General features: G+C 61.5%; 52 protein-coding genes and 1 other RNA gene (2 of these 53 cut by a window edge). 29 read left to right on the top strand and 24 right to left on the bottom strand.

Annotated features, from left to right (window positions below; all coding sequences use genetic code 11):
• Together recG and GOB90_RS01230 are read left to right on the top strand one after the other, a co-directional pair.
• Positions 1-350, top strand: the final stretch of a protein-coding gene (gene recG / locus GOB90_RS01235; RefSeq protein WP_146890595.1) for an ATP-dependent DNA helicase RecG. It extends 1,786 nt beyond the left edge of the window; the window shows 350 of its 2,136 coding nt (coding positions 1,787-2,136); the start codon falls outside the window, past its left edge; its stop codon occupies positions 348-350.
• A 145-nt stretch (positions 351-495) separates the two neighbouring features.
• Positions 496-2,184: a putative bifunctional diguanylate cyclase/phosphodiesterase gene (locus tag GOB90_RS01230; RefSeq protein WP_146890599.1), complete on the top strand. Its 1,689-nt coding sequence runs from the start codon at positions 496-498 to the stop codon at positions 2,182-2,184.
• Between the two features lie 54 nt (positions 2,185-2,238).
• On the opposite strand, the gene GOB90_RS01225 is transcribed toward GOB90_RS01230, so the two are convergent.
• Entirely contained in the window at positions 2,239-3,282 is a 1,044-nt protein-coding gene (locus tag GOB90_RS01225; RefSeq protein ID WP_146890602.1) for a lipid A deacylase LpxR family protein, read from the bottom strand.
• 421 nt (positions 3,283-3,703) lie between these two features.
• On the opposite strand from GOB90_RS01225, the gene GOB90_RS19445 reads away from it, so the two are divergent.
• The 4 genes from GOB90_RS19445 to GOB90_RS19040 all read left to right on the top strand — a co-directional run bounded on the left by GOB90_RS19445 (position 3,704) and on the right by GOB90_RS19040 (position 7,722).
• Complete coding sequence (locus GOB90_RS19445) at positions 3,704-4,432, top strand: cold-shock protein (RefSeq protein ID WP_146890606.1); 729 nt, start codon at positions 3,704-3,706, stop codon at positions 4,430-4,432.
• A gap of 1,015 nt (positions 4,433-5,447) precedes the next feature.
• Positions 5,448-6,680 (top strand): autotransporter outer membrane beta-barrel domain-containing protein, encoded by a 1,233-nt coding sequence (locus GOB90_RS01215; RefSeq protein ID WP_146890609.1) that lies wholly within the window; start codon positions 5,448-5,450, stop codon positions 6,678-6,680.
• Positions 6,681-6,850: 170 nt separating this feature from the next.
• Complete coding sequence (locus GOB90_RS19045; RefSeq protein WP_242011709.1) at positions 6,851-7,180, top strand: peptidylprolyl isomerase; 330 nt, start codon at positions 6,851-6,853, stop codon at positions 7,178-7,180.
• 293 nt (positions 7,181-7,473) lie between these two features.
• A complete protein-coding gene (locus tag GOB90_RS19040; RefSeq protein WP_242011708.1) occupies positions 7,474-7,722 on the top strand; it encodes a hypothetical protein in 249 nt (82 codons plus the stop codon).
• A gap of 60 nt (positions 7,723-7,782) precedes the next feature.
• On the opposite strand, the gene GOB90_RS01205 is transcribed toward GOB90_RS19040, so the two are convergent.
• Complete coding sequence (locus GOB90_RS01205; RefSeq protein ID WP_146890613.1) at positions 7,783-8,679, bottom strand: SDR family oxidoreductase; 897 nt, start codon at positions 8,677-8,679, stop codon at positions 7,783-7,785.
• Positions 8,680-8,772: 93 nt separating this feature from the next.
• On the opposite strand from GOB90_RS01205, the gene GOB90_RS01200 reads away from it, so the two are divergent.
• The gene (locus tag GOB90_RS01200; RefSeq protein ID WP_198912602.1) at positions 8,773-9,618 is read left to right on the top strand and encodes a helix-turn-helix transcriptional regulator; all 846 of its coding nucleotides are present in this window, start codon (positions 8,773-8,775) and stop codon (positions 9,616-9,618) included.
• A gap of 17 nt (positions 9,619-9,635) precedes the next feature.
• Here the strand turns inward: GOB90_RS01200 and smpB are convergent, their stop codons facing one another.
• From smpB to GOB90_RS01180, 4 genes are all read right to left on the bottom strand, one after another.
• The gene (smpB, locus tag GOB90_RS01195; protein WP_146890620.1) at positions 9,636-10,130 is read right to left on the bottom strand and encodes an SsrA-binding protein SmpB; all 495 of its coding nucleotides are present in this window, start codon (positions 10,128-10,130) and stop codon (positions 9,636-9,638) included.
• 3 nt (positions 10,131-10,133) lie between these two features.
• Entirely contained in the window at positions 10,134-11,027 is an 894-nt protein-coding gene (dapA, locus tag GOB90_RS01190) for a 4-hydroxy-tetrahydrodipicolinate synthase (protein ID WP_146890623.1), read from the bottom strand.
• Positions 11,028-11,109: 82 nt separating this feature from the next.
• On the bottom strand, positions 11,110-11,985 hold the full coding sequence (locus tag GOB90_RS01185; RefSeq protein ID WP_146890626.1) for a prephenate dehydratase: 876 nt from the start codon (positions 11,983-11,985) through the stop codon (positions 11,110-11,112).
• A complete protein-coding gene (locus tag GOB90_RS01180; protein ID WP_146890630.1) occupies positions 11,982-12,728 on the bottom strand; it encodes a 3-deoxy-manno-octulosonate cytidylyltransferase in 747 nt (248 codons plus the stop codon). Before GOB90_RS01180 ends, GOB90_RS01185 begins: the two co-directional genes overlap by 4 nt.
• Positions 12,729-12,888: 160 nt before the next feature.
• Between GOB90_RS01180 and GOB90_RS01175 the strand changes: the two genes are divergently transcribed.
• On the top strand, positions 12,889-13,389 hold the full coding sequence (locus tag GOB90_RS01175; RefSeq protein ID WP_146890633.1) for a c-type cytochrome: 501 nt from the start codon (positions 12,889-12,891) through the stop codon (positions 13,387-13,389).
• A gap of 176 nt (positions 13,390-13,565) precedes the next feature.
• Here the strand turns inward: GOB90_RS01175 and GOB90_RS01170 are convergent, their stop codons facing one another.
• Both GOB90_RS01170 and GOB90_RS01165 read right to left on the bottom strand, forming a co-directional pair.
• A complete protein-coding gene (locus GOB90_RS01170) occupies positions 13,566-14,408 on the bottom strand; it encodes a hypothetical protein (protein WP_146890636.1) in 843 nt (280 codons plus the stop codon).
• Positions 14,408-15,943, bottom strand: a complete 1,536-nt coding sequence (locus GOB90_RS01165; RefSeq protein WP_146890639.1) for an AAA family ATPase — start codon at positions 15,941-15,943, stop codon at positions 14,408-14,410. The genes GOB90_RS01170 and GOB90_RS01165 overlap by 1 nt, the downstream gene beginning before the upstream one ends.
• A gap of 416 nt (positions 15,944-16,359) precedes the next feature.
• Here GOB90_RS01165 and GOB90_RS01160 point away from each other — a divergent pair, with 416 nt between their 5' ends.
• From GOB90_RS01160 to GOB90_RS01150, 3 genes are all read left to right on the top strand, one after another.
• Positions 16,360-17,154, top strand: a complete 795-nt coding sequence (locus tag GOB90_RS01160; RefSeq protein WP_146890642.1) for an inositol monophosphatase family protein — start codon at positions 16,360-16,362, stop codon at positions 17,152-17,154.
• Between the two features lie 229 nt (positions 17,155-17,383).
• Positions 17,384-18,637 carry a phosphoglycerate dehydrogenase gene (serA, locus tag GOB90_RS01155; protein WP_146890645.1) on the top strand — a complete coding sequence of 418 codons (1,254 nt, stop codon included), beginning with the start codon at positions 17,384-17,386 and terminating at the stop codon, positions 18,635-18,637.
• A 21-nt stretch (positions 18,638-18,658) separates the two neighbouring features.
• Entirely contained in the window at positions 18,659-20,155 is a 1,497-nt protein-coding gene (locus tag GOB90_RS01150; protein ID WP_146890648.1) for a YifB family Mg chelatase-like AAA ATPase, read from the top strand.
• Between the two features lie 120 nt (positions 20,156-20,275).
• Here the strand turns inward: GOB90_RS01150 and GOB90_RS01145 are convergent, their stop codons facing one another.
• Entirely contained in the window at positions 20,276-20,455 is a 180-nt protein-coding gene (locus GOB90_RS01145; protein WP_146890651.1) for a CsbD family protein, read from the bottom strand.
• Between the two features lie 94 nt (positions 20,456-20,549).
• Entirely contained in the window at positions 20,550-21,266 is a 717-nt protein-coding gene (locus GOB90_RS01140; RefSeq protein ID WP_146890654.1) for a DNA-3-methyladenine glycosylase family protein, read from the bottom strand.
• A 214-nt stretch (positions 21,267-21,480) separates the two neighbouring features.
• Between GOB90_RS01140 and GOB90_RS01135 the strand changes: the two genes are divergently transcribed.
• The 4 genes from GOB90_RS01135 to GOB90_RS19440 all read left to right on the top strand — a co-directional run bounded on the left by GOB90_RS01135 (position 21,481) and on the right by GOB90_RS19440 (position 25,416).
• Positions 21,481-22,641 (top strand): energy transducer TonB, encoded by a 1,161-nt coding sequence (locus GOB90_RS01135; protein ID WP_146890657.1) that lies wholly within the window; start codon positions 21,481-21,483, stop codon positions 22,639-22,641.
• A 102-nt stretch (positions 22,642-22,743) separates the two neighbouring features.
• The gene (locus GOB90_RS01130) at positions 22,744-24,198 is read left to right on the top strand and encodes an AMP nucleosidase (protein WP_198912601.1); all 1,455 of its coding nucleotides are present in this window, start codon (positions 22,744-22,746) and stop codon (positions 24,196-24,198) included.
• Between the two features lie 47 nt (positions 24,199-24,245).
• Entirely contained in the window at positions 24,246-24,668 is a 423-nt protein-coding gene (locus GOB90_RS01125; protein ID WP_146890705.1) for an acyl-CoA thioesterase, read from the top strand.
• A gap of 115 nt (positions 24,669-24,783) precedes the next feature.
• The gene (locus GOB90_RS19440) at positions 24,784-25,416 is read left to right on the top strand and encodes a phosphoribosyltransferase family protein (RefSeq protein WP_146890660.1); all 633 of its coding nucleotides are present in this window, start codon (positions 24,784-24,786) and stop codon (positions 25,414-25,416) included.
• Positions 25,417-25,512: 96 nt separating this feature from the next.
• Here GOB90_RS19440 and GOB90_RS01115 read toward each other — a convergent pair whose 3' ends face one another.
• Complete coding sequence (locus GOB90_RS01115; protein ID WP_146890663.1) at positions 25,513-26,106, bottom strand: hypothetical protein; 594 nt, start codon at positions 26,104-26,106, stop codon at positions 25,513-25,515.
• 244 nt (positions 26,107-26,350) lie between these two features.
• Here GOB90_RS01115 and GOB90_RS01110 point away from each other — a divergent pair, with 244 nt between their 5' ends.
• Positions 26,351-27,148: a hypothetical protein gene (locus tag GOB90_RS01110; RefSeq protein ID WP_146890666.1), complete on the top strand. Its 798-nt coding sequence runs from the start codon at positions 26,351-26,353 to the stop codon at positions 27,146-27,148.
• Between the two features lie 10 nt (positions 27,149-27,158).
• Here GOB90_RS01110 and GOB90_RS01105 read toward each other — a convergent pair whose 3' ends face one another.
• From GOB90_RS01105 to GOB90_RS01085, 5 genes are all read right to left on the bottom strand, one after another.
• Positions 27,159-27,974, bottom strand: coding sequence for a TIGR00282 family metallophosphoesterase (locus tag GOB90_RS01105; RefSeq protein ID WP_146890670.1), 816 nt, complete (start codon positions 27,972-27,974; stop codon positions 27,159-27,161).
• A 304-nt stretch (positions 27,975-28,278) separates the two neighbouring features.
• Positions 28,279-28,851 carry a 5-formyltetrahydrofolate cyclo-ligase gene (locus GOB90_RS01100; RefSeq protein ID WP_146890673.1) on the bottom strand — a complete coding sequence of 191 codons (573 nt, stop codon included), beginning with the start codon at positions 28,849-28,851 and terminating at the stop codon, positions 28,279-28,281.
• Positions 28,852-28,871: 20 nt separating this feature from the next.
• Positions 28,872-29,028, bottom strand: a non-coding RNA gene (gene ssrS, locus GOB90_RS01095) — 6S RNA.
• A 9-nt stretch (positions 29,029-29,037) separates the two neighbouring features.
• Positions 29,038-29,376, bottom strand: a complete 339-nt coding sequence (locus tag GOB90_RS01090) for a cell division protein ZapA (protein WP_146890677.1) — start codon at positions 29,374-29,376, stop codon at positions 29,038-29,040.
• Positions 29,377-29,378: 2 nt separating this feature from the next.
• A complete protein-coding gene (locus tag GOB90_RS01085; protein WP_206752459.1) occupies positions 29,379-29,954 on the bottom strand; it encodes a hypothetical protein in 576 nt (191 codons plus the stop codon).
• A gap of 68 nt (positions 29,955-30,022) precedes the next feature.
• Here GOB90_RS01085 and GOB90_RS01080 point away from each other — a divergent pair, with 68 nt between their 5' ends.
• Together GOB90_RS01080 and GOB90_RS01075 are read left to right on the top strand one after the other, a co-directional pair.
• Complete coding sequence (locus GOB90_RS01080; RefSeq protein ID WP_173571870.1) at positions 30,023-30,538, top strand: hypothetical protein; 516 nt, start codon at positions 30,023-30,025, stop codon at positions 30,536-30,538.
• Positions 30,539-30,605: 67 nt separating this feature from the next.
• Complete coding sequence (locus tag GOB90_RS01075) at positions 30,606-31,298, top strand: thiamine phosphate synthase (RefSeq protein WP_183187335.1); 693 nt, start codon at positions 30,606-30,608, stop codon at positions 31,296-31,298.
• 13 nt (positions 31,299-31,311) lie between these two features.
• Here GOB90_RS01075 and GOB90_RS01070 read toward each other — a convergent pair whose 3' ends face one another.
• Positions 31,312-32,817 carry an FAD-binding protein gene (locus tag GOB90_RS01070; RefSeq protein WP_173571868.1) on the bottom strand — a complete coding sequence of 502 codons (1,506 nt, stop codon included), beginning with the start codon at positions 32,815-32,817 and terminating at the stop codon, positions 31,312-31,314.
• Positions 32,818-33,009: 192 nt separating this feature from the next.
• Positions 33,010-33,951, bottom strand: a complete 942-nt coding sequence (locus tag GOB90_RS01065) for an NrtR DNA-binding winged helix domain-containing protein (RefSeq protein ID WP_173571867.1) — start codon at positions 33,949-33,951, stop codon at positions 33,010-33,012.
• A gap of 465 nt (positions 33,952-34,416) precedes the next feature.
• Here GOB90_RS01065 and GOB90_RS01060 point away from each other — a divergent pair, with 465 nt between their 5' ends.
• Positions 34,417-35,094: a carbonic anhydrase gene (locus GOB90_RS01060; RefSeq protein ID WP_146890686.1), complete on the top strand. Its 678-nt coding sequence runs from the start codon at positions 34,417-34,419 to the stop codon at positions 35,092-35,094.
• Between the two features lie 64 nt (positions 35,095-35,158).
• Complete coding sequence (locus tag GOB90_RS01055) at positions 35,159-35,983, top strand: endonuclease/exonuclease/phosphatase family protein (protein WP_264812685.1); 825 nt, start codon at positions 35,159-35,161, stop codon at positions 35,981-35,983.
• A 7-nt stretch (positions 35,984-35,990) separates the two neighbouring features.
• On the opposite strand, the gene GOB90_RS01050 is transcribed toward GOB90_RS01055, so the two are convergent.
• The 4 genes from GOB90_RS01050 to GOB90_RS01035 form a co-directional block, all read right to left on the bottom strand.
• Positions 35,991-36,926 (bottom strand): transglutaminase family protein, encoded by a 936-nt coding sequence (locus tag GOB90_RS01050; protein WP_146890693.1) that lies wholly within the window; start codon positions 36,924-36,926, stop codon positions 35,991-35,993.
• Positions 36,923-39,553, bottom strand: coding sequence for a circularly permuted type 2 ATP-grasp protein (locus tag GOB90_RS01045; protein WP_146890696.1), 2,631 nt, complete (start codon positions 39,551-39,553; stop codon positions 36,923-36,925). Before GOB90_RS01045 ends, GOB90_RS01050 begins: the two co-directional genes overlap by 4 nt.
• 151 nt (positions 39,554-39,704) lie before the next feature.
• Positions 39,705-40,814: a zinc-binding metallopeptidase family protein gene (locus GOB90_RS01040; RefSeq protein WP_173571866.1), complete on the bottom strand. Its 1,110-nt coding sequence runs from the start codon at positions 40,812-40,814 to the stop codon at positions 39,705-39,707.
• Positions 40,815-40,901: 87 nt separating this feature from the next.
• Entirely contained in the window at positions 40,902-44,309 is a 3,408-nt protein-coding gene (locus tag GOB90_RS01035) for a transglutaminase family protein (RefSeq protein WP_146891425.1), read from the bottom strand.
• 132 nt (positions 44,310-44,441) lie between these two features.
• Here GOB90_RS01035 and GOB90_RS01030 point away from each other — a divergent pair, with 132 nt between their 5' ends.
• Positions 44,442-45,197 carry a phosphohydrolase gene (locus tag GOB90_RS01030; RefSeq protein ID WP_146891422.1) on the top strand — a complete coding sequence of 252 codons (756 nt, stop codon included), beginning with the start codon at positions 44,442-44,444 and terminating at the stop codon, positions 45,195-45,197.
• 324 nt (positions 45,198-45,521) lie between these two features.
• Here GOB90_RS01030 and GOB90_RS01025 read toward each other — a convergent pair whose 3' ends face one another.
• On the bottom strand, positions 45,522-45,731 hold the full coding sequence (locus GOB90_RS01025) for a hypothetical protein (protein ID WP_146891418.1): 210 nt from the start codon (positions 45,729-45,731) through the stop codon (positions 45,522-45,524).
• A gap of 182 nt (positions 45,732-45,913) precedes the next feature.
• On the opposite strand from GOB90_RS01025, the gene murJ reads away from it, so the two are divergent.
• The 8 genes from murJ to GOB90_RS00985 all read left to right on the top strand — a co-directional run bounded on the left by murJ (position 45,914) and on the right by GOB90_RS00985 (position 56,061).
• Positions 45,914-47,479 carry a murein biosynthesis integral membrane protein MurJ gene (gene murJ / locus GOB90_RS01020; RefSeq protein ID WP_146891415.1) on the top strand — a complete coding sequence of 522 codons (1,566 nt, stop codon included), beginning with the start codon at positions 45,914-45,916 and terminating at the stop codon, positions 47,477-47,479.
• A complete protein-coding gene (locus GOB90_RS01015; RefSeq protein ID WP_146891411.1) occupies positions 47,476-48,705 on the top strand; it encodes an MFS transporter in 1,230 nt (409 codons plus the stop codon). The genes murJ and GOB90_RS01015 overlap by 4 nt, the downstream gene beginning before the upstream one ends.
• 1 nt (position 48,706) lies before the next feature.
• Positions 48,707-49,189, top strand: a complete 483-nt coding sequence (locus GOB90_RS01010) for a GNAT family N-acetyltransferase (protein WP_146891406.1) — start codon at positions 48,707-48,709, stop codon at positions 49,187-49,189.
• A 401-nt stretch (positions 49,190-49,590) separates the two neighbouring features.
• Complete coding sequence (locus tag GOB90_RS01005; RefSeq protein WP_146891403.1) at positions 49,591-51,165, top strand: glycosyltransferase; 1,575 nt, start codon at positions 49,591-49,593, stop codon at positions 51,163-51,165.
• Positions 51,158-51,862, top strand: a complete 705-nt coding sequence (locus GOB90_RS01000) for a hypothetical protein (protein WP_146891398.1) — start codon at positions 51,158-51,160, stop codon at positions 51,860-51,862. Before GOB90_RS01005 ends, GOB90_RS01000 begins: the two co-directional genes overlap by 8 nt.
• Complete coding sequence (locus GOB90_RS00995; protein ID WP_146891395.1) at positions 51,859-52,881, top strand: glycosyltransferase family 2 protein; 1,023 nt, start codon at positions 51,859-51,861, stop codon at positions 52,879-52,881. The genes GOB90_RS01000 and GOB90_RS00995 overlap by 4 nt, the downstream gene beginning before the upstream one ends.
• Positions 52,868-54,208 carry a class I SAM-dependent methyltransferase gene (locus GOB90_RS00990; RefSeq protein WP_146891391.1) on the top strand — a complete coding sequence of 447 codons (1,341 nt, stop codon included), beginning with the start codon at positions 52,868-52,870 and terminating at the stop codon, positions 54,206-54,208. The genes GOB90_RS00995 and GOB90_RS00990 overlap by 14 nt, the downstream gene beginning before the upstream one ends.
• 248 nt (positions 54,209-54,456) lie before the next feature.
• Positions 54,457-56,061 carry a hypothetical protein gene (locus GOB90_RS00985; RefSeq protein WP_146891388.1) on the top strand — a complete coding sequence of 535 codons (1,605 nt, stop codon included), beginning with the start codon at positions 54,457-54,459 and terminating at the stop codon, positions 56,059-56,061.
• Between the two features lie 45 nt (positions 56,062-56,106).
• On the opposite strand, the gene GOB90_RS00980 is transcribed toward GOB90_RS00985, so the two are convergent.
• Positions 56,107-56,319: the 3' portion of a hypothetical protein gene (locus tag GOB90_RS00980; RefSeq protein WP_146891385.1), read on the bottom strand. The gene runs 1,317 nt beyond the window's last position; 213 of the gene's 1,530 nt are visible here — the last part of the coding sequence; its start codon lies beyond the right edge, outside the window; the stop codon is at positions 56,107-56,109.

Raw genomic sequence — 56,319 nt, 5'->3', positions numbered from 1 at the left:
CGGAATCATATTGTCTTTTACTGCATGGGGCTGAGACGGGGGCTACGGCGCGTCAGCGGCTGGCGCTGCTGCGGGAGACGGAGGATGGTTTTCTGATTGCCGATGAGGATTTCCGGCTGCGGGGTGGTGGCGATGCGACGGGGAACCGGCAGTCGGGTTTGCCGGGTTTTCGCATTGCGACGACGGATGAGGGTGAGTTCGATGCGTCGGCGTTGCTTGTTCTGGCGCGGCAGTCGGCGGAGATGAAGGTTCGTGCGATCCTGGAGCGGGGCCGCGCCGGCGAGGCGATTGCGGTGCTGCTTGCGCTGTTCGGCAAGACGGATTTTGGCAGAATAATACAGTCAGGCTGAACCGATCGGGCGGCCGTGAGTTTTAATATACACTTTTAAATCTCTCTTTACATAACGTCGATACCACAGATTCAGGCGAATGGCAGAATAGCGGCGGGTATTCAGTATTTCCGTTCGCTCACAGAACAAGGCACGGTATCGCGGCATGCACGACCCGAATTTAACCCTGATCAGCCGCGATGCTTATCTTTCTTCTCTTTCTTCGCTCGTGCATATGACAATGCAGCTTCTCCCCTGTGATGCCGTTCTGATTGCGGAGCGGACCCGGACAGACCGGACGCCGGATATCCTCGCGCGGGCCGGGAGCGGAGCGGCGCCAGATATGTCTGCGGTGACGGCGGGCATGGACAGTTCCACCGGGCAGCTTACGGCGGGTGGCGGGGTAAAATCAGGGGTTTTTACCCGTGGAATCAATCGATTCCATTCCTGGGCGATGAAGCCGCTTAAGGATGATGCTGAAGGTTCGGCTTTCCTGCTTTGCCTGAATCACGCCAGGCATCCGTTCGAATCTTCCTCGCTTACGCGGCTGGCCACGCTGACGGCTTCGTTCGATCCCATGTCGAAAGAGGGTCAGCGCCAGCATGTCAGGCCGCCTTCGGGCAGTGCGTCTCTGATGCGCTATCTCGACACCCGCATCACGGCGACCGGGATTTCGACCACGTCGCCGCTGGCGTTGCTGCGGCTGGATCTGGGGCGGATTGGTCCGATCAATGACAGTGACGGCTGGCCTGTTTCCGATGTTCTGATCGAAAAGGCCTATACTGTTCTCCGGGAGATTGCGCCCGATCCGTGTTTCACGGTTCATCTGGGCGGGGGGAGTTTCGCGGTTGCCGTTCCGCTTGAGCGTGACGTGGAACTGGCTGAAACGCTTGCGAATGACATTATTGCCCGGATGAACGCCGGGGAGGATCTCCCGGATAACGGTTTCCCTTTCGAGCCTTACATTGGCTGGGCTGCGTATCCGTTCGATGCACCGGATACTGATACGCTGATCGGGTTTGCCAACGCGGCACTGGCGAGGATCAGGGGACAGAGGGCCGGTTCGCACGTCAATCGCGTGGCGCCGGAGATTGCGCATGCTCATTCCGATGAGATCGGGATGGAGACGGATCTGCGGAAAGCCATTGCCGGCGGAGATTTCACGCTGAACTGGCTTCCGGTTCTTGAGACGGACACCGAGCGGGTGATTGCGTTTGAGGCGCTGGTGCGCTGGGATCGTCCCGGTCATGGCCGGGTCGATCCGTCTCTCTTTCTGATATGTGCTGAAAATGCGGGGCTGATCGAGGACATTGATCGCTGGGTTCTCCATACCGCATGCAGTCAGGCGGCTGCGTGGAAGACGCCGCTGGGCGTGAGTGTCAATGTTTCTCCGTCGTGGCTGAATACCGAGCGTGTGGCCTCGACGATCGGGCAGGCACTGAAGAAGAGCGGGCTTGATCCGGCCCGTTTGCAGATCGAGCTTTCGGAGCGCCGGAGTTTTGGTTCATCGGACAGTGCGCGGAAGGAACTGGCGCGTATTCGCGCGATGGGTGTGAGATTGATTCTGGATGATTTCGGAACGGGGTTTGGTGCGCTGGAGCGGCTGACGAACTATCCGTTCGACCAGGTCAAGCTTGACCGCATGTTCATCGACAGGCTCGGGACGGACAGCCGGGTTGAGACTGTTCTGCGATCCACGATCTATATGATTCATTCACTGAACATGACGTGCTGCGCCGAAGGCGTGGAGACGGAGGAGCAGCTTGGCTTCCTGGACGCGCATGGGTGCGAGGAGATTCAGGGTTTTCTCATCGGACGGCCGACGATTCAGCTTCCTGAATATAAAGAGGACTGATGGCCGGTTTTCCTGTTGCTGGAGGGCGACAGGAAAACCGGGAGCTGGTTTGCTTCAGAACTTGGCTGAAGCGGCCAGGGAGCCGTAGTTGAACAGGCCGCTGCGCGCGGTATCAAATTCCTGTGTCTGCCAGACCTGGCTGTAGGAAAGGCGCACGCCGTAGAACATGACGGCGACGCCGGCGTGGATCTCGCCGACATCCCACTTTTTGGTGACATGCGGCGAATTGCTGCGCAGGGTGTTGCCCTGCAGCGTGGCGTCGTAGCCGACGGCGTCGCCGGTTACGCCGCCGAAGAAATACCAGGGAACCTGGCGGGTCCCTTTATAGGCGTCCGTGCCATCGGTTCCCGCGCCGATTGTCGGCACGCCGAAATCACTGTCCAGCCCCTGTCCGAAGCGGATTGAGTCGCCGATTGTGCCGGCGGTGCGATAATCGCCCACGCGGGCGGCGACGGTGGGGAGCATATCGAAGGAGATGCCGTTACGTCCGCCGATTGTGCCCAGGGGCAGACGCCAGGTGCGCCCGTACTGCACCTGAAAGATGGGCTGGTTGGCGAGCTGGTGGCTCCAGCCTTTGTTGCTGGTGTCGCCGATCGCGCTGTGGAAGCCGTTCTGGAGCTGTCTGCCGAGGGCGTCTGGCCCCATGACGCCGAACTGGATGCCGAATACGCCACGGGAGAGGTCGGTGTCGCTGATCAGGTTGACCGTGCCGACCAGCACGCTGGAATAGGGCCGGTCACGGGCGGAGGGGGTGGCGATCTGGGTATTGGACGGCGTGAAGATCGCCTGCTCCAGGCCGATGCTGATCCGCTGCATCCCTTTGCCGAGGATGGCGCGGTTCACTGTGGCGAACGGTCCCGGAAGATTGTCTGTTCCTGAAGTCCAGTTAAAGCGCAGGCCGCTCGTATAATACTGATCCGAGGTACCCTTCAAAGTCGAGACGGCATCGTTCTCGCCCTGCAGCGTCCATGTGCCCTGATTATCCTGTAAAGGAGTCGCATGACCCGCAGAAGTAACGGCCAGACCGGCCGTTGCGGCACCGGCCACGGCAAAAACTTTCAGGTGAGTGCCAAGGCGCTGCTTCAGGCGGTGCCGCATTATTTATCTTCCTCGCGTGACTGCCTTCCGCGCGATAAAACGATGCGGACAGGCTCTTCTGTGAAAATTGTTTAAGACAAACGAAGCGAATAAGAAAGTCTTACAGAGGTTCAACAATATTTCTGAGCCAGGGGAACAGGGATGTCGTCAGCGTGACGGATTTGTCCGTTTCTGCCCGTCTCATTGCAGGAAATTCATCTGTTCGGGGCCGTCGTAAGCAAAAAGAGAGTAGCTTTCTGCAGAGATTTCATGCTTTTCTCTTTTCGTCCCCGGCGACCATCAGGAAGCCCCGGACACCGGAACTCAGGTTGAGACGAATAAGTGCCGAAACGAGACTATCTTTTCAGGCGCTGCCTCTCCTCTCCCGGATTTATTCACAGGGCGACTTTTTTCGCCACACCAGACCTCGGGATCAAGACCGTTGAGAAGTAACAGAACCGACCGCAGCTCTCGCTCTCCCCGCCGCGGCGGATTTGACGATGATTTTATGAGCACGCCCTCCCCTTATGATCGTGGCAACTCGTCGCCTTTCGGCGGTGCGCCCGCTGGCGGAGGAGATCGTGGTGGTTATGCACCGCGCCGTCCTTCCAGCCCGCAGGTTATTGCCTCCGGCCCTGAGATCGACGCCACTGTGAAGTGGTTCAACGGCGAAAAAGGCTTCGGCTTTGTCGAGCTTGCCGATGGTTCGGGCGATGTATTCCTCCATGCTAATGCGCTGACTCAGGCCGGTCATGAAAGTGTCAGCCCTGGTGCGACGCTTTCTGTCCGTATCGGCCAGGGCCCGAAAGGTCGTCAGGTCGCTGAAGTGCTGACGGTTGACGAGAGCACGGCACAGCCTGAGCGTCCTCGCTCGCCTGGTTTCGGCGCGGGCGCGCCGCGTGGCGCGGGTGGTTTCGGTGGTGGTGGCCGTGCGCCGCGTCCGGCGCCTGACCTGTCCGGTGCTGAGGAAGTGCGTGGCACAGTGAAGTGGTATAACTCCACGAAGGGTTTCGGCTTCATTACGCCTGACCATGGCGGCAAGGACATTTTTGTTCATGCTTCCGCTCTGGAGCGTTCCGGCATTGGTTCCCTCAATGAGGGCCAGGCAACGAACGTGAAGGTGGTTCAGGGCCAGAAAGGTCCGGAAGCTGCTGCTATCAGCCTCGACTGATACGTGTGACTTAGAAATGGTGGCTTCGTTCGGAGCTGCCATTGCGTAAAAGAGCCGCTGCGACCGTGAGGTTGGCAGCGGCTCTTTTGTTTGTGCGGGTTCGGCGCATTTTTTCAGTGGTTTTAGTGCTGGCACCGGACAGGCTGACGCGGCCGGGATTCTGGTTCCGGCGTTGCATCGGGTTCTCCCGGGCAGGTCGAGTGGTTCCCTTCCCTCGCCTGTTGAATCGGCGGATTTCTGCAACAGAGACAGATCCGGTGAGTATGCGGTGTCGGAGGGCTGCCCCCTTCTTCCGGTTGTGTACGAGATTAAGGTGCCTGGCCCGGGAGATGGCTCGTCAGCAGGCGCGTTTCCGCTTCTTTGCTCTTCGGTTGTCCTCGCTGTGGTGTTCTTCGGTCGGGAAGATATTGTCTGCCGATGCTTGTCCGGTTGTGTTTCCGGGAAGTCTTTGTCGTGTGTGCTGCCACATGGGGGCGCTCCGTTCCTGTCGGGATGGGTTCGGACGTACGATTCACAGAAAAATATCGTGTTGAGTCAGACGCATAGCAGATTCACGCCCTGGTTCTGGGAACGGGCTATGGAGAGCATGACACAGGACGTGATGGAGCACTGGTTATCGATCGGAGCGGATTGGCTGCCTGGAAATATCGCGCTTCGAAGATAGGGCTCTTCGGAATGAAGGCTGAGAATTTCCTTGGAAAATTTAAATAAAACAGACTCTTAATCGGAAATACCCGATCATTTTCAACATCACAAAATCTGATACAGGGGATGTTTTTATTTATGATTGTATTTTTATTGATACGTTTGATGTTTTAATACTATTTTTTATTAAAATTAATATGTGTCTTATTATTATTTGACTGTGTGCCCAAAAAACAGTGCTCGCTTTAAAGAATTATTAACGTCTGTCCAGAAGCTGCATTTTATCTTAATTCTCTGACAGGCCCTGATGTCACGCTTTCTGGCATCCGCGAGAATTGCAGGGCCAAAAAAAAAGAGAAAAGGTTTATTAATGGCCACGACTTACTGGACCGGCACCACGTCGGAAAATTTCGATGATGCATCCAACTGGAGCACCGGCGTGGCGCCGACAGCTTCTGAGGATATTGATCTCGAAGGTTCATCCACAGCCCCGGTTACAGCTGTCGCCAGTTCGGCATCGGGTGACGTTATTCAGAGTCTGACGGTTGGCGATGACGCGACACTCGACATTACGGCGAGCAATTGCAGCACAAGCCCTGTCTTTACGGTGGATACGCTTCAGGTTTTCGAGACGGGAACACTGACTGTCGATACATCGTCCGTTGTGGATCTTGGCATCAACGAGATCGCCGGGACGCTCAATGTCGTCAACAATGGCGGCAACACGGTTATGACTTCGGATCATCTGTCCGGCGACGGCACGATCAACCTGACCAACTCGACACTTGGTTCTGCTTCTTCTCCGCTGTCGATCGACAGCCTGATGAACATCAACATGGCGAGCAACAGCGTTCTCTATACAAGCTCGACGGAAATGGGCTCGTCGATCACGTTCGATTCATCGAAGGACGAAGTTGTTCTCGACGTTGCGGATGGCGGTCAGACAATCAGCACCGATTTCGTTAATGTCACGTCGAACACCGAGTTTGCTGTCAATGGCACCGAGGGCGCTTCGGTGACTTCGGCGGTTTACACAGAGAACTCCAATGGCAGCTACACACTGACCGTTGATCTCAGTGACAACCAGGCCATCACGCTTGATGACATCAATGTGGCATCCGGCTTCACGCCGGGCGCGACGACGGTCACCACGGACAAAGCCGGCAACTACGTGATTGAAAACTCGACATCCTCTTCGTCGTCTTCGTCATCGTCGTCTTCATCTTCCTGCACCAGCGGCGGCCATTCGCATCACTGGCCGACGTCGGGTTGTTCTCCTTCTTCGTCGTCATCGTCCTCGTCGGCCAGCACCAGCGGTGGCAACGATCATCATCACTGGTCGACGACTTCGGGCGGTTCAGCGAGCTGCATCCCTTCGGGCGCGGATCACAGTAACTGGTGTCATGATGTCGCGTCGGCGTTTACTTCGACGGGCTATTCTCCGTCTGCATCCGGCAGCACGACCGTATGCGGTGGTGGTTCGATCGACCACTGGCAGGCATCTTCCAGGAGCGGTTGTTCGTCGACTGCCGTGACGCATGATTCGACGACCGGGACTGTCTGCGCGACGACAGAGCACAGCCACTACCACATCGCCTGCTGATCCGGCGTTCTCACGTCAGATCATCTGCTGAAGCGGCCCGCGGAGAAATCCGCGGGCCGTTTTACTGTACGCGGGTCGGTCATCAGCGGCGGAGCGTCTGGCGGGTTCCTGGAATCGTTTGTGACGGTTCGGCTTACGCCTGTCTTTTCGCTACAGGCATGATTGCTGTCATGCGCTGTTTCCTGCCGATTCTTCCCCTGCTATTGCCGCATGTGGCGATGGCGGCATCCGGTCCTTCCGATATTGTGGCGCATGCTTCCGGGTCTGCGTGGGCTGACGTGCCTGAAGACCGGATTCTGGTGATGGATCTGGCCGGAGGTGCCCGGATTGTGATCGAACTCGCGCCGCAGTTCGCGCCGGTTCATACGGGCAACATTATCGGTCTGGCGCGGCCGCACCGGTGGGATGGCAGGGCAATCGTCCGTGTTAAGGACAATTACGTTGTGCAGCGGGCGGTCCGGGACGAAAAGGCGAAACCTCCCGCCGGGATTTATCGCTGATCCTCCGACGGAGGATGAGCGTGCGCGGCAGGGCGTTGCCGTTCTGTCGCCGGGGTATTCCGATCCTTATGCTTCTTCATCCGGGTTTGCGGCGGGATGGCCGGTGGGGATGGATGAAAACCGCGTCTGGCTTGCGCATTGTTATGGCATGATCGGTGTCGCCCGGGACATGCCGCCCGATACTGGCGACGGGCAGGAACTTTACGCGGTGAATGGAGAGGCGCCGCGTCAGCCTGATCGTAATCTTGCGGTGGTCGGGCGGGTTGTGACGGGCATGGAGTTTACCGGGGGCGTTGCCGCGCGGAACGGGGGAACTGGGGTTTTATGTCGGCAAGGAGCGGACTGTTGCGATCTGGGGTGGAACGCCTGCCGTCGATCTGCCTGTTGCGAAGCGACCGCGCGTCCAGGTGATGCGAACCGACAGTCCGGTGTTTTCGGCTTATCTGGCGGCGCGGGCCAGCCGCACGGACCTGTTTTTTGTCCGTGCGGCGCATGGGGTCGCGCTGTGCAATGCTCCGGTGCCGGTGCGGCAGGCGCCCTGACGGGGTGTTCCGTGACCGGGAGGGACCGGAAAGCGGGTTTCGGGACGCTGCCGCAGAGCTTCAGGCGTAGGCGGAGAGATCGAGGTGTTCGAGATCCGTGAGCAGTCCTGGTCCGGTCGGGGTCCAGCCCAGGCGTTCGCGGGTGAGTACGGCGGATGCTGAAAGGTCCATGTCGATGAACGTCCCGAGCCAGCCGAAATGTTCGGCCGCCTTTTCGCGGGGGAGAGAGATAACGGGCAGGCCGAGGGATGTCCCCAGTGTTTCGGCGATGTCCCGCATCGGGATGCCTTCCTCGGCGACCGCGTGGTAACGGGCGCCTGTCTCTCCTTTGTCGAGGGCCAGGCGATATAAGGTCGCCACATCCAGCACATGCGCCGCCGAAACGCGACTGGCGCCTTCATCGAGATACGCAACGACGCCTTTTTCGCGTGCCAGCTGGATATACAATGTCAGAAGCCCCTGTCGCTGACGGTCATGGACCTGCGGCAGGCGCACGACCGAGAGGGACACGCCTTCATCCAGCAGGACATTTCCTGCCAGTTCGGAAGCGATGCGGGGGTTGGGCGCCTGTTCGTTTACGACGGTTTCCGTTGCGATCTGGCCGGGTGACGCACTTCCCATCCCGGTTCCGGAAGTGATGATGATCGGGCGGGACGATCCTTTCAGTTCCGCGCCCATGGCTGCGATCACGCGGCGGTCTTTCTCGCAGTTTTCCACGAAATGCGAGAAATCATGATCGAAGGCGGTATGGATGACCGCGTCCGCCCTGGCCACGCCGGCGCGGAGGCTGTCGGTGTCTTCCAGGGTGCCGCGATGCGGCTCCGCGCCTTTTGCTATCAGCGATTGCGCTCCGGCATCCGATCGGGTCAGGCCCAGGACCTGATGTCCGGTCGCCAGCAGTTCGTCTGTGATTCGCGCTCCGATGAAGCCGGTTGCGCCGGTCAGAAATACCCGCATGGGATGAACTCCTTACATTGTCCGGAGAGGCATTCTGTCGTAAATTTCTTTCTGTTAAAGTCGTGACTTTATCATGGTATAATTCTCAACAGGATGCTTATGCCCGCTGACGATGGCAATGCTCTGGGGGATTTTCTGCGCGACCGGCGGACCCGCCTCGATCCGGTTTCTCTCGGTCTGAAGGCGGAACGGCGGCGCACGCCGGGTCTTCGTCGTGAAGAGGTTGCGCAGCGGTCCAACATTTCCCCGACCTGGTATACATGGCTTGAGCAGGGGCGCGGGGGCGCACCTTCGGCTGATGTTCTCGACCGGCTTGCGACCGGCCTCATGCTGACCGAAGCCGAACGCGAACATCTCTTTATTCTTGCGTTCGGTCATCCGCCGGAGACGCTCTACAGGGCGCATCATGGCATCACGCCGCGTCTTCAGCGGGTTCTTGACGCCCTGCCCTTCACGCCGGCCACCGTTCGCACGGCGACATGGGACGTTATCGCGTGGAACAGGGCCGCGACCGTATTGCTGACAGATTATGCGAAGCTTCCGCCGGAACAGCGGAATATTCTGCGGCTGATCTTCTGTGAGGCGCGTGTGCGGTCGGCGCAGGAGGACTGGCTGGGTCTGGCCCGTTATGTGGTTGCCTCGTTTCGGGCGGATGCCGTGCGGGCCGGGGCATCACGCGAAATCAGTCGTCTGGTTGCGGAGCTTTCCGCCGAAAGTCCGGAATTCGCGCAGCTCTGGCGGGAGCATGGCGTCGCGGGTCAGGGCGATGGCGTCAAGCGGCTGCATCATCCCGAACTGGGACTGCTTGAGCTGGAGTTTTCCAATTTCGCGGTCGAGGGGCGGCCAGATCTGGTCATGACCACCTACCAGCCGGCGGGTGGCGAGGAGGCGGCGCGGATGAAGGCCTTTATCTCCGATCGGACAGGGCAGGATGACTGACCCGGCTGCGGGCGGGATCAGTCGTCGCGGCCTTTGTTGCGGATGAGGCGGGCTTTATCGCGTTGCCAGTCGCGTTCGGCGATGGCGTGGCGCTTATCCACTGTTTTGCGGCCTTCGCCGAGGCCGAGGGTCAGTTTGGCGAGGCCACGGTCATTGAAGTGGATATCGAGCGGGACGAGGGTGACGCCGGCGCGGGCCACGGCGCCGAGGAGTTTCTCGACCTGTTTTTTATGCAGGAGGAGTTTACGGGGCGCGCGGCTGTCGAAGCGGGAGAGGACGCCGCCCTGATATTCGGGGATGTAGCTGTTGAAGAGCCACACTTCTCCGTTGCGTTCGCCTGCGTAGGCTTCGGCGATCTGGGCGCGGCCGGCGCGGAGGCTTTTGACTTCCGGGCCTTTCAGGACGATGCCGGCTTCGACTGTTTCGAGGATGGTGTAGTTGAAGCGGCCTTTCCGGTTCTGCGAGGCGATACCGTGTGAGATCAGGCCGGTTTTCTTTTTGGGTGCTGCCATAGGTCAGTCGAGCAGTCCGGTTTCGGTGAGCGCGGCTTTGACCGTCTCACGGGAGGCTGTTGTCAGCGGGGCGAGTGGCAGGCGGCAGGTTTCGCCGGCGAGGCCGAGCAGTGAGGCGGCGTATTTCGCCGGGGCCGGGTTGCTTTCGCAGAACAGGGCGTCGTGCAGGGGCAGGAGTTTGTCCTGGAGGGCGATGGCGGTTGTGGCGTGTCCCTCCTGCCAGGCGGTCTGGACCTGGGCGCAGAGCGACGGGGCGATGTTGGAGGTGACGCTGATGACGCCGTCTCCGCCCGCGGCGAGGAAGGCGACGGCGGTGCCGTCTTCGCCGGAAAGCTGGTTGAAGTGCCGGTCGCGGATGGCGTGGCGGACCTGGAGTGGGCGCAGGAGATTGGCGGTTGCGTCTTTCACGCCGATGATATTGGCGTGCCGGGCGAGGCGGGCCATGGTTTCGACCGAGATGTCGACGACCGAGCGTCCGGGAATATTGTAGAGGATGATCGGGATTTTGATGGCGTCGGAGATGGCGCTGAAGTGCCGGTAAAGGCCTTCCTGCGAGGGCTTGTTATAATAGGGCGTGACAATGAGGACGGCGGAGGCGCCGGCGGCTTCGGCGTGTTTTGCGAGGTCGATAGCTTCTGACGTGCTGTTGGACCCTGCGCCTGCGATGACGGGGACGCGGCCGGCGGCGATGCGGACGGTCCGTTCGACGATGGTGTGGTGTTCCTCGTGCGAGAGGGTCGGGCTTTCGCCGGTTGTTCCTACCGGGACCAGGCCTGCGATGCCTTCGGCGATCTGCCACTCGGCGAAGCGGTCGAAGGAGGCGAGGTCGAGGGAGCCGTCCCGGTTCATCGGGGTGATGAGGGCGGTGAGCGCGCCTCTGAACATGGCTTCGGTCATGAGCATTCTTCCTGATGATCCGACGGGACGGACTCTTTAATCTGCTGGCCTGGGTATGCCACGAATACGGGGGGCTGTCAGGTCACCCTGCCAGGCGCTGAGAGCCTGGGACCTGACGTCTGAACGGCGATTGCGGGTAAACGCCGAGGATGCGGAACTGTTCGGCGAAGAATTCGAGCTCCGCGAGGGCCTGCTTCAGTCCGGCGCTTTCCGGGCCGCCTTCGACATCGAGAAGGAACTGCGTTGCGGCGAAGGTGCCTTCGACCATGTAGCTTTCAAGTCGCGTCATGTTGACGCCGTTCGTGGCAAATCCGCCGAGCACTTTATACAGCGCGCCGGGGGTATTGCTGACGCTGAACAGGACGGTGGTCATCAGGGGGCCGGCGGTCGCTGGCGGGTCGGCCGGTTCCAGGGCTGTGATGTAGAAGCGGGTGGTGTTGTGGGCGGCGTCTTCCACGTTGCGGGCGAGGATGGTGAGGCCGTTGAGTTCGGCGGCGAGTTCCGAGGCGACGGCGACGTCTTCCGGGCGACCCCAACCGGCGACGAGTTCGGCGGCGCCGGCGGTATCGGATTCGACGACGGGGGTGAGGTTGCGGTCCCGGATGAGATGGCGGATCTGGGCCATTGCGACGGGGTGGGTATGGACGCGGCGGGCCTGTTCGATGCGGGTTCCGGGGGTGCCCATCAGGCAGTGTTCGACGCGCTGGAAATGTTCGCCGACGATGTGCAGGCCGGACTCCGGCAGGAGGGCGTGGATATCGGGCACGCGACCGGCGAGACTGTTTTCGCAGGCGAGCATGGCGAGGGTTGCGCGGCCTTCATGCACGGCGGCGATGGCGTCCGCGAAGGTTTCGCAGGGGACGGTTGTCCAGCCGGGGAAGGCCTGGCGGCAGGCGAGATCGGAATAGGCGCCGGGTCTGCCCTGGAAGGCGATCGTGCGTGGTGCGGTCGTTGTCATGCTGACTGCCCTTCCAGCATCCGGCGTGCCCTGTCCAGATCTTCCGGTGTATCGACGCCGAACGGGGCTTCGGCGATGCGGGCGCATCCGATGATCATTCCGGCTTCGAGGGCGCGGAGCTGTTCGAGGCGCTCGCGTTTTTCGAGGGGTGATTCCGGCAGGGAGACGAAGCGTTCGAGGGCGGTGCGGCGCCAGGCGTAGACACCGACGTGATGCCAGCGCGGGCCGCCCCCCCAGGGGACGGGCTGGCGGGAGAAATAGAGGGCGCGGGCGGTTTGCGCCGTGGCGGGCTCGAAGGCGCAGGCGACTTTGACGACTGAATCGGTGGTGGCTTCCGCGTCGTTTCGGATGGGGGCGACGAGGGTGCCGATATCGGTTGCGGGGTCTGCGAGCGGCAGGAGGGCGGCGCGGAGGGTTTCGGGGGCGAGGCCGGGGAGGTCGCCCTGGAGGTTGATGATGACGGGGCTGTTTCCGTGCGGGTCGATCTGCCGGGCGGCGGCATGGACGCGGTCGGAGCCGGAGGGCAGGCCGGGGTCTGTCAGGACGGCGTCGAAGCCCGCTCTGGTGACGATTTCGGCGATTTCCGGGTCTCCGGCGGCGATGATGACGCGGCCGGCATCGGCGCGGCGGGCGCGTTCGGCGACGTGGAGGATCATGGGGCGACCTGCGATGTCGGCGAGGGGCTTGCCGGGCAGGCGTGTGGAGGCCATGCGGGCGGGGATGATGACGAGGGGGGCGCTCATGGGCTCGCGGGGCGTACCTGGTTGTCGGCGGGGTGAGGCCGGGTGGCTTCACAGAAAGGGCATGGCACTCTAGAAAAGAGCGTGTTTTGTGGCAACAGCGCGGCTGACCGCCGTTTTGTGCTGTTTATCGTTTTTTATCCGTTATGTTTTCGGGATGGGCATGGATTTTCAGACGGCCAATCGTGGCGCTTTTGCATTGCTTCTGACGGCTGTGGTTCTTTCCGTGTGCTGGGGCGCGGGGGCGGTTCTGGTTCCTTATGCGCCGCCTGCTAAGCCCGGAGTGGAGATTCCGGCCGCGGCGGCTGATGCCCCCCCTGCCCCGCCGTCTGCCGTTCCCGTGGCTTCGGCTGCTCCGAATGTGGCGCATGGGGAGGAACTGGCGCAGCAGAGCTGTGCGATGTGTCACACGATGGCGGCGGATGCGCCGGACACGGTGGGGCCTAATCTGTTCCATGTATTCGGGCGGAAGATTGCGGGGAAAGAGGGGTATTCCTACTCGCCGGCTTTATCGGGTCATGGCGGTCAGTGGGATGATGTGACGCTGAATGCGTGGCTGACTAATCCGGCGGCCTTTGCGGCGGGAACGCGGATGTCTTTTCCGGGGATCCGGGATGATAAGGACCGGGCGGATGTGGTGGCGTGGCTGAAGACGTTGCGGTGAGTTGGGGGACTGGTTTCGCCCTCATGTCAGACATCCAAGCGGATATGACGGTTGCCCGAAAGCCGACATTGTTAGGCGAACCTCAATAGACCGAATTATGAGACATAACCGTCATTGCCGAGAGCGGCAGCAGACGACAGTATCTGGCTGGAGCAGGCCTCTGATGCTCGTCGGTGTCATGGCTCGTCAATATGCTCGAACCCGCCCGAATAGAAATTCTCATTCCGTGACAACGCCCTGTAAAGCGCCGATTGCCAGCTGTTGCGATTGAAGCGCTGGCGGCTCCTTGCTTCGTGCTCGAGCTCGTCCCGGAGCCCTTCGGCACCATCCGAGGCAAAGGTCTCGCGGAACATGTCCTTGCGTTCGACAAGTTCGACCGCTGCATGCTGCTCGTAAAGCTCGGCGAGGTTGAGTTCGACGAAATGCTTTCGAGCGCGTTGGACGATGACCGCATCGACTTCAGCCGGGGCACGGGTGGTGAAGTTCGTGGTGACCCGCGCGCCGACATTGATCGTCGCCCGGATCAACCGATGTCCGCTCCAATCGTCGAAATAGGGGTGGAACAGCCGATCCGTCGGAAGCTCCGCGCGATAGTTCAGCTTGGCGTGGTTGCACTCGAAACAGGAGGGGGTCAAGTTCGCGGCGAAGACTGCCAGCTCCGGATAATCATCCTTCGAGAGGTGATGGTCGAGTGACTTGACGTCCCGTTGGCCACATAGCGGGCAACGGTTGTACCGTGACCGACCGCGGAGCCGCAGGTACAGAGGACGTTCGCCGCCTTTCACCAAAACGCGACCGTAGAGCCCGCTCAGTTCAGCCGGTTCAATGCCATCGGGCTCCACCGGATCAAACTCGTGGAGCGTGCCGGCCAGGGCGTGCTCAAGGTATTGCTCTGAGCGGTCCTCGACGTGCGGTCGTTGCGCGAGCAACGCCCTCCTCTTCACGGCATTTTGTGTCCGCGTCGCGCAGGCTACGAACACCAGTCCCGCGTCGTCGTCGGGCAATGCAATGGTGAGCATCAGTTGGTGGACCGCAGCATCGCACGCGCCAGCGCCCTGCCCTCGGCACCGACATGGTCCTTGAAAGTACCAAGGACCTCATCAAGGGATTCAGATTTTTCGACCACCCGCGCGATCAGCGCATGGTGGCCACTCTCTGTCACCTCGACGCGGAATATCTCCCGGGTGAGCGCGCCAAGGTTCTCGGCGAATGTCTCGATCTCGGGTCGCTCGACGGTGACACCATCGCCGGACCGGAACAGGAGCGAGACGCAATCGGCGGGCACCTCCTGGACGACCACTGGCGAATGAGTCGCCAGTATCGCGACGCCGTTACGGTTCGCGAGCAGGTCGGAGATCGCCCGCACGAGGGCCATCACCAAGGGTGGATGCAGGTGCGCCTCTGGTTCGTCAATGAGGACCAGCGTGCGATCGCTCACCAGCTCCGCTAGCCGTGTCAGGGTCAGCAGGACGATCTTGTGGCCGGAGCTCGCGGTGCAAAACAAAGTGCCGGCCCACTGCTCGATCTCGTCGGCCTGCAACTCGGGCAGATGCGACAACCCAAGTCCTGCGAACAGCGGATCGGCCTCAAGGATACGCATGGCGGCTTGCCACCGCGGACGGCTTGCACTCCGCAGGCATTGCAGCGTGCTCTCGACGAAATCTTCTTGAAGATCGGCCTCGCTTTTGTTGCCGGTCGCGCGCTCGCCGCCGACCCGGACGCGCTTCTTCAATCCGACATAGGTGTAGCTAATGCCGCTGCGTGTCCCTGCTTTACGGCTGCGTACCGGTCCCGCGGACGATCGCGCGGGCGGATCAAAGCTATCAAATGCGCTGAACGCGACGGTAATCAGGTTTGCGAACTGGTCCTTCGGGGCCACAGCGGCATCTTCCCCGAAGCTGAGCCGGCCAAGCCGCCTGTCCCGTCCATTTCGCAGCAGGGAGCTCAGAGATGTGAGCAATGTCGTCTTGCCGACCCCATTGCGGCCGATCACGACATGAATGTTGCTCGGGGGAAGGCTATTCGGATCAACACGGACTTCGATGGTCTCATCGCTCTGCGGGAAGCGATAGGTGAAGTCATAGGGTGTCAGCGCCGCCTGCTGGTGGAGAATCGACTGGTGCTTGGCGAGACGCACCTCGCCAACCGACCTCGTGAGCGATGTCTCATAGGCGTTTTCATCCTCGAGCTCCGTGCGGATCATAGCATCCCAGACGACATCCTTCAGCCCATTGAGGATATCTACGCGGACGTCCTCCGGAAGCTCGAGCAGAGTCTCGTAGTAACTCTGATCCTGACCGAGCGACCCATAGCCTTGCGCGAGCGCCTCAAATGCTTCGGGCATCATCACATAGCCGACCGACATGCCAGTGCTCATGATCTTGACCTCGCCGATGTCATGCCGGTCACCATCGTCGTCGAAGTAGACGAGAGTGAAGGTGGTCTTGAATCCGTAGTCATCCCAATTGTCTCGTAGTAGGTATGCCTCGCCCGCTCCGCTGAGGTTCTTGTAGCGTTTTGACCGCTCAGAATAGGAGATGACTGTGAATTGCATGGTAAGTCTCGGAATCTAAGGGGTCGGCCGCATTCGATTATTCAAAGCAGTCCGTATACCCTACCTCGCTGATTAAAGGCGAGCCGGAACAGCGTGAGATCGTGCCAGCGATCCTACATCGAATATCGCAACCGTTCGACCATAGAGAATGCCCCTTTTCGCTCCGCAACGATCAGTCGGGCGGTCCCTTCATGTAAGCATTGAACGACACCATTTCCTCATCGCTTGCTTGGTACGGGTAGCGACGGGATGGCGCGTAAATTGTCGGCGATGTCGCTCGTCGCCCAACGCCTTCATAACAGTCATATTTGCAAACAGGGTAATCGCCTTCATAAATGGTTTCCGAAGGCCTGCGGCCTTTGACGGGTTTCAGGGCAGCGCCCTGAGGCGAGAGATACTTCTGAAAGGCGCTTTTTGTGGCTCATGATTTTGATCTTCTGACTGAGACGGCGCTGGCGCTGGCGGATGTGGCGGGGGTGGTGATCCGGCCTTATTTCCGGGCGCCGATCGGGAGTAATGACAAGGCGGATGCGAGTCCGGTTACGATTGCGGACCGGATGGCGGAGCGGGTGATGCGGGCGGTTCTGGCGGAGCGGCATCCGGAGCATGGGATACTGGGCGAGGAGTTCGGTCTGGATAATGAGGGCGCGGGGTATCGGTGGACGCTCGATCCGATTGACGGGACGCGGGCGTTTATTACGGGGCGGCCGACTTTCGGGACGCTGATTGCGCTGACGTATGACGGGGAGCCGCTGCTCGGGGTGATCGATCAGCCGATCAGCGGGGAGCGGTGGCTTGGCGTTAAAGGGCGTCCGACGCTTTTTCGGGCCAGGGCGACGGCGGTGCCAGGGACTGTCGGGACCAGGCGGTGTGAGGTTCTGGCTGACGCGGATCTGTCCTGCACTTCGCTGGAGATGCTGGAGGATGCGCCGCGCGATGTGTGGAAGCAGCTGAGGGCGTCGGTCAAACGGGTGAGCTGGGGCGGCGACTGTTATGCTTATGGTCTGCTGGCGGCGGGTTATATCGATGTGATTGCGGAATGCGACATGAAGACGTGGGACTGGGCAGCGCTGGTGCCGGTTGTCGAAGGGGCCGGTGGCCGGATGACGGACTGGAATGGCGATCCGCTGCGTGCAGGTGGCGACGGGACGGTTCTGGCGGTGGGCAATCCGGCGCTGCTGAACGATGCGGTGGAGCGGCTGCGGGGCTGATTTCCGTTTGTCATTGCGGGTTGTCGTGCGGGGCTGTTTCTCCCGGATTTCCGCCTTTGAGGAAACGTGCTATGGCACCGGTCCCGCGTTCAGGCCCGTGTCCGGACCGGACGCGAGGGCTCCGGACCGTGCGGGGCCAACCAGCCAGGCCCTGCCTTGCGGCAGGCTCATTTTCAACCGGGTCGGACCATGGATACCGGGACCGCCGTAACTGCTACGAGCCAACTGAATGATTCCTCACCTGTCGCTCTCTAAAGATAAAATTCGCTTTCTTCTGCTTGAGGGCGTGCATGACAGCGCGGTCGCCCTGCTGAAGGCGAGTGGCTATGAAAACGTGACGCGTCATAAGGGCGCGCTTGAGGGTGAGGCGCTGCGATCTGCGCTTGAGGGTGTGCATGTTGTGGGTATCCGGTCGCGGACGCAGCTGACGCGGGAGGTTATCGAGGGGGCTGACCGGCTTTTTGCGATCGGCTGTTTCTGCATTGGCACGAACCAGGTGAATCTGGATGCGGCGCGGGAGTGTGGCGTGCCTGTTTTTAACGCGCCGTTCAGCAACACGCGTTCGGTGGCCGAGCTGGTCATGGGCGAGATCGTGATGCTGATGCGGCGGATTTTTCCGCGTTCGGTTGGCTGTCATGACGGACGCTGGGACAAATCGGCGACCAATAGCTGGGAGGTGCGCGGCAAGACGCTGGGGATCGTTGGTTATGGCTCGATCGGGTCGCAGCTTTCGGTTCTGGCTGAGGCGTTTGGCATGCGGGTGCTGTATTACGATGTGATTGACAAGCTTGGTCATGGCAATGCGCTGGCGTGCGACACGCTTGAGAATCTGCTGGCGCAGAGTGATGTGGTCAGTCTGCATGTGCCGCAGGTTGCCTCGACGGCGAACATGATCGGTCGTGAGCAGATTGCGCAGATGAAGCCGGGTTCGTTTCTGATCAACAATGCGCGTGGCAATGTGGTTGATCTGGACGCGGCGGCCGAGGCTCTGAAATCCGGTCATCTTCTGGGTGCGGCGATCGACGTGTTTCCGAAGGAGCCGAAGGGGCCGGGCGAGCGGTTTGTTTCGCCGCTTCAGGAGGTCGATAACGTGATCCTGTCGCCGCATATCGGCGGCTCGACGGCCGAGGCGCAGGAGCGGATCGGGGTCGAGGTGGCGCGCAAGCTGGTGGAGTATTCCGACATCGGTTCGACGCTGGGCACGGTGAATTTCCCGAGTGTGCAGCTGCCGCAGAGTCCGCGCGGGACGCGTTTCATGCATGTGCATCGCAATGTTCCAGGCACGATGTCGAAGATCAACGAACTGTTCACCCGCGAGGGCTGCAATGTGACGGCGCAGTATCTCCAGACGGATGGCGAGATTGGCTATGTTGTTGTTGAGGCGGATACCGGGGGGGATCTCGACAGGGACAACCGTCTGCTGGAGCAGCTGCGTGGTCTCGACGGGACGATCCGGGCGCGGCTCATTTATCAGGGCGGCTGACGGGCGGTCTGCAAGGGCGCGATGATCAATACACGCGTTCGCTCGTTTACGTTTTCGGGCATTGAGGCCATTCCGGTCTGGGTGGAAGTCCAGATTGCGAATGGCCTTCCGGCGTTTCTGATTGTCGGGTTGCCGGACAAGGCGGTTGGCGAGGCGCGGGAGCGGGTTCGGGCGGCGCTGACCTCCATGGGGCTGGCGCTGCCGCCGAAACGTATTCTGGTCAATCTCGTGCCGGCGGATCTTCTGAAGGAAGGCTCGCATTTCGATCTGCCGATTGCGCTGGCTGTGCTGGCGGCGATGGAGATTCTGCCGATCGAGGAGCTGGGGCGGTACGCTGTTCTCGGCGAGTTGTCGCTTGATGGCCGGCTGAACCGGGTTGCGGGAGTGATTTCCGCGTCCATGATGGCGGCGACCATGAAACTCGGGCTGATCTGTCCGGCGGTTCAGGGGGTTGAAGCGCTTTACGGTGGCACCCGCGATATTCTGGCGGCACCGGACCTGACGGCGCTGCTCAATCATTTTCGCGGACGGCAACTGCTGACGACGCCGGATTTTCCGTTGCCGAAGGAGCAACCGCTGGTCGGGCCGGATATGGCGGACGTGAAGGGGATGGAAGTGGCGCGGCGGGCGCTCGAGATTGCGGCGGCGGGCGGTCATTCCCTGCTGATGTCGGGGCCGCCGGGTTCGGGGAAGTCGATGCTTGCGGCGCGGCTGCCGGGATTGCTGCCGAATCTGACGCCTGAGGAATCTCTGGCGGTGACGCGCATTTACAGTGCGGCGGGGCTGGTTGCGGAGGGGGGTCCGATTCAGCGGCCGCCGTTTCGGGAGCCGCATCATTCGGCCAGTCAGCCGGCGCTGGTGGGCGGTGGCGTGCGGGCGAAGCCGGGGGAGATCAGTCTCGCGCATCGGGGTGTTCTGTTTCTGGATGAGCTGCCGGAATTTTCGCGGCAGGCGCTGGAATCGCTGCGGCAGCCGCTGGAGACCGGGCAGACGACGATTGCGCGGGCGGCGGCGCATGTGACGTATCCGGCGCGGTTTCAGCTGGTGGCGGCGATGAATCCGTGCCGGTGCGGTTATCTTGGCGATGCGTCCCGCGAGTGTCGGAAGGCGCCGCGCTGCGGGGAGGATTATCTCGGGCGGCTTTCGGGTCCGCTGCTGGACCGGATTGATCTCTGGGTCAGCGTTCAGCCTCTTTCGCCGCTTGATATGATGGTGGCACCAGCCGGGGAAAGCTCCCGGACGATTGCGACGCGGGTGCTGAGTGCGCGGCTGAGGCAGCATCTCCGGGGACAGGATGTCAGAAATTCGGAGGCGGCGCCGGACGGGTTCGAGCTGGATGCCGGTGCGAAGGGTGTGCTTGCTGAGGCGGCGCGGAAGCTGCGGCTTTCGGCCCGCGGGTTCACGAGGCTGCTTCGGGTGGCCCGGACGATTGCCGATCTTGACGGGTCTGACGGGATACAGGCGGCGCATGTGGCGGAAGCGGTGGGCTTTCGTCACAGGAGTTATGCGGGCGGCTGAGGCTGTTTGTGCGGGAAGATTATGAGGCGGCGAAGGGGGATCGGAAGCGGGCGGTCAACAAAAAGCGCGGAACCGGCGATGCGGTTCCGCGCTTTCGTTACATGACCTGGAGCCTGGGGATCAGAGGTCGTTGACGGCCCCTTTGACCTTGCCTTCGACTTCCTCGGCCTTGCCCTTAACCTGCTGGGCTTTGCCTTCGGTTTCGAGCTTGGAATCGTTCATGGCCTTGCCGACGCCTTCCTTGACGTTGCCCGCCACTTTGTCGCTGGCGCCTTTAACTTTATCGGTGAATTCACCCATGATCGTCTCCTGTTGATTTTTCGGGTTATTCGGACCCTGTGTGATAAAAACGCCGGCAGGTTCGGGAAGTTCGCTGGTTTCGACAAAAAATATCTCAGCCGGTAACGGGATTTCCGGTTCCGGTCGTTTTTCCTTCCGCCGCGGCGCGCCAGAGATACCAGGCGGCGGCGGAGCGCCAGGGCGCGAGGCAGAGGGTTGCTTCTCCGAGCTGGCGCGGGCGGAGGCGGGTTTCCAGTCCTTTCAGTTTTCGCCATCCCTCGCTGACGCCGAAATCGTCCACCGGCATGATGTCGGGTTTGCCTAGGGTGAAGATCAGCAGCATTTCGACGGTCCAGCGTCCGATTCCGCGGAGGCTGGTGATGCGGGCGATCAGGTCTTCGGTTTCCATGGATTCGGCTTTTGCGCGGGCGGGGACGACGCCGTTGAGGCTGGCCTCGGCGACGGCCTGCACGGTGGCGATTTTTCGCGCGGACAATCCGCAGCCGCGCAATGCTTCGAAAGAATAAGTGAGAAGGTCTTCCGGAGAGGGGCATCGTCCGTCCGAGAGGGCTTTCAGGCGGCCGAAAATCGCGGCGGCGGCGCGGCCGTGCAGTTGCTGATACAGCACGGCTCTGATGAGGGCTTCGTAGGGCTCGCCCGTATGATCGGGTTCGAGCCGGCAGGGGCCGACACGCCGGATGAGTTCGGCAAAATCGGGATCGGCGGCGGCGAGAAAGGGTTCCGCCGGATGAAGAACCGTGGCATGAGCCGGCTCCGGTGGAAGAACAATGGTGTTCGGCTGCTTCTTATTATTACCGTTTTTTTTCTTCATGCTGGTCACTGCACCTGGTATGACGCTAACAGATGGCCGGAACCAATACCCTGTCCCGGAACGGGCGATACGTTCTGTCACCTCTTTGCTGTAACAGGCAGGGTGGCCAGACTATCCTCCCGGTGGCAAGATTGTACGACTTTTTTATCCGGAGCCTGTTTATCGGGTGCCGGGGTGATACTTTTCCTGTTTTCCCGGAGACTGACCCAACTCCATGACGGTGTCATACAGGCCTCCTGCCGGGTCCGGGGAAAAGAAGGAGCCTGTCCTTGTCCCCACCACGGGCATGGGGCGGCCGCATATTGCTTCGGTTGTGGCCAGAAAGCCGCCGGAAGACGATCTGAAGCGTCCTGGTCTCGGCCCGGCTTTTGTCGAGCGGGCGCCGGGGACGCGTCGTGTCAGGCCGGCGAAGACGCCTATGACGCCGCGCCAGGTGTTTGCCGATCCGGATCTGATTCCGGTTATTCTCCTCTCCCTGCTGCTTCATCTGGCTTTGCTGACGGTTGCCATTCTTCTTGCGGCGCATCACCGGCCGCGCGGGAATCCGCAGTCGCCGGAGACTGGGTCTGTTGACATGATGTTCGTCACCCCGCCGGCGCAGAGCGGAATGAAGGGGGAGCGCTCGCCGGATATGGCCGGGGGCACGGATTCGACGAAGTCCTCCCAGAGCAGCAACGCGCAGCCGGAGCAGTCCGAGGCCTCGGAGGGGGCTGCGAAGCCGACGACGGAGACGCCGGCGGCCCCGCCGATGCCTGAGGCTTCGTCCGACGAGAGCTATCCGAACCCGACCAATGAGACCGCGCCGATCAACCCGGCCTCCACCGAGACGGGCCAGGGCAGCAAGAAGACGACGAAGAAGTCCACCAGCAGGCAGTCGGTGAAGCATGAGGAGCATAAGCAGCGCGCCCCCTCCCCGTTTGACTCGCCGATGGATCTTTCGCTGGATCAGTCGTCCGCGCCGCGCCGGGCGCGTCGTCACGGGCGTTCGGGCGGGTCCGGGGGTCCGATTGATCTTTCGATCGGGCCGATGATCCAGAACGGGCAGCTCAATGCGCCGTTTGCCACGCGGAGCACGACGCGGGGCGTGAGCGACGATTACAGTGGCGAGGTGGATCGCTGGATTCGTCGCCACATGTATTATCCCGAGGAAGCGGCGAAAAATGGCGAGGAGGGTCCGTCTTCCGTTCATGTCGTGATCGATCGTCAGGGCCGGGTGCGGTTTGTGCGGCTGACGAATCAGTCGGGCTCGTATGAGCTGGATGCCTCGACGACCGGCATGTTCCACGGGGCGCAGCTGCCGCCGGTTCCGCCGGACATTCAGGGCGATCATTTCGATCTGGACGTGACGATCAACTACATTCTGATCCGGCACTGAGGGGGAGGGTCGTCAGGGCCGCGTGGATTTGTTCACTGACGGGTCGCTTTGTCCGGTTACGGGTGTACGCTGCGGGGGAAACAGATTCGGAGGCGCGTGGGGATGACGGATTCGGAGCGGATGCTGGCATCGGTCGGGGCTGATTTCGTTGCGTTTCATGATGCGGCGAAGGCTGTTGAGCGGATTGAGGCGCTTTACGATGAGAGCGCCACGCTGTTGCGCGAGGCCTTTCGGGAGAATGCCGCCGATGTATCGGATCGGGCGGTTTATCCCTGTCTGGCTTTCTTTGTTGCGCGTGGCGCGCCGCCGGAGACGCGGCCTCCGTTCGATGTGGTTCTGGAGCCGGGTTTTTACGGGACGACTCTCACGCGTCCGGCTCTTTTCAGCGGGTACTGGCGCGAGCAGATCGGCATATTGCTGCGGCATTATAAGCAGCCGGTTTATGTGGGTCGGTCTCTGCGGCCGATCCCGCTGCCTTATGTGCTGGAGGAGGCGGTCAGCGGGCTGACGGAAGCGGATCTGAGGCAGATTCAGGAGCGGTTTGCGCTGCCGGATCTGCATGCGACCGATGATTCGATTGCGAACTGCCAGAGTTTTCCGGCTGACAGGCGCCCTCGCCCGCTGGCGCTGTTTACGGCGGAGCGCACGGATTATTCGCTGGCGCGGCTGCATCATTATACCGGCACGAGTCCGAACCATTTCCAGCGGTTTATTCTGCTGACGAATTACCAGCGTTATGTCGATGCGTTTCGTGATTTCGGGCGGGGCGAGGTGGCGAAGGGCGGGGAATACAGCGCTTTTGTCGAGCCGGGGGATCAGGTCTGGACGGGGGCGGATGAGGACGTGGTGGCGCCTTTGTCCGGCAGTCTGCCGCAGATGCCGGCGTATCATTTGCAGCGTCCGGACGGGGACGGCATTACGCTGGTGAATATCGGCGTGGGGCCGGCGAACGCGAAAACGATCACCGATCATCTGGCGGTGCTGCGTCCGCATTGCTGGCTGATGGTGGGGCATTGCGCCGGGCTGCGGCGGACGCAGATGCTGGGCGATTATGTTCTGGCGCATGGTTATATGCGGCAGGATCATGTGCTGGACGATGATCTGCCGGTCTGGGTTCCGGTGCCGCCGATTGCGGAGGTGCAGGTTGCGCTTCAGGCGGTTGCGGCCGAGGTGACGGGTCTGAAGGATGTGGAGCTGAAGACGCGGCTGCGGACCGGGACGGTGATGACGACGGACAACCGGAACTGGGAGCTGCGTCTCAGGGAGTTGTCCGCAGACATCAACATGTCGCGCGCGATTGCCGTGGACATGGAGTCGGCGACGATTGCGGCTAACGGATTCCGCTTTCGCGTGCCATATGGGACATTGCTGTGTGTGTCGGACAAACCGCTGCACGGGGAGCTGAAACTTCGCGGGATGGCAAACGCTTTCTATCGTGAGCGCGTAAGTCAGCATCTGACGGTTGGCATTGAGACAATGCGGCTGTTGCGCAGGCAGGGGGTTGCGAGGCTACATTCGCGCAAGCTCCGTGGTTTTGACGAGCCTCCGTTCCGGTAACGTGTGGTTTGTCGGCTCCTGCAGAAGAGCGTCATGTTCGTATGAGGATGAGTCCTGTGTCGCCTTCCGTATATCCGCCTGAAGCCATTCCGACGATCCGTGTTGTTGCCATGCCGACGGACACCAATCCCGCCGGGGATGTGTTTGGCGGCTGGCTTGTTTCGCAGATGGATCTGGCCGCGGGCACGGCGGCTGCGTTCCGGGCGAAGGGGCGCTGCGTCACTGTGGCGATCGACAGCTTCATTTTCCATGAGCCGGTTTCGGTCGGGGATGAGGTGAGCATTTACACGAAGGTCACGCAGACGGGGAAATCCTCGATTGTTGTGCATGTCGAGACCTGGCGGCGAGCGCGGAACAGCAATGACCGGCGCAAGGTGACGCAGGGGAAATTTACTTTTGTCGCGCTCGATGAGAACAGGAAGCCGCGCGGGCTGCCGCCGGAGGACGGGTTCGACACGATCACCGAATAGGGTGTGAGTGCGAACCGGGGCCGGGCTGTGGCGTTGGTGAGTGTGACGAAAGCAACCGGGCGCGCGCTGTTTTACCGATGATCCGGCGTGTGCTGTCTGAACAGAAGAAGAGTATATGACGCAGACTGTGCCGCCGCATGCCGTGACCTCGTGGACGGTGGATATTGCCGGTCGGGAGGTCAGCCTTCCCATTACGCCGGTTTCGCCGGATCGTGCGATTGCGCTGATGATGATTACCGATATGGGGGTTCGGTTTGGCGAGCATATCGGGGCGGCTCTGGCTGAGAAGCTGCGTCCTCTGAACCCGGAAATTGTGATCGGGACGGCGACGCTGGGCATTCCCGTTGCGATTGAGGTGACGCGGCATCTCGGGCTCGACAATTACATCATTCTTCAGAAATCGCCCAAGAAGCATCTGGCGGATGCTCTGACTCATTCGCTGTCTTCCGTGACGTCGCATGGGAGCCAGGAGTTACGGCTGGACCGGGCTGCGCTGCCATTGCTGTTGCGGCGGCGGATTGTGGTGGTTGATGACGTGATTGCCACGGGGTCCAGTCTGGTGGCGTCTCTGGCGCTGGCGCGTCAGGCGTCGGCAGAGGTTGTGGGGATTGGCGCCGTTCTGACGGACGGGGATGCGTGGAGGGCGAAGCTGGAGGCGGATGCGGGGCTGGTGCGGGCGCTTGCGCATGTTCCGCAATTCCGGCGTATGGGGCCGGGGCACTGGGAGGCGATTGCGGATGAGGGGTGAGCGGTCTGTTCGGGTGCGATGTCTGGCAGATGGGTGGGCAGAAAGCCGACGCTGATCGGGTGAGTGCTGGCGGCTCTCTTTCAGAGGGTGTGTTTTTTACTGCAACGTTTCAAAGTGCCTGATAATCCATGAAATCTCGTAGAGCAGGCCGAGCGTAACAAAGCCCATGTGGAATCGTCGGTTAACCGACACAAACGCGATGCCGCACAGGATGAGATAGACGGGTATCCGGAACCAGTATTCGATTGAAAACATGGCGTAGTGTGCTGGCCCTTTGATCAGGGTGTCGATCAGGTCGAATACAATTGTCAGAGCAAAAAACGAGAAAAACCATTTCCGCCTGGAAATGAAGAAATCCTCGTAGCCCGTGTAATCATTTATGGAATCCGGAAACAGGAACGCGCTCAGGAAGAACAGAACGATCGCGTAGATGACCAGAAACAGATAGATCTCGAACGTCCAGGATGACAGTTCGACCAGCCACAGTTCCCACCACCAGAAGTGAATCAGCATCAGGAGCAGTGTCAGAACCCAGCCGATATGGACCAGATAAATCCGTGTCTGTTTTGGGTGCTGGATGATCCGGACCAGTCCGTTGAGCAGGCGTGTGACGCTGAGGCCCACGACCATCCCCATGACGATACGGATATGCTGAAAAATTTCAGGGGACGTCAAAGAGTGTGAAGACATTCTCGGAAACCTCAGGACCACATGCCGCTTTTCGGATTCACTTCAGCAGGACGGCATTGATGACATTCAGCCCGTCCTGCCAGAAAAAGCCAGCCTGCGGCATCACGGCCTGGCCGGCTGGGCGCTGATGTTTGACCGGCATCATCCGGAATGGCGGCGGAAGCGATCACGTTTGCAAAATCCGAATTAAGCGGATCGAAACCCTGTGGGAGCAAAATGGCCTGAACAACAGGGCCAGATTTGTGTGAACAGTGTTGCTTTTTCTCCTCACGTTTTCATTGCAACGCCATGTTTTGGCGGTGTTGTCACGCAGACTTATATGCAGTCGGTCATCGGGTGTATGGCGTCCGCGCAGCAGCATGGGATCGAACTCACGCTCTCGATGATCGGGAACGATGCGCTTATTACGCGGTGCCGGAATACGCTTCTGCATCAGTTCATGGCACAGAGCACGGCGTCCCATATTCTGTTCGTTGACAGTGATATCGGGTTTGAGCCGGACGCCCTCTCCCGGATTGTGGCGGCGGGCAAGGATGTGGTTGCGGGGCTGTATCCGCTGAAGGATCGTTACTGGGACAGGCTGACCGACGCGCAGATGCGGCGGGGTGAATCTCCCGCGATGGCTTCTCTGCGTTATGTCGGAGAGAGTGAATCGCTGCATGAGGCGAAGGCGACGCCGGGGGCGCTTGTGAAGGCGGGTTATGCCGGGACGGGCTTTATGCTCATCAGCAGGGAGGCTGTCTCCCGGATGATCCGGGCTTATCCCGAGACGCGCTACCGCCGGATCGATGCGCCGGTCGGGCAGCATGAGTCGGAGGCCGCGCCGGAATCTGAGGCTCATGCGCTGTTCGACTGCCTGGTCGATCCTGAGACGAAGACTTATCTGAGCGAGGATTTTACCTTCTGCCATCGCTGGCGCGCGATCGGGGGCGAGGTCTGGCTCGATCCGTCACTGGTTCTGACTCACACCGGTCCTTCGACCTTCAGCGGCGATCCGTCCGCGCGGGTGGGTATTCTCGGGCCGGCACGGAAGGCGATCTGAAGCTTCCGGCTCAGAAGTCCGGCAGGGCCTGTGAAAGGATGCCGCCCTGGCGCAGGGGAGCGACTTTCCGGGTCAGGCCGGTTGCATCGTCGGTTTCGATCATGAGGCCGGCGATGGTGGCCTCGCCTTCGGCGGGCTGGAGGCGTTCGCCGGGCATTTTACGGATAAAGCGGGCGACTGCGTTGTCTTTCTGCATGCCTATGACGCTGTCATAATCGCCGCACATGCCGGCATCGCTCTGGAATGCGGTGCCAGCCGGCAGGATTCTGTGGTCGGCCGTTGGTGTGTGGGTGTGGGTGCCGACCACCAGTGAGACCTTGCCATCGAGCGCGTGACCGAAGGCCCATTTCTCGCTGCTGGCTTCGGCATGAAGATCGACGATTGCGGCCTGGACCGTTACGCCGAGGCGGTGTCGGGAGAGCAGTTCGAGCGTGAGACGGAACGGGTCGTCCATGGGGTCCATGAACAGGCGGCCCATGGCGTTTACGACCAGGGCGCGGCGACCGTCGGCGAGGGTTGCGACCGTGCTCCCCTGCCCCGGTGTTCCGGGCGGGAAGTTGAGGGGCCTGATGACCGTGGCGAGGGCATCGATTTCCCCGATGAGGTCGCGTCGGTCCCAGGCGTGGTTGCCGAGTGTGATGACGTCCACGCCGCAGCCCATGAGATCGCGGGCGATGGAGGGTGACAGGCCGAAGCCGTGGCTGGCGTTTTCCGCGTTGACGATGACGAGGTCGAGGCGAAGTGTGCGTCTCAGTTCCGGGACCCGGGCGATGACGGCGTCCCGTCCGGAGCGGCCGACGATATCCCCCAGAAACAGTATTCGCACGTTATTCTCCTGCTTCCGGGTGATGGGTTCGGGAGGGTATAATCCGGGGACGGAGAAAAGCCAAAAACGTAGCAACGGTGCGGGGCGTGATTGTGCGGCGGCTTTCTGGTGTTCGGGGAGAGGAGACGGAAGGGGACGGTCAGGAAATCGACTGATACCGGGTCAGCGCGAAGGCTGTTTCTTTTACCCGGACTGGCGGCAGGCTGTTGCTTTCCGGTCCGGATAACGTCTGCATTACGATATTATCGGTGTCGCTCCCGCCTGCGTGTCGCGGGGTATTTCCGACTGACGGCCATGGCTGTTTTCAGCAGCGGATGATTTCGTGTTCGGTGACGATGAGGGGCAGCGCGATATCGTGCGGGCCGGTCGGGATGGCGGGTTTTTCCTGGGTGGACAGGGCGTATCCGACGGGGCGGGCTTTGGGGAGCGCGGCGAGGGTCCGGTCGTAATAGCCGCCGCCGTAGCCGAGCCGGTAGCCGCGGCGGTCGAAAGCCAGCATGGGCACCAGGACGATATCGGGGGTGACGGCGGGACCGTCGGGGTGGCGGGTTCCGAAGCGGCCTTCGAGCATGAGGCTGGTCGGGGTCCAGTGACGAAAGATCAGGGGATGGCCTTTTTTGGGGGTATCCGGCAGGCAGACGGTGCGGCCTTCCCGATGAAGGGAGGCGCAGAGGGGGCGCAGGTCGATTTCACCGGCGAGCGGCCAGACGCAGGCGATGATGCCGGCGCTGTCGTGCTTCAGGAGCAGGGTGTGCAGTTTCCCGCACACGGCCTGTGAGGCGGCTGTCTCTGAGAGGTGCGCGGGCAGCCGGATCGCGCGGCAGGTGGCGCGGAGGGTCCGTTTGGCGGCGACAATTTCGGGGGGATCTTCATGCATATTCTGAACACGGGAAAAATTGCGGAGCCACCCTGGCCGTTGGTATATACAACCTCCAGGACCTGCTAGTGCAGGTGGGCGCCGGATACCATGACCACGATCACAGCAGCGCCAGCTCCCGAGGAAGTGCTTATCGGCCCAGGGGTTTGAATTGCCTGACGCACCGGGCAGCCCCGCATGACTAATCTAGTCGTGCTCAAGCGTTGCCGCAATGGCTTCCGTGCGTTCTGCGAGCAAAGAAATCTGTTCGAGCAGGCGGGCGTTCTCTTTTGTGGCCTGTTCGCCGGCGATAATGGCGTTGTGTGTTTCCACCGGCAGCTTTTCGGCTGAGACGTCCGAGATTTCGTCGGCCATCAGCAGGGCGGCCAGGACGAGGACTTTTGCCTCGCCGCTGAAACCGAGATTGCGGACGCGGCTGACCCGTTTTTCGACTTCCTGCGCCATGGCGAGCAGGTGGCGTTCCTCGCCCCGCTCACAGCCGATTGTGTATGCGTAGCCGTTAATACGAACAGTGACCTGCGGCATGCTCATCCCTCCCCGCCGTGGCGTTGTTCGTTATAGTGTTGTCCTGGCGCGACGTCAGATCCGTTGCCGGGCTCGCTCCATCCGGGTTCATTCCATGAGGATGAAGGGTTATGGGAGTCCGGAGCGGGGGCGTTCTGCCAGGGGTCTTCCGTCCATGACGGATTATTGTTCACGTCGGCATTGTTGTTGCCGGGCGGATCGTCGTAACGGGGCGCCGGATTGTAAGGCTCGGTCCAGGGTTCGGCGGGGGCCGGTTCCGCGGCATGGACGGGCGGGGTTTCCTGAACGTACTGCGTGTCGGGAACGTAATGCGTGTCGGACGCTGCCGGTTCCGGCTTTTCCGTGCCGAGGACATCCTGGATTCTGGCCATCAGCAGATCGATGCTGGCGACAACTTTTTCCAGATCCGGACCTGGCGCGGGGGCGACCGGTTCAGGTGGCGGAGCCGGCGCGACTTTACGTTGTTCCAGCGCGAAGGCGATCCGGTCCAGGGCTGTGCGGAGCCTGCTGATCGGGTCGGGGATGACCGGGCTCACGACCATCGGGTCTTCCTGTCTGTCTTCGCCTCTGTCCGACACTTGTGCAGCCCTGCCTGTATGTTGAAATACAGGGTTACAGATCACCCGCATGGGATGGAAGGTCAAGCATGATCAGCACGCTGTCATCCGGAAAGAGCAACGAAGAGGCGAACGCGCGGGATTGTGTCATTTTTGAGGTGGGTTCGGTGGCCGGAGCGCGTCTGGCTCTGGCTCTGGCCCGGGATGCCGGCGTGGCGCCGGTTTTGCTGTCTCCTCCCGATGCGGCGTGTTTCATGGGGTCTCCGTGGTGGCTTGCGCTGATGGCGGCTGTCCGCGACGAGGAGGAGTCCGTGACGGGTGCTCCGGCATTTATCGACATTCTCGATTGCGGGGCTCAGGCGGGACGTGCGGTGGCGGCGCTCGGGCTGGGGCAGGCCCGGATCATTCTGCATCCTGACTGCCCTCAGCACCGTCAGGCCGGTGTTCTTGCTGCCTCTCTGAATGCCGAAATGTTTTCACATCGTCCGGAAGTTTACATTACGGCAGCGGATTTACGTGCCGGGCGTGTGTCTGCGGCCCTGCTTTTGTCTTCGGGCCGGCTGTCCGGTGACGGATCGCGCGGTGGTCTTACGGAACGGGGGTGAGCCCGCGGGCGATGTAATTTTCGGGACTCGTAGACAGGGAAACGCTTGCGGAGCATATGCGGTGGTCATGACGGACAGCACGATGACAGCAGCGCAGAATGAAACACCGGACGAAGGCGCACGATCCGAATTATATCTTGTGACGCCGGTTATTTCGGACGCCGCGCAATTTCTGCCCCGGCTTGAGCCGGTGCTCCGGGCCTGTCCGGTTGCGGCGATAAGGCTCCGGCTTGCGCCGGGGCCACGTGAGGTACAGGCCGGCGTGATTGAAGCGCTTCGCGGGCCGATCCAGGAGCAGGGGGTTGCTCTGATGCTCGACGGGTTGCCGGCACTGGCCCGCGCGACGGGCTGCGATGGCGCTCATGTGGATGCGTCGGATGTCGTGGCGGCGCGGAAGGCGCTGGGAGACGATCTGCAACTTGGCGCGTTCTGCGGCATGAGCCGGGATCTGGCGATGCAGGCGGGTATGGAGGGCGCTGATTACGTTTCTTTTGGTGCGTTCAGCGAAACATCCGATGCCGAAGCTGTAGCCCTGCTTCGCTGGTGGACAGAGGTGATGGAATTGCCTGCTGTTGCTGAATATGTGGTGTCGGGAACGGAGTCTGAGGGGACTGCCGTGGCGGATCGGCTGATGCGGACCGCAGACTTCGTTGCGGTCGGGACTGAGGAGGACGGCGCGGAGGCGGCCGGCGGCGTCTGGGACGCGCCTTTCACGCTGTTACGGACGATCGGCGCTGCGTCGCAGGGTCTCTTGTCCTGAGGCGGTATGCGGTTCAGGTCGTGAACAGTTCCGTCTTCGTCGGCGCGTCCGGTGACCAGGTGATGGGATGATCTCTGCCGACCAGTCTGACGGCGGTATGGGCTTCGGTGGCGGTGAACGAGGTATGGCGGGCGATTGCATCCGGTTTCGGGAAGTCGGCCCGGAAATGCGCGCCGCGACTTTCGTTTCGTTTCAGAGCCGATAAAAACATCAGTTCGGCGACGAGGGCGACATCGTCGTATTCGGCAAATCGCGAGACATGCATGAGGGCGCTGACCAGTGTTTCTTCCGTGCGTGTCGGTGCCATGGCCGCTGCCATGCTCTTTCTGACAACTGGCAGCAGGCCTTTTGTGAGCGACTGATCGGGGTGGATGCCGGAAATATCGCGAAAGGGCACAGGCATCCGGCCGGTGACATCTTCGGCGGCGAAGCGGCTGCAGACCACGGCCTCAAGCAGCGGGTTTCCGTGCAGGACGGACGCACCGTGAAATCCGTTACAGGCGGCTTCTCCGCAGGCCCACAGGCCGGGAAGTGATGTTCTGCCGCTGATCTCCGTTTTGAGTCCGCCGATGTGGAAGGCGGCGGCGGGTCTGACCGGCAGTGACTGTGTTGCCGGGTCGATTCCCCGGGCATGACAAAGGGCAAGAAAGGATTTCAGCGTCGGGTCGGCATTTTGCGTTCCGGCGGCGACGATCTTTCGCAGATCGAGAAAGACTGCGTGTCCGCCTGCTCTTCGTTCGTAAATGGCGCGGGCCACATAGGCGGGGTCGTTCGTGTGGCCTTCGAGTTTCTGTCCCTGCTCGTCGTGCAGAATCGCATCGGGACCATATAATTCGAAGGGGATTGCGACTCCTGAGCCGGGGGTGTTGCCGAGCGACAGGGCGAACGGGTGGAAATGGACCAGTTCCAGGTCTGACAATGCGGCGCCGGCGCGGGCGGCCACGGCCAGACTTCTGCCGATCGCGGTTACCGGGCTGAGACCGTCATCATACAGGCCGCAGGTACCGCCGGACGCGAGGATGACGGCGTCCGTGTCGAGCGGGATCATGCGGCTGCCGGTATCCAGGATGACGCCGCGCACGTGGCCATCGACGACGACCAGACGGCGGAGTGCCGCCGGGGCGAGAATGGTGACGTTCGGCCGCACATGCACGGCGGCGAGGAGGGCCGCGTGCAGGGCGTAACCGGAATCGCGGGCACCCGCCGCGACGGGGATGCCGAAGCGACCCAGCGTGTCGATGACGTTGCCCATGGCGGCGGTGATGCACTGCACGGTTTCGAGGCATGCGAGGCCGGCGGCTCTTTCGAGTGTTCGCCCGGCGCGGGCGGAGGCTGTGTCGTCGGCGCCGAGTGCGGCGGCGACGCCGGATCGGAGGGCGCCGATGCCGGGCTGTTCGGCGCATGACACGAGCACGCAGGGTCTGTTGCCGAAATGCAGCGCGGTCATGAGGCCCGCGACGCCGGCTCCCACGATAACGGGCTGTTCATGCAGGGCGTGCGGATCTGTTCCGGTGGTCATCGGCGTTTCCCTTTCTTCGGGCGACGCTCCGGCACCGGGCGCCATGGCTGCCTCCGGCCGGGATCCCGGAGGTCGGAAGCGGGTGTCTGGCGCGGCGTGGTGACGGGTGTGCGTGGTCGTCGCAGCACGAGTATTTTGCAGAGAATGGTCAGCAAAGGGTTACCGGGGCGCGGGCCATGAGCGCGGGCGGGCTCAGGGGTCGGTTTCCGTCCCGGGGTCTGGCGGGGAGTTCCGCGTGGTTTTTTCACGATCGGAGTGAGGGCCGTCGCCGAGGGGTTTCAGCAGCAGATCGATGGTTTCATAGCGGGCCAGGCCGTCCGCCAGGGGGAGCGCGAGGGGCATGGTCTGCATGGAGCGCGCGACGGTAAAATCGATTCTGAATCGAAACAGTTTGGCCGGACGCCCGGCGACTTCATCGCTGTGGCCGCCGGTGTCTTCCAGAAATCCGCTGTTTATGGCGTTCCGGCGGAAGACCTGTTTGTCCAGCGCCTGTCCGAGGAGGCCTTCGGCGGCGGCCTGAAACTGCGGGATCGTGAACCGGTCCGGCATCAGTTCGGCTGGCATGGACAGCGACCGTAATGGTCGCCGGAGATGGCTGAGGGCGCTTGCCAGCCAGTGGCGACATTCCGGGATCAGGCTGCCGGCGAGGGGGCTCCCCTGCCCTGCTTCCGGCAGGCCGGCCTGATCGAGGATGGCGCATCGCTCGGTGGCCAGTTCGGGGCGCCATGTGCGACCGTTGACCGCGAACAGGATGCCCATGCGGCGACGGTGCAGCAACTGTTCAGGCGTCAGGTCCGGGGAAGTTGCGTCGGCCGCTGTCTTGTACATAAGCTGCGCGCCGAGATACGAGGCCTGTTCGATATCGGTTTCCGAGCGGTGATTCTCCCAGGGCAGGATGTCGTAACAGGGCACCCATCCGGGCTCGTCGAGGCTCATGCGTGTTGTGACGAGGTGCGGTATTTCGACGATCCGGGCGGCGCCGTCCGCCTGTGTCACGCGCACGGGCAGCTGTTCGGCGTTCGCGGCGGGGAAACGCCTTTGCCGTGTAAGGAGGCTTTCCAGCACGGCCGCTATTGCCCCTGCGCCCGTATGTTCGAGGACAGCTTTTGGCAGGCCGCCGCGCGTGTCTGTCATGACATGCGGCTCTCCTGCGCTGAGTGCAATCGGGACGGCAATGATGATGATCCGGTCTCCCTCCCGCATTTATGGACGGATCATCGTAACTATGCCTTCGGGCCACCTTATATCCGGGCAATAATGCCTGAGGACGCGGCGCCTGATGCCCGACGTCTTCGCTTACTTCCGCCGTCCCCGCTTCCTGCCTGGTCCGGCCGGTTCTCCCCTGTCCGGCTGCTGGCGATTATACGGCTCAATCATCGGGATTGCGCGCGCACCCGAAAACATTGCGGCATAAGCACGGCAGGACAAGCAGAACTGTCACTGCAAAGCAATCATCCGTGCCAGTCATATGTCCCGGGGTTTCGTCTCTGTTACAATTTCTGTCTTTCAGGAACTCCGTACCATGATGAGCATTCTTGTTTGCGCGACGGCGTGATACTGCGTGATGTCTGATGTCGGCCTCTTACATGGAGAAACAGAATGGCGAATAAAACCGCTAAAGACAGTCTGATTGCCCTTCTGCACGGCGTCGAATATTTCAATACGCACGTATTTCCAGAGAAAGAGGCCCTGTTTAAGGGGCTTGCGGAAAGTCAGGCGCCGGGCACGCTGTTTATTGCCTGCGCGGACAGCCGTGTGAGTCCGGGTCTGATCACACAGACGGACCCTGGAAATCTTTTTATCCTGCGTAATATTGGCAATATTGTTCCGGCCTATGGTGAAATGCTTGGAGGCGTTTCGTCGGCGATTGAATACGCAGTACTGGCGCTTGGAGTTTCCAGTATTATTGTCTGCGGACATTCGAATTGCGGCGCGATGACGGCTCTGCTCAATCCGGAGAAGCTGGAGAACATGCCGACGGTGAAATCCTGGCTGCGGAATGCCGAGACGGCGCGTGCCGTGGCTCTGGCGAGCGAGAATGCGGGGCCGGCGACGGTCAGAAGTCTTGCCGAGCAGAATGTACTGTTGCAGATCTCTCATCTGCGGACGCATCCGTCCGTCGCGGCGGCTCTTGCGCGCCGGAAACTGATCCTGCAAGGCTGGTTTTATGATATCGGCACGGGTGAGGTTCTGGTTCTCGACGAAGAAACGCGCAGGACGATTTCCATCGAGACCGCTATTTCACGTTTACAGACAGCGCCCGCGCAGGTCGGCTAAGGGCGCGCCGGCTGCCGCCCGGGCGGGGATTGTTTTTTCCGGTCTGCTGCTGGTTCTGCCGGTTGTGTGGCAGCCGGGGGCGGGGTTTGCGACTTCTCTCAAACTTGCGACGTGGAATCTTGGCTGGCTGACATCGCGGGCCGCGGGCGATCCGGCGTTACCCGATGGTATTTACCGGCGGAACGATGCCGATATTGCGCGGCTTGCGGCTTATGCCGATCATCTTGACGCCGATATTATCGGGTTTCAGGAAGTGGATGGCGCGCCGATCGCGGCGCGCGTATTCCGGCCACCCGGTTACCGGATCATCATGTCGGGCGATCATGTGGCGCAGCAGGTTGGCGTGGCCATTCGCGGTTCGCTGAATGTCACACAGAATCCTGTTCTGACGGCGCTGAATGTTTATCCGCCCGATGCGCCTCATGCTTTGCGCAGCGGGCTGGATATTACGGTCAGTGATGGCAGGGCGTCTCTGCGTCTGCTTGTCGTGCATCTCAAGACGGGTTGCTGGGAGAATACGTGGACGGAGCGGCAGCATGCCTGTCCGACGCTCAGGAGTCAGTTTGCCGTTCTCGATGACTGGGCGCTTGAGCGGAATGATTCGGGGGAGGCGTTTGCGATTCTCGGGGATTTCAACCGGCGCATGACGGCGGGCGATCCTTATTTTCTGTCTCTGACCCGGGATACGCCGATGCGGCTGACAACGGCGGGGCGGGCGAGCCCGTGCTGGGGCGGGGAATATTTCATCGACCATATTCTGCTGGGCGGTCAGGCGCGCGACTGGCTGACGGCAGACAGTCTGCGTGTGATGACGTATCGCGATCCGGGCGTGACGCCGGCTCAGTTATCGGATCATTGCGCGGTATCGGTCAGGCTGGCTTTTCCGTAGCCGCGGGTCAGGCGACGATGCCCGGTTCCATGTCGGGCGGGACGGCGCCGAGGGCCTGGAGCGCGGGGTCATGGTCCCATTCGTCGGCCGGAACGAGATCCACGCCGACGCGGAGGGAATCGTTGCCGCCGCCGAGGATCAGGCCTCTGACGGGACTGATATCGGCGTAATCGCGTCCCCAGCCGAGGACGACGTGTTCGTCGCGCACGACGATGCCGTTGGTGGGGTCGAGCCCGATCCAGCCATGCTCCGGTCCGAGCCAGACGCCGACCCAGGCATGGGACACGTCGGCTCCGAGGCGCCGTTTCTGCCCTGGTGCGGGACGGGTGCGGATATAGCCGGAGGTGTATCGCGCGGGCAGGCCGAGCCGGCGCAGGCCGCTCAGCATGAGATGGGTGAAATCCTGGCAGACGCCTTCTCTGCGGGTCAGGATTTCGTCGATGGTCGTTCGCAGGGAGGTCACGCCGGACCGGAAGCGGAATTCGCTGAACACCCGCCGATTGAAGTCGAGCAGTCCTTCGAGGACCGGCCGGCCGGCGGGAAAGGACTGAGCGGCGTAGGCGCCTGCGGCGGCGGAGGCGGGGCACATCACGCCGTCGAAAAGATATTGCGAGACGTCGGAATCCTGCAATGCGAGGGCTGCCGCGTCTTCCCAGGCCGGGGTGAGTCCGACGGGTGGCAGAGGGTCGAACAACACCTCCACTTCCGACGTGGCGACGACATCGAACCGGCTGTGGGGGGCCTCGTGGAACAGCCAGAAGATCCGGTTGCCGAAGTGATCGGCGCCGGCGCGGCGGCGGACCGGCAGGGGGTCGCAGTCGAGGCGGGTCCAGATGACGCGCTGGCCGGGAAAATCGCGCGGGGTGACGTGGAGCACATGCGAGGCCAGCTCGACGGGGCTGCCGTAAGTATAGGACGTGGCGTGACGCACGCGGTAAATCATGCGCCGGTCTCGTCCGGTCTGTCGTCTTCCGTGATGCCGACGACGCGCTGCGAGTGCAGGACGGCGAAATAGCAGCGGCCGATTTCCGTGGAGAGCAGCATGACCGAGGCGTGTGCCTGGCGCAGGGCTTCCGGCAGGGCGGCGGCGGCGCGGTCCTGATCCGGGTCGTTCATCACGGAGGAGACGAGGCAGGAGAGCATTCCGATGATGCTACCGGCGGAGGCGGCCAGTTCCGCCGAGGCCGCGCGCTGGGTGGCGGGGGCGGCGCTTTCGTCTTCCGAGGCCAGTTCCGAGAGGGAGTCGCGCAGGGCGGCGAGCTGGAAGCCGACGCCACGGGGATTATCGTCATCGAGCAGCAGGAGGTCGAGCACGGGGGCGGGCTGGACGACGCTGAAATAACGGGAGCGGTAGGTGATGACGCTGTCGCAGAGTTCGAGCATGAGTCGCAGCGCACCTTCCATGCGACCGCGCTGATGGACGTCCGGCTGTTCGAGGATGCCGGCGCAGCTGATCAGCACCGTGGCGGCGCGTTCGATGCGGCGTCCGAGGTCCAGGAACTGGCGGCCGCCCGAGCGGACCATGTTTTCCGCGGCCAGGCCGGACAGGGTGGCGCCGTAGGCCAGCAGGCGCCCGGTGAGTCCGTTCAGGAAATCGCGCATGCGGGCGGAATCGCTTCGGGAGGGCCGCTTTTCGATTTCGCGCAGGATGGCGTGTGCGTTGTGGGTGATGAAATCGCGCATCTCGCGGGTCAGCCGGTCGGTCAGTTCCGGCACCAGGCGGATGATTTTGCGGAGCAGGCGGACGAAGAGCCCGTCCGGTCCGGCGGCGGCGGACAGCTCCCTGATCATGCCGGCCACGGCGTAACCTGAGAAGGAGACGTCGCTGATGAGCCCGGCGCTGCGCATCTGACGCATCAGAACGTCCAGATCGGCGCGCTCGCGGGGGGACGGGTCCGGTCCGGACAGGTGGGCGAGGACGACGTGGAGGAGTCTGGCGGCGCCTTCGAGCTGTTCGAGATAGCGGCCGAGCCAGAAGAAATCGTCGGCGGCGCGGCTGGGAAGGTCGCCCTGGGAGCGACGGATGGGAAGCGGGCGCGCAAGCGTGACCGCGTGTTCGCGTGGGGCAAAGCGTTCGTCGGTTGTGACCCACACGTCTTTGGTGAGTTGCGACCCGGCGATCGGTTCGATGGTGACGGCTTCGCCCTCCGGGAATACGCGGCCCGTTCCGCCGGGGAGCACGGTCCATTCCGTGCCGTCGAAGGCCGCGAAGAGGCGGAGCACGACGGGTGCGGGCACGATTCCTTTTTCGGCGACTGTCGGCGCGACGGAGACGACGGGTTCGCGGTAGGCGATGTAGCGCCAGGGGGCGGCTCTGACCTTGTTTTCCAGGGTTTTGCGGCGGGTGGCATCCTGACCGGCGAGTCTGTGCACGGGGAGACCGGCGTTCAGGGCGGAGGCGATGATCCAGCGGGCGCTGTCGTCCTGCGTGTCGTCCCCTGCCCTCACCTCTGGCGGGAACAGGGTTTTATCGAGAAACGCGTGACCGAGAGCGTCGCCCAGCCAGATTGTTTCGATGTTTTCGAGCAGCGGGGCCTCACCCAGCAGGTGGCCGCAGAGCGGGGCCAGGAACGGGGTCAGTCCGGGGGCTTCGACAAATCCGACTCTCGGATCGTTCAGCAGCCGGACCGATCCGGCGCGGGCGGCATCGAGCAGGCCGGCGATTCCGGCGGTGCCGTGGCCTTCGAGTTCGAGGGGATCGACCGTATCGGCGTTCTGGCGGATGAGGAGCACATCGACACGGCGCAATCCGCGGATTGTTTTGAGCCAGAGTTCGCCGTCTCGCACGGTCAGATCACCGGCTTCGGCCAGGGTGCAGCCGAGTTCGCGGGAGAGGATGACGTGTTCGCCCCAGTGGGGGCTGGTCGGGCCGGGGGTCAGCAGCGCCAGGCCGGGGTTGGAGGTCTCGTTCAGTCCGTCCTGCTGGAGGGCTTCCTGCCATGTGTCCAGAAACGGGGACAGGCGGCGCAGTTCCTGACCGGTGAAGAGTTCCGGGAAAACGCGGGTCATCTGCCTGCGGTTTTCGATGGCCAGGCCGGCGCCGTTGGCGCGGGAGGCGCGATCGGCCAGCACGCGCCAGCTTCCATCCGGGCCGCGCACCAGGTCCACGGCGTAGAACGAGAAGAACCGGTCGGGCAGCGGGGAGGCGCCGTCTGGCGTGCCGCCGCGCAGGAAGCCGTGATTGGCCCAGACGAGGCCGGGCGGCAGCAGGCGTTCCGCCAGGATGGTTCGCGGGCCGAAGATATCCCGCAGGATGGCTTCCTGGAGTTTGACCCGCTGGATGATCCCGGCCTCCAGGGCGGCGAACTCATCGGCCTGAAGGATCAGGGGGATCGGGTCGCAGAGGACGCCGAACGGGCCTGTGGCTTTCTTTTCCGGGGAGGATGACAGGGTGTCGGCGGCGGGGACCGGCATTCCGGTCTGATCGGAGAGGGCCAGGCCGATGTGATGGCGCCGCGCGACCAGTTCTCTGTGACCGATATCCGAGATGATGCCGAGCAGGCGGCGCCAGTGTGGACGTACGCCCCCGCGGCCATCGACCATTTCATCAATCGGTATCGTACCTGTCATGCGTGCCGTTCTAGGAGGTTGCCGTCGACACGCGCAATCCTGACTTTTCATTCAGCTTCTGAAAAGCGCCTGGCGGACGGTCTGCTGTCAGGGTGTCCGCGCTGTCCGGTCGGGAAACTGTGCGGGGCGGGATCTGTGCGGGTCGGGGACTTTATGAAAACGGCAGGTGATGAACCAGCCGGTGAATGAAATGCAGTTTGTTTGCGATCGCGGGGGTAATGACGAAGGGGTAAAGATCCTGCTGTCCCATGGAGCGGTTGAGCGAATTGACAGCGAGGGTCAGGGGCAGCCAGGCCTGAAGGATCTGGTCGAATGAGCCGGCTTCGTAGGGGTCGAACTCGAAATGCTGTGTGAGGCTGTCATCCCGGACGACGGACGGATCGACGGCGATGCCGTAGGCGACGGCGGTTTCCAGCGTATCGACGATATGCAGGTAATGGGCCCAGGTCTCGGCGAAATCTTCCCAGGGGTGGGTTGTCGCATAGGCGCTCACATACTGTTCCGGCCAGCCGGCGGGTGGTCCGTTCTGATAATGTGCCTGCAACGCGGCGCCGTAATCCTGTGAATCATCGCCGAAGACTGCGCGGCAGGCATCGGTATTGCCTGCGTCGCGGACGAGGACATTCCAGTAATAATGTCCGACCTCGTGCCGGAAGTGGCCGAGAAGCGTGCGGTAATGTTCGCCCATTTCGACACGCATTTTCTCGCGTTCGACATCGTCGGCTTCGCGCAGGGCGATGGTGATTTCGCCCTCGTCGTGGCCGGTCATGATTTTATGCGAGGGGTCGCCGTCGGCCGGGTCATCGGGGAAGTTGAACATCAGGCCGCCGGTCGGGTTTTCGGCGCGGGACTGCATGGGCAGGTTCAGTCTGAGCAGGCTGTAAAACAGCCGGTGTTTGGCCTGTTCGAGTTTGCTCCAGCGGCCCTGGTTTCCGTCTTTTGTCAGATCGGGGATGACGTGGTTGTAGCGGCAGGCGACGCAGAACGTGTCCGTGGAGCCTTCCGGGAGCAGCCAGTTGCAGACATCGTATCCGGCATTGGCGCAGAAGCGGCGTGCCGGCGCGGCGCCACGCCGGGCGGCGGGCAGCCAGTCCCCGGTTGCGGGGCCGCTGGCGGGCGCGGCCGGATCGTCGCCGCCGGGGTCGAGAGCGAGCATATTGAGGCTCTCGCTGCAAAAACCGAGCCGTCTTGAGCATTTTTCGCAAAACGTATTCTCGAAGAAGACGATCTGCCGGCATCCCTGACAGACGAAGAGTTTCATAATCGGTCGGCTCCCGCCTCTGTTACCGGATCGTTTCGATGAACGCAGGAACACATCGTTCGTTTCCCTGCCCCGCCCTGCTCCGGGTCAGAACCGGCGCAGGTCGAGTGTGCGGGGCTGTTCGAGGGAGCGTTCCGTTACGGGGATTTTCATGGTGCCGGGGGTGTGTCCGAACGGGAAGAATCTGATGCGGCGGCGGGCTTCCGCCTCGTTTGCGTTAACCGGGCGGGTTTCGTAGCTGCGGCCGCCGGGGTGGACGACGTGATAGGTGAGGCCGCCGATGCTGCGGCCGGACCAGGTATCGCAGATGTCGAACACCAGCGGGGTTTCGACGCCGATGGTCGGATGCAGGGAACTGGGCGGATTCCAGGCTTTGAAGCGGACGCCGCCGACATATTCGCCCTGTCGTTCGGTGCGGCTCAGCGGGACGCCGACGCCGTTGCAGGACAGGATGTAGCGTTCATCGACCCAGCCGGAAACGAGGACCTGGACGCGCTCGACCGAGCTGTCGACGTAGCGGGCGGTGCCGCCGGCGGCCGGTTCTTCGGCGAGTGTGTTCCAGGGTTCGAGGGCGGTGCGGAGTTCGAGGGTCATGCCGAGTTCGGAGACGGAGCCGATTTCGGGGAACCTGAATTCGAAATGGGGCAGGAACCAGTCGGCGTCGAGGGGGGCGCCAAGCTGGTTCAGTTCGGCGATGGCGTCCCGGAAATCCTGTTCGACGTAATGGGGCAGCATGAAATCGTCATGGAGGCGGGTGCCCCACCGGATGAGGCGGCGTTCGTAGGGCGTTTTCCAGAAAGTGGCGATGCAGGCCCGCATGAGAAGCGACTGGGCGGCGGCCATCCGGTGGTGTGGCGGCATTTCGAAGGCGCGGTATTCCACGAGGCCGAGGCGGCCCGAGGCGCTTTCGGGGGCGTAGAGTTTGTCGATGCAGAACTCTGTACGGTGGGTGTTGCCGGTGATGTCGGCGAACAGATTGCGGAACAGGCGGTCTGTCAGCCAGGGCGGTGTGAGGTGCTGCCGGCTGACCTGCCGGAAGGCGATTTCCAGTTCGTAAAGGGAATCCTGCCGGGCTTCGTCGATGCGGGGGTGCTGTGAGCTGGGGCCGATGAACAGGCCGCTGAACAGGTAGGACAGCGACGGGTGGTTATGCCAGAAGCTGACCATTGACCGGAGGAGGTCGGGGCGCCGGAGGAAGGGGCTGTCTTCCGCCCTCGCCGCCCCCATGACGACGTGGTTGCCGCCGCCGGTGCCGACATGGCGTCCGTCGAGCATGAATTTTTCGGCGATGAGGCCGACGGAGCGGGCTTCGTCATAGAGCTGGCGGCTGCGGATTTCGTATTCGTCCCAGCTTGCGGCGGGGTGGACGTTGACTTCGATGACGCCGGGATCGGGGGTGATGGAGAAGGACGGAACACGGGGGTCGCGCGGCGGGGCGTAGCCTTCCAGCACGACTTTCCGGCCGGTTTCGGCGGCGGTCGCTTCCACGGCGGCGCAGAGGTCGAGCCAGTCTTCGATGGCGCTGAGTGGCGGGAAAAAGACGTGCAGGATGCCGTTGCGGGTCTCGACGGTCAGCGCGGTGCGGACTTCGTCCGGCTCCTCACGGTCGATGGCGAGGAGGTTTTCGTCGAAGGCCTGAGCGGTGGTGAGGCGCCATGCCTTGCGGACCGGATAAGGTGGCAGGGCCGGAAGATCGGAGAGTTGCGGCACGGAGCCTTCGGGAGGGCGTCCGGAACGGGCGATCAGGTCGGGCACGGAGGCGCCGTAGACTGTGCCGGTGCGGCGGACGAAGGACGGGTGGGGCGGAAGCGGGGTTTTCGGTGCGAAAGGATCGGCCTCGACCTGCTGGTCGATGTGGTCGGCTTCGGCCCAGGGGAGGCTTTGCAGCGGCAGGCGGAAGCCGATGGAGGCGTCGCCTGGGACAAGGAAGATGATGTCGCCGCGCAGGAACCAGCGGCCGGACTGCCAGCGGCGCGTGCCGTTCTGCGGGACGACGCGGAGGGGCAGCACGAAGCCGGACTCGCGGGACAGGCCGCGCTCGAAGACGCGGGCGAGGCGGTCGCGTTCCAGCGGATCGTTGAGTTTCGAGTCTTCGGCCAGGACGTTGGCCGGGAGGCGGTGTTCGCGCCAGAGATAGTAGTGGATGTCTTCGTAGGCGGGGGTGACCAGTTCCGGATCGACCTGGAGTTTTTCGGCGAGGGCGCGGGCGAAGCGGCGGGCGTCGTGCCCGGTGGCGGTGTCCGTGTCGTCATCCAGGGCGAGCAGGGAGCGGTCGGTCCAGACGGGTTCGCCGTCCGCGCGCCAGTAGCAGGTAAGCGCCCAGCGGGGCAGCTGTTCGCCGGGGTAGTGTTTGCCGAACAGGGTCATGAAGGCCGAACCCGGAGACCACATGGGCATCAGGCGGCGCAGGAGGCGTCCGGCATAAGCGCGTTTGGTCGGGCCGAGGGCCTCGATATTCCATTCGGGCGCGTCCATGTCGGCGGCGGCGATGAAGGTGGGTTCACCGCCCATGGTGAGGCGAACGTCTCCGGCGTTCAGCCGGGCATCGACCTCGTCGCCGGCGGCGAGGATGGCGCGCCAGGTGTTCTCATCGTAGGGCTTTGTCGTGCGTGGGGTTTCGGCGATGCGGCGCACCTGCATGTCGAAGCCGAAGGTCGTTTCGCATTTTTCGACACCGCCGGAGATGGCGGCGGCGGAGGTGGGTTCGGGGGTGGCCGCGAGGGGGATATGGCCTTCTCCGGTCAGCATGCCGGAGGTGGCGTCCAGGCCGATCCAGCCAGCGCCGGGGAGATAGACTTCGGCCCAGGCGTGCAGGTCGGTGAAGTCGGCCTCCGGTCCGGCGGGGCCTTCGACGGGCTTTTCGTCGGCGACGAGCTGGATCAGGTAGCCGGAGACGAAGCGGGCCGCGAAGCCGAGATGGCGGAGGGTCTGCACCAGCAGCCAGGCGCTGTCGCGGCAGGAACCTTTACCTTCGGAGAGTGTCTGTTCGGGTGTCCAGACGCCGGGTTCCATGCGGACGACGTAGCTGATGCGCTTCTGAACGGCCTGGTTGAGGGCGACCAGCATATCGACGGTATGCTGTTCGGTGAGCGGGATTTCGTCGAGGAAGGCCGAGAGTTTCGGACCGGGTTCATCAAGGTTGCGATAGGGCGCGAGTTCCTGGTCGAGGACGTGATCGTAGGTGAAGGGCCAGGTTTCGGCCTGGGGTTCCAGAAAGAAGTCGAACGGGTTGATGGTGGCCATATCGGCGACGAGATCGACGGTGACGTGGAAGTGGTCGACTCGTTCGGGGAAGACGACGCGGGCCTGCCAGTTGCCTGACGGGTCCTGCATCCAGTTGATGAAATGCGGTTCCGGTTCGATTTTGAGGGCGTAGGAAAGGATATTTGTCCGGGCGTGGGCGGCGGGACGCAGCCGGATGATCTGCGGTCCGAGTGTGACCGGGTGATCGTAATCGTAGGTTGTTTTGTGAGTCAGGGCGACATTGAGTGTCATCTGTAATCTTTCCAGCGCCGTTCGTGAGACGAGTTAAGCCCAGCACCGGCGCGGCTGACAGGCCTATTTCGTTGCGGTCTCAAAAAAATGTTGATCCCGGAGGACGGACCGGGCTGCCCGGAGGGAAGGACGATGAAAGAAAAAGCGGAGACGACCAGGAGCGATGCGATGACCGGAGGTGAGTTTGGCGGCTGGACGGAGATGAAGCTGTTGCCGGGCCTGACTGTTGTGACCGGGGCGGCCGGGCCTGCGTTTTCCGATGCGGTCGAAGCGCGTGTGACGGCCATCTGGGATGAGGCGAAGGCGGCGCGGCCGGAGCTGTTCAATGGCCGGATTTTTTCTGCGGACCGGCTCATGCCCGGAAGGATCGGGGGGCACTGGACCGATTATCGTCATGCGCTCGCGCAGATGCGGGACCCGCTGATTTTCGGAGACCGGCCGTTACGGCAGCTGGCGGTTTGCGGTGCGCTGCGATGTGCCGATGGGTTTGTGATGGCGCGGCGCGCTGCGTCTTCCCTGTATCTTGGAGGATTCTGGCAGTCGCCGCCGGCGGGTACGGTCGAGGCGCGGGACGGCGACGATTCTGTCTGTCTGGCGGATCAGATCGCGGCGGAGGCGGAGGAGGAGTTGGGACTGACGCGGGAGGATCTGGAGATCGGCGAGCCGTTGCTCGCGGTGACACATACCGGGACCCACATCGTCGATATCGGGATTCCGCTGAGGACGCCTCTTTCCGGCGACGAAGTACGGGAGCGGGTGTCTGCCCGGGGCAACGGGGAATATGACCGGATTGCCGTCATTTCCGACGCGGAGCGGCGTGACTGGGAAGGACGGCGGGATGTGTTGCCGACGACACGGAAACTGGGTCGGATTCTGAACTGCCTGTAACTCTGTTGCGCCTGTGTGAAGCTATGTGAAATTTTCATGTCGGATATACGATTTAAATTTACCTGAAGGCCGCAGGCTGCTAATCTTCATAGCAGAACCTCCTCAGGAGCATCGCCATGGTCACCCGGATCGCACGCATTTTCTCAAGCAGCCTCGTAGCTGTGCTCGTGGCTGCTCATGATCACTCTAAAAATGCAGTGCCGGTCACCCCTGCCGATAAGTAATCAGGGCTGACGTTCGGAACGTCGCGGCGAAAGCGCCGGGCTGACGTGACCGGAATGGTCTGCAAAGTTAAGAAAACCCGCCTTTCCGGCGGGTTTTTTTTCAGATGGCGATCCAGATTGCGCCCAGAATGAGAATGGTGCCCAGGGCGACGAGCGCGAGGATTCCGGCTGCGTTGCCGGGCATGACGTCGGGCATTTCCAGTGCGAAGCGCACGGCGAAGGCCAGAAACACGGCGCCGAGTCCGATGGCCACCATTCTGACGATGGCTGTCGAGGTGATCGGCGATCGGGGGAGCCTGAACTGTGTCATAATCGCAACTCCGGCGTGAGGCTGACTAAACGACGGTCTCTCCTATAGCAGTGCGCGGAGCGGAGCCATACCGGCAAAAAGCTCCGGGGCAACGCGGGGGCAGACCCTCCGGGCAAAAATCCGATGAAAAGTCTTTGATCTGCGGTCTTTCCGGCAACGTCATGGGTTCTCTATAAGCGCTCATGCTTAAAGGATTCTTCTCAGTCAGTGTCTGGACGATGCTCAGCCGTGTTCTCGGTCTGGTTCGTGATCAGCTTTTTGCTGCTTTCATGGGCGCCGGGCCGATGCAGGATGCGTATCTGGTGGCGTTCCGGCTGCCGAACATGTTTCGTCGTCTGTTTGGCGAGGGGGCGTTCAACGCGGCGTTTGTGCCGCTGTTCTCTTCGATTCTGGCTGAAGACGGCGAGGCGGAAGCGCGGCTGCTGGCGCGGCGGGTCTTTGGTGTTCTGCTGACCTGGCTGATCACTCTCTGCATTCTCGGCGAGATTTTCATGCCGAATGTTCTGCGGGTGATTGCACCGGGGTTTGTGGCCAACGGGCCGCAATATGATCTCGGGGTGACGCTGAGCCGGATCACGTTCCCCTATCTGGTGCTGATCTGCGCGGCGGCGCTGGTTTCGGGCGTGCTGAACGGGCTGCACCGGTTCAGCATGGCAGCGGCGGCTTATCTGGCTTTCAATGTCATCGGCATTGCCTTCATTCTGTTTGCGACACCTTATTTCCCTTCCGTGGCCCATGCGGCGGCGTGGGGTGTCACGGTGTCCGGTGTGGTGCAGCTGGGGTTGCTGATGATCGCGGCGCGGCGGGCCGGGTTTGACATCACCCCCCTGCCCCCCCGTCTGACACCGCGTATTCGTTTGCTTGGGCGCCGGATGTTGCCCGGGCTGATCGGGAGCGGTGTCACACAGATCAATCTGACGATCGACACGATTATTGCGACGTTGCTGCCGACGGGCAGTGTGTCGCTGATGTATTTCGCCGACCGACTGAACCAGCTGCCGCTCGGGGTTCTGGGGGCTGCGGCGGGGACGACGCTGCTGCCGGTTCTGACCCGGCATCTGGCGGCGGGCGAGCATGACGAGGCGCACCGGCTCCAGGGGCGGGCTCTTGATTACGTGCTGATGCTGACGCTGCCGGCGATGGCGGGGCTGATCGCGCTGGGCACGCCGATCATGCAGGTTCTGTTTTCGCACGGGTCGTTTACGCTGCTGGACGGCACGCTGGCGGCGCAGTCTCTGCGGGCCTATGCGCTGGGGCTGCCGGCGTTTGTGCTGATCAAGGTGCTGTCGCCGGCCTTTTTTGCGCGTGGCGACACTTCGACGCCGGTGAAGGTCGGGTTCTTTACGATGGCGCTCAACCTGGTCCTGAATCTTCTGCTGATGCGGCCTCTGGCGCATGTCGGACCGCCGCTGGCAAGCAGTCTGGCGGCGATCGTCAATGTCACGATTCTGTCGATGCTGCTTTACCGACGGGATGCGCTGCGGATCGATGAGGTGGCGCGCAACCGGGTTGTGATGATGACGGGGGCGGCGCTGGCGATGGGAGTTGTTCTGGTGATCGTCAATGTCCTGTTGCCGGTGCCGGTGGCTCACATCACGTTCTGGCTGGGGATGCGTCTTGCGGCAGAGGTTCCGCTGGGTGGCATAGTGTATCTCGTGCTGCTGCATGTGCTGGGCGTGCTGGATCTGGTTTCCGCTCTGGAAAGGCTGCGCAGGCGTCTGATCCGGCGGCGTTCCGCGGCCCGATGAGCGGGCGCAATCATGCGTCGTCGGGTGTGGCCGCCACGGCGGGGATTGCCGGGATCACGCTGCTGGGCATGACGGCGATGGGGATTGCGCTGCCGATCCTGCCGCAGCGGCTGAACGGGGACGCCGGTTACAGTCTGACGTTTGTTGGCTGGATCATCGGGCTGGAATCGATTGCGACGTTGCTGTCGCGTCCGTGGTGCGGGCATCTGACGGACCGGCGGGGCGGGCAGTTCGCGGTTGTGGCCGGGCTGGTTGCGATGATGTTTTGCGGTCTGGCCTACACCGTCTCTGACTTTTTCCTCGATGCGGGCGTTGCGGGGCGGCGGGCCGCGACGGGGCTGATCGTCTCGGGACGGATTTTCATGGGTATTGGCGAGGGACTGGTGATTTCCGGGACCGGGCTCTGGGCGGTTGACCGGGCGGGGCCGGAGCGCGTCGGGCGGGCGGTGTCGTGGGTTGGGCTCGGGCTGTTTGCGGGGCTGGCTCTGGGATCGGTGTTCGGGGCGTGGCTTGACCATGGCCAGCCGGGCGGGTTCAGGCTGGCATGTGTTGTTTCCATGCTGATCCCTCTGGTCGGGATCGGGGTGTCGTTTTTCATCCGGCCCGGGTCTGTCACGCATCATCATGACGCTGCGCCCATTGGTCCGCTGCTTGCGGTGATTCTGCTTCCGGGGCTTGGGCTGTTTGCCAATGCGTGCGGGTTTGCGGCGATTACGTCGTTTCTGGCTCTGGATTACGAGGCGCATGGATGGGGCGTTCTGCCGCTGGGGAGTGCCGGGACCGGGATTGCGGGGTTTGGCGTCGGTCATGTGGCGGCGCGGGTGCTGTTTTCGGATCTGAGCGATCGGGTCCGTTCGCGCTGGCCGGCTGTCATGTGTCTGGTAGTTGAGGCGCTCGGGCTTTGCGTGATCTGGCTGGCGCCGACGCCGGTGATGGCGCTGGCGGGGACGGTTGTGACGGGGTTCGGGTTTTCGATGGGCTATCCGCTGTTGAATCTGCCGGTTCTGGCGACGGTTCCGGCGGCGCGGCGCGGGATGGCTTTTGCGCTGTTCGACGCCTTTTTTGACAGCGGGGCCGGGATTGCGGCGCTGTGTTCCGGCACGGTGGCGCGGTATTTTTCGCTGCCGGGGGTTTTCCTGGTGGCGGCGCTGGCGGCGCTGGCAGGGATCGTTCCGCTGCTGATGGTGCCGGCTGCCCGGTGGCGTCGTGAAACACCGGAGGCGTGAGATGGAGATCAGGGCGGTTCGGGCCGGGGATGACGAGGCGATCCTGGCGATTCTGGAGCCGGTGATCCGGAACGGGGAGACGTATGCGCTGGACCGGGACATGAGCCGGGATGCGATGCTGGCTTACTGGCTGGCGCCGGACAAACGGACATTTGTGGCCTGTGAAGCGGGTCGGCCGGTCGGGACTTTCTATATCCGGGCCAATCAGTCCGGTGGCGGACGGCATGTGTGTAATTGCGGGTATGTAACAGGATCGTTCGTGACGGGTCGGGGTGTGGCGCGGGCAATGTGTCTGCGATCTCTGGAACTGGCCCGTGAGAGCGGGTTTCGGGCGATGCAGTTCAATTTTGTGATTTCCACCAATGTCCGGGCGGTCCGGCTGTGGACGTTTCTGGGATTTGAGACGGTCGGACGGCTGCCGGAGGCGTTCGATCATCCGTCACTGGGGCCGGTGGATGCGCTGGTGATGTATCGGTTTCTTTAACGGACACCTGTTATCATCCTCTGTTGCTGAGCGCCTGCTTTCGCGGTCCGGACGGGCTGTGTTTCACTTCTGATACGGTGCGGGCTCGTCTATCTGGCGAGGTTGAGAAGTTTCCTGTTTCGTGCTGTTTTCCGCCCCGGACTTTCCGGGTGTTCTTTTTGCGGATGAAGATGCTGATGCGATGTGCTCCGGCTGTGTTTGTCCGACCGGGATGAGGGATGACAGCGCGGCATGGAGCTTCGTGGAGCGGGTTCGGGTTTCCGGCATGCTGACTGAGTATCCGGAAGGCAGCAGTTCTTTTGACTGCGGAAGGTCAGCCTCTGGCGGTCTTTTTCCATCTACAAGAAGTTTACAAAATAATATATAATGAGAAATTGTGTAATATTTAACTGGTCGGCGCAGTGAATCAACTGAATACATCGAGCGCCAGCGCGCCCGGGATTGACGTGGCGGCGACGAACATCACGCCGAGGGAAGCCATTCTGCATCGCGAAATCGCACGTCTTATGTGTGAACGCGATGATTTGCGCGCGACGCGGACGGAGCTTGAGGAGCGCGCGGAAAAACTGAAGGCGGAAGCGGATCGTCTTCCGGGCCTTGAGGCGGAGTGTCAGCATCTTCGGGCTGAGAATATCCAGCTGACGACCTTTATTCAGGCGTTTTACCAGTCGACATCGTGGCGGCTTACGAAGCCTCTGCGCCGGGCCGTGATGATGCTGCGCGGTCTGTCCGACACTGGTGAGGACGGGGTTCCGGCTCTTCCGGCGGCCTCTCAGGCGCTTATTGCCGCGGCACCTGATGTTGTGGCTGCGGACCTGTCCCCGGCGCTGTCTGTGCACCCACGTATTCGCGGCCATATTCTTGTCGTGGCGGACATGCTTCCGCTGTACGATCAGCATTCCGGCGGGCTGCGTCTGTTAAATATCATTGATATACTTAACAAATCCGGATGGAAGATCATTTTTCTCTCCGCGTTTACGCGGGAGCAGCAGCCGGGCACGGCGGGGACGCCGGAGGGGCGCAAACATTACGAGGATGCGCTTGAAAGACTGGGGGTCATCCGGGTTCTCTATGGCGCTGACGAACTGGCGTCATGGATCTGTGACGGGCCTCCGATGCTGGACCGGGCTTTTATTTCCTTTTACGGCATCGCTCTGAATTTCATGCCGTTTGTGCGTCTGCACTTTCCGGATGCCGTGATTATCTTCGACATGGTCGATTTTCATGGCGTGCGCCAGGAGCGGGAGGCTCTGGTGCTTGGCGACGACGTAAAGCTGGCGGAGGCGCGTCGGGTCCGGGATGTAGAGGTGGAGGTTGCTCTGGCGGCCGATGTGACGCTTGCCGTTACGGCTGATGAACGGGAGGCGGTTCTGGCGCTTGCGCCCCGGGCATGTGTCAGGGTTCTGCCGAATGTTTTCGAGATTGATGAAGCGGAGCCGCCGGGGGTAAGCGGGCGGAAAGATATCTTCTTTATCGGGGGCTTCTGGCACACGCCGAATGGCGACGGGGTGCTCTGGTTTGTTCGCGAGGTCTGGCCGCTGATCCGCGAGGCTCTGCCGGACGTGCGGTTCACGATTGCCGGTTCCAATATGGGCAATGAAATTCTGGCGCTTTGCGAGATTCCCGGTGTGGATGTCGTTGGATACATCCCCGAGGTGCAGCCCTATCTCGACAGCCACCGGATTTTTGTGGCACCGCTCCGTTTCGGTGCCGGCATGAAAGGAAAAGTCGGCCAGAGTCTGGCGGGCGGACTGCCGGTCGTTGCCACGGGCGTGGGCGCGGAGGGCATGGGGCTGGAAGACGGGGTTGATATTCTTGTCGAGGATGATCCGGCGGCTTTTGCCGAGGCGGTGATCCGGCTTTATCTTGACGATGAATTATGGACGCGCCTTTCGGTCGCTGGCCGTAACCACATTATAAATACTCTTTCGCGTAAGGTCGTGGAGAAAACCCTGCGGGAGATTATTGGTGGATAAAGTGCTTGCTGTCGGCATTTATCTGTCTGACAGACCCAGCAACGTTGCCCATGTCGGTTACTGTCTTGCCTCGGCCCGCGAAAACGACGTTACGCAGCGCTGGGTGGCGCTCGCTCCGGGCGGGCATGGGTGTTACGATCATCCCGGCACCGGATTTGTCGTCACCAGGCCGACGCCAAAATTTATTCTGCTGAATCAGATCCTGACCGATGCACGGGATTTTGACTGGGTCATTATTGCCGACGATGACATTGAGCTGGCGGAAGACACGATCGATCGTCTTCTGGGGTATGCCCGGAAATACGATCTGGCTCTTTGTCAGCCGGCGCGGACGCCTGACAGCTTTACGGATCATCCTATCGTGCAGGTGCTTCCCGGCGTGATTGCGCGACGGACCCGGTTTGTTGAAATCGGACCGCTCGTTTGTATCAGACGCGATGCCGTGAAGCTTCTTCTGCCTTTCAGTAACGATTTCCGCATGGGCTGGGGGCTGGATTTTATCTGGCCGGTTATCATTGAAAATGCCGGTCTCCGAATGGGGATTGTTGACGATGTGACGATGGCGCATCGTCTCCGGCGGCCCGCGCAGCATTACAGCAGTTCCGAGGCTCATGAGGAGATGCACTGTCTGCTGGCCCGCCATCCACATCTCAAAATTGATGAAGCCTTCTCGATTGTGGAAATTTTTACACAATGACGGTTGAGATCTCCGCGATCCTGACGACGCATAATCGCGCGCATCTGCTTCCCCGGGTGCTGGAAGGGCTTGCCAGCCAGACGCTTCAGCCGGACCGGTTTGAAATTATAGCTGTCGATGATGGCTCGACGGATGACACGCGCGAGATTCTGGCGGCGTGGAGCAACCGGCTTCCGCTCCGTATTTTCTCACAGCGGGCGGCGGGGCTTGCGGCTGCTAAAAATCTCGGTGTGTTTGCGGCGCGGGCGCCGGTGGTCGTTTTTCTTGACGATGACGATGTGACGATGCCCGAATTTCTCTGCATGCATCTCGCGGCACATCTGTCCGATCCCCGGGTGGAAACGGCGGTTCTGAGCCGGACCGTCCTTGCGCCGGAGATCGAATCCCTTCCGCTCATGCGTCATGTCACGCAGGTCGGGATGCAGCTTTTTTCGTATGGGTGGATTCAGCCCAGGCAGGTTCTGAGCTTTCGGGAGTTCTGGGGCGGGCGGAGTTCCTGCAAACGCTCCCTTCTGGTGCGGCATGGCGTTTTCCGGCCGGAATTTCGCTTCGGATGTGAAGACATCGAGCTGGGCTGGCGGCTCTCCCGGCACGGGTTACGTGTTGTTTATGAGCCGGACGCCTGTGCGATCATGATCCGGGCGCTTTCCTTCGATCAGTTCTGTGACCGGTCCTGGCGCCAGGGACGATCGCAGTATCTGTTCGCCAAAATGCATCCGGACCCGGAAATTCGCGACTATTGCGAGATCGACCGGGCTCTGGCGGCGTGGCGGGAAAGCTGGCCGGACTATGCGCGTCTTCTGCGGCGAGCGCGCAGGCTGGAAGCTCTGACGCTTGCACGTGAGGAAGCGGGATGTCCTGTTCATGAACGTCTGCAGGAAGCTCTGGACAAAGCTTACAGCCAGGCTTTTTTCCTGTCTCGCGCAAAGGGTATCGCGGATGCTATGGAGGCGGATGACAAGAGGCCGGAGCCGGCCCTGCCATTAGCTCTGCCGGAGTATGCCCGTGACATCCGATGATCTGAAAAACGGCAGTTCAGACCTTTACAATACCGCTTTTTACGAAGACCAGGCCACGGAAAGCCTGATGTCGGCACGCACTGTTCTGCCGGAACTGTTCCGTTATCATCCCGCTGAATCCGTTGTGGATATCGGATGTGGCGTCGGCTCGTGGCTGCGGGCGGCGATGGAGAATGGCGCGACGCGCGGGCTGGGTGTTGACGGTGATTATGTTTCACCGGAGCAGTTGCTCGTGGGGCGGGATCTGTTTTTGCCGGCGGATCTTTCGGCGCCCGGGCTTGGCAGCGTCGTTGCCGGCCGGACGGCGGAAGCGCGTTTTGATCTGGCGATTTGTCTGGAGGTTGCCGAGCATCTGCCGTTCGCGCGCTCGGAAAGTTTTGTTGAAGATCTGACGGGTCTGAGTGATGTCGTGCTGTTTTCGGCGGCGGTGCCTTATCAGTACGGGACGGGGCACATCAATGAGCAGTGGCCTGAATTCTGGGCGCTTCTGTTTCGCCGGCAGGGATACCTCTGTTTCGATTTTCTGCGTGACCGGTTCTGGTCATCTTCGGATGTCAAATGGTGGTATGCCCAGAACATCCTTGTTTTCGTTCGCGAAGACAGCGAAGTATTCAGCCGCTTTTCTGAAGAAACATCAGACGGCCCTCTCGCCCGTATTCATCCTTCGGCGTGGCTGGCGAGCATTCTTTACCACTGGCGGCCGCACCGGGCAGCGGCGGCCGGGCTGGAAGAACAGGATTTCGATGCGCTCACTGCCGCATGGGCTTCTGGCAGGAGTGACCTTCCTGCTCTGAAAACAGTTGCTCATTCCAGCGATGATTACGAGACCGATCCGGCGGCCTTTCCTTTTACCCGCACTGTTCTCGACAGCCCGGAAACCAGAATTTCCGGGACTGAAAACACTTTGACTGTCGCAAAAGAAACGATCGGCTCGCTGGAAAACGCGCTCAGTGAAGCGCGCCGGACCACACAGGAAAGCAGAGCGCGCGAAGAGAGTATCAAAGCGGAATGTGCTGAAAAAACTTCTGAAAATGGTCTTCTTTCAGCAGCAAACGCAAGTCTGCACGTCCAGGTGCAGCGCTATATCGGTGAACTCTCCGTTATTGGCGAACTGCGCCGTGAGCTTGACCAGAAAACCCGGGAATGTCGGGAAATATCCGCGGCGAATGTGGAGCTTGAGAGCGGAATGAAGCGAAGGGCCCGGGAAGAAATGGCCGTTCGTGATGAGTTTGAAAAACTGTCTGAAGGCTATAACCAGATCAGAAAATCGACGTCATGGCGCGTGACGTTTCCGCTCCGCGTGGTCAGGCGCCTGTTCGGCAGATGAAAGTGAGCGTGATCTCGTAGCGGCTGCCGGCGGTTGTCGGAGACCTGTTTCCTGTCTGGTTTTTCGTCTGTTTCGTGGCTGGCAATGGCCTGTTTATCCGTGGAATGGAAGCTTCCGGGTCATCGGATATTGTCATGTCCGGTTTTTCGTTGCCGGATATTTGTTTTTTAGATACTGATGCGGACAGATCAGCAACAGATATGGCTATTATGAATTTTCTTCGGTCTGTTTCCAGATCACTCAATAATATGTCAGTTTTTTATCTGACTGTTGTTTTGATTTCTGCTCTTAAACTATACTGTATCGCGGGTCGCGATATCATCGCCATGCCCTGGGATTCCTACCAGTATTTCTGGATGTCTGATGCGCTCTACTGGCACAATGACGGTAGTCTGGCCAGGCGGCCGGTCTTTCCTCTCTTTCTCGCTTTATCCCGGAATACCGGTATTCCGCTTCGGCTTATATTTGAATCTCTGTTTATTTTTTCCGCGTTCAGAATGTCTTCCGCCGTTATCAGGCTGGGCACGCCGATACTGGTTGCGACGATCGCGTTTGCTTTGACAGTATTTACCCCCTATTCAATCGAATGTTTCGATTTCGCGATGGTCGAATGTCTCCTTGTTTCGATCCTTCTGCTTTGTACGTCGGAGTTGTGCTACGTCTTCAGTTCGCGGGGCCGCTCCTTCTGGCTGCATCTGTGTCTTTTTGCTGTTTCAGTCACGCTCGGATGGTATTCGCGGTCTGAGTCTGCCTTGTTTTTGCTTGCGATTTTCAGTGAGATTTTCTTTTGTTCCATTCTGCTTTATTTCAGGCGATCAGAGAAAACTCTTCTGTTTAAGAATGTATCCGGATTTCTCGCAACATCAGTTGCTGTCGCGATTGCCACGCTCGCAGTTTATAGTCTGAATATAAAATACTTTAATTACTATTCTTCTGTTGAGATATTTCAGAGCAAGGCTTTTGTCCGGGCTTATGATGCCATGCAGGGGCTCCATATCGGGAAACAGACTCACTTCGTTCCGTTCAGCAATGAGCAGATGGCGCTGGCCAGCCAGCTCAGCCCGACTTTTGCAAAGATGTATCCGTCGTTGCAGGGAAAAGTCGGGGACACTTTCCGGAATATTTCCCGAAATCAGGCCGGGGTTTCGGAAGAGATCGCGGGTGGATGGCTGCTCTGGGCTCTGACCGAGGCGGCCCAGAATACAGGCGCCCTCACCATGGCAGCGCGGCAGGAGGTTTACAGAAAGGTCGGGGCAGAACTGGAAGCCGGCGCGAAGGCACAGCATATTGCGATCGACCGGTTTCCTCTGGCGCTCGTCGATCCGCACTGGAGGGTATGGCTGCCTTATTTCCCGGCTTCGTTGAGTCTGGCATTCAGACGACTTGTACCCGGGCATCACCCGCAGAATGTTCTGACCCAGGGGGTTGTGCCGCCGGAGATCACTCAGGAATTCGACAGGGATGCGAACAGGCGAACAGCGCTGACCGTGCCGGGTCATCCGGATGAAAAATCGGTCCGTGCTGGTGCGACTCTGAGATTTCTTGCTTCGGCCTATCGTCCGGCTGTTGCTGTTTTTCTTCTGGTGACCTTGGGATTTGTCGCGGTTTTTCGGAAGCAGGTGTTTCAGTATCGGAATCTGTGCGGGCTTTTGTTTATCTCGACACTGGCTTTGCTGCGCGTCGTACTGGTTGCGCTGCTCGATGCAAGTGCTTATCCGACCGGGGGCATCGACCGGTACATGCTTCCGTCCGCTGTCCTTGTGCCTTTCATGATTGCACTGGCGTTTCCGAGGCGCCGGGACTATGTGCAGCCGGCGGTATCGGGTGCGGAGCGGGCGGTATTGCCGTCCTGATGAATGGCTCTGTCGGGTTCAGGAAAAATACCCGACCGGATTATTTCAACGCTTCAGCAGAGAGGGCAGCCTGATGTTGCATCCGAACAGGCTGAACCCGGATTTTTTCGTCGGTGGTATAACGGCATCCATCTGGCTGATGATGACATCGACCATTTTCGGAATGTCGGTGATCCGGTAGCTGTCAAACTTGCGGGAGGCGTCTTCCGCCGACTGCTCGCTTTCGGGGATGGTGATATCCTCGATAAGGTTTTCGTC

It is taken from the genome of Acetobacter oeni (assembly GCF_011516825.1).
GTDB classification, from domain to species: domain Bacteria; phylum Pseudomonadota; class Alphaproteobacteria; order Acetobacterales; family Acetobacteraceae; genus Acetobacter; species Acetobacter oeni.
Note: the sequence above shows the minus strand (reverse complement) of the source record. Positions and strands in the feature narration are given on the sequence as shown.

What these genes read in the sequence shown, in the direction of transcription:
- GOB90_RS01125 (WP_146890705.1), top strand. Translation starts at nt 24,246, where the DNA reads ATGAGTCCTGTGTCGCCTTCCGTATATCCGCCTGAAGCCATTCCGACG.
- GOB90_RS01135 (WP_146890657.1), top strand. Translation starts at nt 21,481, where the DNA reads ATGACGGTGTCATACAGGCCTCCTGCCGGGTCCGGGGAAAAGAAGGAG.
- GOB90_RS01130 (WP_198912601.1), top strand. Translation starts at nt 22,744, where the DNA reads ATGACGGATTCGGAGCGGATGCTGGCATCGGTCGGGGCTGATTTCGTT.
- GOB90_RS00985 (WP_146891388.1), top strand. Translation starts at nt 54,457, where the DNA reads ATGTCAGTTTTTTATCTGACTGTTGTTTTGATTTCTGCTCTTAAACTA.
- GOB90_RS01185 (WP_146890626.1), bottom strand. Translation starts at nt 11,985, where the DNA reads ATGACAACGACCGCACCACGCACGATCGCCTTCCAGGGCAGACCCGGC.
- GOB90_RS01170 (WP_146890636.1), bottom strand. Translation starts at nt 14,408, where the DNA reads ATGCTCACCATTGCATTGCCCGACGACGACGCGGGACTGGTGTTCGTA.
- GOB90_RS01015 (WP_146891411.1), top strand. Translation starts at nt 47,476, where the DNA reads ATGAGCGGGCGCAATCATGCGTCGTCGGGTGTGGCCGCCACGGCGGGG.
- GOB90_RS01205 (WP_146890613.1), bottom strand. Translation starts at nt 8,679, where the DNA reads ATGCGGGTATTTCTGACCGGCGCAACCGGCTTCATCGGAGCGCGAATC.
- GOB90_RS01230 (WP_146890599.1), top strand. Translation starts at nt 496, where the DNA reads ATGCACGACCCGAATTTAACCCTGATCAGCCGCGATGCTTATCTTTCT.
- GOB90_RS01115 (WP_146890663.1), bottom strand. Translation starts at nt 26,106, where the DNA reads ATGTCTTCACACTCTTTGACGTCCCCTGAAATTTTTCAGCATATCCGT.
- GOB90_RS01215 (WP_146890609.1), top strand. Translation starts at nt 5,448, where the DNA reads ATGGCCACGACTTACTGGACCGGCACCACGTCGGAAAATTTCGATGAT.
- GOB90_RS01010 (WP_146891406.1), top strand. Translation starts at nt 48,707, where the DNA reads ATGGAGATCAGGGCGGTTCGGGCCGGGGATGACGAGGCGATCCTGGCG.
- smpB (WP_146890620.1), bottom strand. Translation starts at nt 10,130, where the DNA reads ATGGCAGCACCCAAAAAGAAAACCGGCCTGATCTCACACGGTATCGCC.
- GOB90_RS01175 (WP_146890633.1), top strand. Translation starts at nt 12,889, where the DNA reads ATGGATTTTCAGACGGCCAATCGTGGCGCTTTTGCATTGCTTCTGACG.
- GOB90_RS01030 (WP_146891422.1), top strand. Translation starts at nt 44,442, where the DNA reads ATGAAAGAAAAAGCGGAGACGACCAGGAGCGATGCGATGACCGGAGGT.
- GOB90_RS01050 (WP_146890693.1), bottom strand. Translation starts at nt 36,926, where the DNA reads ATGATTTACCGCGTGCGTCACGCCACGTCCTATACTTACGGCAGCCCC.
- GOB90_RS01225 (WP_146890602.1), bottom strand. Translation starts at nt 3,282, where the DNA reads ATGCGGCACCGCCTGAAGCAGCGCCTTGGCACTCACCTGAAAGTTTTT.
- GOB90_RS01100 (WP_146890673.1), bottom strand. Translation starts at nt 28,851, where the DNA reads ATGCATGAAGATCCCCCCGAAATTGTCGCCGCCAAACGGACCCTCCGC.
- GOB90_RS01035 (WP_146891425.1), bottom strand. Translation starts at nt 44,309, where the DNA reads ATGACACTCAATGTCGCCCTGACTCACAAAACAACCTACGATTACGAT.
- dapA (WP_146890623.1), bottom strand. Translation starts at nt 11,027, where the DNA reads ATGACCGAAGCCATGTTCAGAGGCGCGCTCACCGCCCTCATCACCCCG.
- GOB90_RS01060 (WP_146890686.1), top strand. Translation starts at nt 34,417, where the DNA reads ATGGCGAATAAAACCGCTAAAGACAGTCTGATTGCCCTTCTGCACGGC.
- GOB90_RS01145 (WP_146890651.1), bottom strand. Translation starts at nt 20,455, where the DNA reads ATGGGTGAATTCACCGATAAAGTTAAAGGCGCCAGCGACAAAGTGGCG.
- GOB90_RS01150 (WP_146890648.1), top strand. Translation starts at nt 18,659, where the DNA reads ATGATCAATACACGCGTTCGCTCGTTTACGTTTTCGGGCATTGAGGCC.
- GOB90_RS01075 (WP_183187335.1), top strand. Translation starts at nt 30,606, where the DNA reads ATGACGGACAGCACGATGACAGCAGCGCAGAATGAAACACCGGACGAA.
- GOB90_RS00995 (WP_146891395.1), top strand. Translation starts at nt 51,859, where the DNA reads ATGACGGTTGAGATCTCCGCGATCCTGACGACGCATAATCGCGCGCAT.
- GOB90_RS19440 (WP_146890660.1), top strand. Translation starts at nt 24,784, where the DNA reads ATGACGCAGACTGTGCCGCCGCATGCCGTGACCTCGTGGACGGTGGAT.
- GOB90_RS01165 (WP_146890639.1), bottom strand. Translation starts at nt 15,943, where the DNA reads ATGCAATTCACAGTCATCTCCTATTCTGAGCGGTCAAAACGCTACAAG.
- GOB90_RS01090 (WP_146890677.1), bottom strand. Translation starts at nt 29,376, where the DNA reads ATGCCGCAGGTCACTGTTCGTATTAACGGCTACGCATACACAATCGGC.
- GOB90_RS01040 (WP_173571866.1), bottom strand. Translation starts at nt 40,814, where the DNA reads ATGAAACTCTTCGTCTGTCAGGGATGCCGGCAGATCGTCTTCTTCGAG.
- GOB90_RS01140 (WP_146890654.1), bottom strand. Translation starts at nt 21,266, where the DNA reads ATGAAGAAAAAAAACGGTAATAATAAGAAGCAGCCGAACACCATTGTT.
- serA (WP_146890645.1), top strand. Translation starts at nt 17,384, where the DNA reads ATGATTCCTCACCTGTCGCTCTCTAAAGATAAAATTCGCTTTCTTCTG.
- GOB90_RS01200 (WP_198912602.1), top strand. Translation starts at nt 8,773, where the DNA reads ATGCTTATGCCCGCTGACGATGGCAATGCTCTGGGGGATTTTCTGCGC.
- murJ (WP_146891415.1), top strand. Translation starts at nt 45,914, where the DNA reads ATGCTTAAAGGATTCTTCTCAGTCAGTGTCTGGACGATGCTCAGCCGT.
- GOB90_RS01070 (WP_173571868.1), bottom strand. Translation starts at nt 32,817, where the DNA reads ATGACCACCGGAACAGATCCGCACGCCCTGCATGAACAGCCCGTTATC.
- GOB90_RS01025 (WP_146891418.1), bottom strand. Translation starts at nt 45,731, where the DNA reads ATGACACAGTTCAGGCTCCCCCGATCGCCGATCACCTCGACAGCCATC.
- GOB90_RS19045 (WP_242011709.1), top strand. Translation starts at nt 6,851, where the DNA reads ATGCGCTGTTTCCTGCCGATTCTTCCCCTGCTATTGCCGCATGTGGCG.
- GOB90_RS01080 (WP_173571870.1), top strand. Translation starts at nt 30,023, where the DNA reads ATGATCAGCACGCTGTCATCCGGAAAGAGCAACGAAGAGGCGAACGCG.
- GOB90_RS01065 (WP_173571867.1), bottom strand. Translation starts at nt 33,951, where the DNA reads ATGACAGACACGCGCGGCGGCCTGCCAAAAGCTGTCCTCGAACATACG.
- GOB90_RS01180 (WP_146890630.1), bottom strand. Translation starts at nt 12,728, where the DNA reads ATGAGCGCCCCCCTCGTCATCATCCCCGCCCGCATGGCCTCCACACGC.
- GOB90_RS01045 (WP_146890696.1), bottom strand. Translation starts at nt 39,553, where the DNA reads ATGACAGGTACGATACCGATTGATGAAATGGTCGATGGCCGCGGGGGC.